Genomic DNA, 51,660 nt, shown 5'->3' with positions numbered 1-51,660 from the left:
TTGAGAATCCCACCCTCACCAACGGTGTGGGCTTGCGGCTTTAGCCGTGGGAGTGTCAAATACGAAGTGGATTACGAGAAACGCGAAGAGATCGAGCAAACGTTAAAGCGTATTCTGATCGAGCTAACTGTTGAAGGAGAACGCGTCATGGCGCTCGATTGGAATCATCAAGGGTATTGGATCGACCCAAGACGTCCGTTTCTTCGCAATGAAGAAGGAGACTGGATGATTCTAGCAGTTCCAGATGGCGATTACTCCTTTTTCATCGCTCGTGATTTTCGCTGGGATATCTCGGTCACCCGTGGGAGGGTAGCATCACGTTGTTTGGAGAAGACATGATCTCTGCGTTTCAAAGAACGGAGAGTTTTTCGAATGAAATCCGAAGAGGATAAAAGAAGGACCGGAAGTGAGAACACCATACGACGAGTATCACGGAACCGCATTATGGCAGGTCATCTCGGAGACAATCAATGAATTAGTCGACAATGATGATCTTGAAGAACGGACGACGCATGAACATATCGTGGGCTATCTTTGTAGCAAACTAGAAGGTCGGATGAAAAATGAAAAATAAGAATGGAATGCTGGTTGAACGAGACGAGTGGATCGATGTGTTCCGGGAACTGCTACCACGCGACGATTGGCAAGACCTCGTCCGTCTTCAAGTAAGTCAGCATTCGTATCCGGTTGAAGTAAAGTTTCTGGAACGACCACTCAAGCAGAATCCGAACATCGGTGATTTTTCGGATTGGACGGTCCGATCTCACATGATTATGACCGACGACTCACAGCTTGAAAGATTTCTCGAACACCTTGTCATCGAACAGCAGGAAATGGCGACTGAAGCAGAAGTGACGCTCATTATCCAAAAACAAGGAAAAGGAATCGTCCGAGTCACGAACGATTGTGTCTCGATGTATGGAGTCGCGTATGAGGAGCTCGATAATGCAGGGACAGAATATGAGAAATTTTTCGATGCGATTTTACCGCATGCCACGTTTCCGGTCGAGGTCGTTTTTTGTGGTCGGGATGTTTTAGAAAATGATGATTCGATTCATGTGATGACGTTGCACGATTCCAATTGGCAAGCGGTGTTGGAAGAACATGTATTGCATTTGCTGAATCGCAAGGAAGTGACGTCAGGATTATTTTCGAAAGATGCACGTCCCGCACGGCAAACGCTTGAGGACTTCATGTCTGAATTCTCGTTATTGATGCCCTATAACTTCATCGTGATCCGCGATGCAACAAATCGATTTGGCATGCTCGATCACTTTTGTACGAATGGAAAGATCGCGCATTTTGGGAAAATGGATGATCGAAAGACGTTTTTCAACTAACGATGGAAACATCATACATAAGGAGGAAGCACAATGAGCTTAGCGTCATATATTTGTATGGAGAGACAAATTCCTGAACAGTATCTCAATTTAGATGAAAAAGATGAAACTGTTCCTTTATATATCGGTCCCTGTTTTGCGGATGAAGACTGTCTGTATGAAGTGAAAACGAAGCATTTTCATAAATGGTATGTATATGAAATTTCGAGTCACTGGGGCATCGAGATCGTTGAACCTTTTGATTCCGAAATTGCACTGGAATCGAAAGAAAAGTTGCGTTATTTGTTTACGTTCATGAATGAGTTCTTAGACGAGGGTGAATCGTTCGAATTGTATACCTGTTGGATTGGGGACGAGTCCGATCCGCAAGTGAAAAGTATGACACTATCTTTGGAACTTGATCAGTTAGAAGACATTGAGATTCCTGAAAGAACGCATATTTTGATCACGAAACAGAGTAAAAACTAAAAAGCCGCTGATCCACAGCGGCTTCGATTTAAGTGGTTCACTCTTGTGCATAGACGATGTCTGCGATGGCATGGACCTGAGCAAGCGTCATCTCGGAATAGAATTCTATCGACAAAGGATGATCCGTCGGCTCGAGTTCAAAGAAAGGAAGTTGACCGGTTCCTTCATCATGGACCATCACTTTTAAGTTGACGGTATCCGGGTAAGCGGGTAGATCGCTTGAAAACCAGCCGAACATCGGCTCCTCGATGCGAGGACGTTTCTTCTCGATGAAGCGAGCGAAGTTTTCAGGGCTCAGGCTCACCCATGTAATCCACCAGAAGGGTTCGTCTTGTCCAGCAATCGGGAGTTCAAGAATGCCCTTCACGAAATAATGTGGACCGTCCAGTTCTAAGACACACCACGTATCATGCATCTCGCTTTTCGTTTCTTGCTCTTTCTCAGACATTTGTTCGTAGTAGACCGGTCCGAGTGTTTCATATTCAGTCGGGAGTTCGTCGTGGCGTTCTCCACAGATGGCGCAAGGCAGAAGTTTTTTCATTGGAATCACCTCTAAGTTGAGTTATGTATGTCTCGTTGTCGAACGTTAGAAGAGAGCATACTTGTAGTGTAACACCCGTTGGTAGAGAATCCTGATGGAGACCGTGACAATCCAGCGAAAGTGAGGGGATTAACGTGCAGATTTACATTGAAGAACATCAAAATCATGCGAAGACGATTAAAGAATATCATCTGACACTAAAAGGACAAGACCGAATCGAATCCATTTTTTCATTCGAATATTATAATGATGACTCAAAGGAAGATGAAGTCATTTCGGACGAAGAAGTGTTAACCCAATTATTCACACGGTTGAATCGTTTTCCAATCTATCTCTCCTTTGGATTCCATGAACTGACGGATTTAGAAAAAGAAGATTTGCTGTCTACGGTTAAGCACAAACAATTACTGTATACAGAGACCTCAATCACTAAGCGTGAAAGATATATGACCGTCGAAGTGAATCAACCGACTGACTTATTGCAAATACTAGCGAAGACCATTTCAGTGGCTAGGAACAACGGCTACTATTTGATTGCTTTCACTGATGTATTGAAGTTTGAAACGAGGAGAGTAAGACGGTGGCTGATCAAAAAAGAGAGAGTAGTGCCAGTAATCGATATGACAAAACCGACGACATTTTTTAAAACCGGCTTTGATTTCGAGAATGTGCTGATCTTCTCGAATGAAACAGATTTCGATGCGTTAAAAAAAATAGAAGCACTGTTTCCAGAAGATGAAATCGAGCGGTAATAAAGTGATTGAGAGAGGAGTGGAATCGTGTTGGATGTCTATTTTGAGAAGCATGTGGATCACGCACAAGTGTTCAAAGACAGATACTTGTACGTTGATCGACCGGAACGTATCGATTTCATCTATTCGATGGGATGTCTACCGGATATGGAAACTAAAAGCGACTATCAAGGCGATTCAAACCGAGTCTTGAAACAATTTTTGACGCGTTTCAATCGGTTCCCGATTTTCGTCACGTTCGGTGGAGGTTTTACGGACGAGGAGGTCGAGCCGTACTTTCAAAAGCACAATCTATCGTATACAAAGGTTCGACCAAACAAGAACCTATACTATCACGTTCAAGTGCATGACGCGACCGAACTGGAGTTATTGCTAGATGAGACCTATTGGTATGGGGCTGTGAACGAAGACTTTTTTATATCGTTTACGAATCTCCTGACGTTTGAGCGGAGAATGGCCAAAGGATGGTTTTTCAAAAAAGAACATACCGTGCCCGTCATTCGTGTGAAAAAAGAGATGTCGTTCATCACGATGGAACATGATTTCATGGGCTATTATCTGTTTTCGAATGAAGCTTGTTTTAATACCGAAGACAAGGTGAAAGCAATCTTTCCTGACGACGGTACCATTGAATTCTATTGATGAAAAAAGCAGTTGGATGATGTAGATGGATCAAACAAGTGCGCGGAGGGATTTCTATGTTATACATCGATCTCGAAGAACATACGAATCATGCAAAAGTGATCAAAGACCGTTATCTCGATATTGATCAACCAGGTGCTATTAAGTCGATTTATTCGATGGGATGTCTTCCGAATGACGAGGAACGAGACTATCAACATGACTCCAATGAAGTACTCAAGCATTTTTTGACGCGTCTGAATCGCTTTCCAATATTCGTCACGTTCGGTGGTGGTTTTACCAATGAAGAAGTGGAACCGTTTTTTCAGAAGGAAAATCTGTTCTACACAAAGATTCAACCAGATAAGAGCAGTCTTTTTTATAGCGTTCAAGTGAACGATGCTAGCGAACTTGAGCGTCTGCTGGACGAAACGTATTGGTATGCGGCTGTGAACGATTTTTACTTCCTATCGTTTACGAATCTCCTGACGTTTGAACGGAAAATAGTCAAAGGGTGGTTTTTCGAAAAAGAAAGTATCGTTCCCGTCATCCATGCGACGGAAGAGATGTCATTCATCACGATGGAGCATGATTTCATGGGCTACTATCTGTTTTCGAATGAAGCTTGTTTTGATAGTGAGGACAAAGTAAAAGCGTTTCTTCCTAAAGGAGATGGCATTGACTATTATGAATGACATCCGGACGGGTGATATAAGGGAGGACGATCATGTTTGGGATTAGTACGGATTTAAAAGAAGTGCCAGAAAACGAAAAAGAGATTCTCCTATTTCCAAGTCACGTCCAACCCTTTTTAAGAGAAGAATTCGCAAGTACCTCCAATCGTTGCGATCTCTTAATTAATCTCGATCCTTACGGCGATAAGTTGTTTAGAGCGAGAGAAGTGAACGAGTTGATTGGAATTTGTGAGCTGCTTATTCAACGCTATTGCACACCGAAGGAAGCGTGGATGATGAATCAAGCGAATCATTATGCGAGTGAGCCGTGGATGATACATCAGTCAGATAAACGAATCATGGAACTACATCAATTTTTAGAATTGTTGAAGCGGATGTGAATCGCGTCCATCGATCAGAATACGTTGGTTTGTTTTTGGGGAGACTGATTGATTGAATGTTGAAGAATATATAAAAATTGGAGTTTTGAAAAGTGAGAAAAAAGTTAAAGATAACGGGAATCATAGCAGGTGTAAGTCTTTCGATATATGTCGTGTGGACGATCTACCGACTATTTTTCTTGGTTGATATCAATGTTGTACCAAAAGAAGAGTATATCTCAAAAAGTAGCTCGCCCGATCAGGCGTACACGATTCGCTTTTACCGCGCAAATGGTGGCGCGACGGTGGATTATGCGATGCTCGGCATTATGGAGAACAAGGACGGAGAAAAGCGCAGAATGTACTGGGAGTATCCTTGTCGCGAAATAAAAGAAGTGAAGTGGACGAAGGATACGGTGACGATCAATGGCACTAAGATCAAGATATGGAGTCAAGTGTATGACTTCAGAGAGGGAGTATACGAAGCAGACTAAGAGGAACATGAGGATGATGATATGCATTTAGCAAATTTTGGCGTACGACCACGTGACGTAGTTGTTAGAAACCAAGCATGGATGAAAGACGATATTTATCGATTGCTTGGTTTCTTCAACAAATAGCGAGGTGGTGGACCGAAAGATTGCTCCGCTTCGAAATACGCCAATTCGCCTGGAATACAAGAAATGATCGAGGCGAATCCAAAGCCGATGGCGTGTTCGAGTGCCTCACGGAGAGGTAACGTTTTCCCGCTAATCAGCTCGTTTTCTGATAGACAATAGCACGTATCCGGTGCACCATATTGTTTCAACAAATCATATGTATCGTCTGGCCATGAATTAGGTGTTTTAATTTCAATCAAATAATCATTCTTCAGCATGCTTAAATACCGGTGATCTAACCGCTGAAGCGCCATATCTCGTTTTTTGGGCGTGAACAATTCATGTAGAACGCGCTCTTGAACGCGCTTGACAAAAAATGATTGGACGAGAACTCTTTCTTGTTCTTTATCCATGTTTTCATTTCCTTTCTACTCAATTTAGCGAATCAAATCCATTACATACACTCATTGAATTCATTTTACATAAAAAGGAGCCAATTTATGAGCTACCTATCTGCGGGATATTATCTTATTCTGCCAACTCCTCGAAAAGAATACATGGACAAGGCGGTTGTTCCTGAGTCCGTTCTATCCGTAAGTGAATGCATCTGTACACACTATCCTGACATCAGTATCTTATGGGGAAACTCGGAATTAAAGAAAGACCGTTATATGGAGCAACTTGGTCTCTCACTTACCACCTTTCAGATACTCGAACAATGGATAGAAGAACATCGGAAGACAGGAGATATGTTGTTTCCTCAAGTGTTCTCTAACTCAAATGCTGCGCAAACGTTCGTAGATCGTTTTTTGAATCATCTTCCTGACATACGTATCATCAGCATCGGTTTGCCTGAACAGTATAAAGTGGATTTTCTTGAAGATGTAGCGGCTTTTAGTAGTCAAAACCCTGAACCTTATGGAGTAGAAAAAATGGTATCACAACATATCAGCCCTGACACAGACGGTGCCAAAAAAATCGGGTACGAAGTGTTAGGATTTGATTCGGGATTATTTCATTCGTATTTGTGTAACGGACTGGAACGCGATTTCGATCATCAATTAAACACTTCATTAAACAGCCATGGTTTAATCCATACGTTCGAAAAAGCGGATCGTTACTCAGACTATTGTAATGAATTAGGCGAGGCGACAGAAGAAGTCTTATGGCTGCCATGGGCGATTTTTGAATATGAACGCAGCAATTAAAAGTAAAGATGCTGCTAATCAAGTAACAATCTTTAGCGTAATGGATCAGGAGGATAAAAAACAATGGAATCGACCGAACAATTAGAACAGCATGTAAATCAATTAAGAAATACACTTTATGAATTCGAAAAGAAGATGGAACGCAAATTTTCGATTGAGGAATGGCGGTACCTTCTGGAGAACGGATTAAATAGTCTTTTGAGCACACGTGAAGACACACAGCAAATGATTTCAAAGCTCTCCATTCGAACGAAAAAAAGAGCTACTCGTTGGAAGCTATCATCTGGAGTTGTCTATGCGATTCCTTTACCTCGACTTGGAGGGTATGGATATGCAGAAATGAGAATCTCTAAAGATGAGAACCATGAGACTGGAAAACTAGAGTCTATGGATTACATCCAATACTATAATCTTAGAACAGAAAGAATTCTTTCACTTCATGAGTTAGATAAAAAAAATCCTGAACCTTGTATAGTCATTAGAACGGGTCACTATGGTATAAAAAATCGGGAATGGATTGTACTTGGAAGACGCCATCGAGAAGAAGGAACATTTTCAACTCCGTTGTTATTTGACACTTTAGAATCGAATGATGAAGAGTATTTCATCACGAAAGGCTTATGGGGAGAGAAAATTTTTGTGGATGAAAAAGAGGCTAAAGCAGTCGTAAATCCATATGGTTCAAGTGGGGATATAGCTGCTGTTTACAAATACGAAGAACGATTAAAAGAAATCAATGACAATTTGAAATGACTTTGGGATCACAGATTGGTTTAGAAGTATTAAAACGATACTCAAACGGAGGTTGATTTAATGAATTATCTTGATCATTTAGAACAGCATTGCGGAGAATTCACGGAAGCATTTCCAATCGAGGAACTTGAACAAAAGAACGTCCAAATCTTGAAATTCAAAGATGCACCATTTAAGGAAACCTATACGATTGCATCCCTTGGATTACTTTTTCATCCACTCCAAACGGAAGATGATTCACTGATGCATCAAGAAATAATGATGTCAGCAGAACAACCAGACGTTCAGGACGAGATCATTTATTTACTCTGGCAATTGGCTGAGTACGCTATGAGAACAGGACATGCATTTATTGCAGCAGAATATTATCCACTCCCTGAAGGAATATTTGAAAAGTATCAGTTCTCCTCTGTTTATGTTACAAGTCCTGTGTACTTTGATGAATCCTTCTTCCTATTTGAAACAGATTCTAATGTTGGGAATGAGCCAGATACCGTATTGCCAGTCTGGTTCGTACCGATTTTTGAATCTGAGGAGAAATATATTGAAAAGTATGGAGCAAATCGATTCGAAGATCTTTTGTTCGAGACAGATGAGTTAGTAGATTTTAACCGTAAACCATTCGTGTAGATGATTATTGATAGCTATTTGAAAGATAGAACATCGATCATGCACGATCTGATAGAAAATCCTAGAGGTTTAGAGAATAATGGAGGATCAAATGAAGACGCCTCGTATACCTGACATCATATCGAAATTAGAATTGGTTTTAGAAAATAAACTTTCTAGAGAAGAAGTGTCTGATTGGGCTTATAAATGGATGATGGTTTTAGAAAATAAAGAAGGATGGGAGACTACAGATTACGATGTTTTAGTTTTTCAAGGCTTAACTACAGTGTATGGCATGGACTTACTCAATAGCCCTACCGAATATCTGCACTGTGAGGAAGATATCCGTGATTGGGTGAAAGAACTCCAAAAAATCGAGAATAACGATCATCAGAAGCTTAGAAAGAAGTTTAACTAAAGTCTTGATATATCGCACAATGACAGTAAATCATCTAGTGGATGCTTGAACTCCTCAAGTGAATTAGAAGAATTTCCATAACTGTTTTAAAAACAGGAGGTATGAATGAATAAGAATCAAATCATGGATTCAGGATGGAATCGTCAAACCATATGGCAGGGATGTATACTCGCTTCAATCGCTCATGCTATCTTTGTCGCAAACAACCCCGATTTTGCTTATGAGCATTCGTGGGATGGTGATCATTACAGTACGAATGATGGTCAAGGCTGTAGAGGAACAGTATCATTTGGACCGGATTTTTTTGTGGCGGGCTTTCGAAACGAAGATTTTTTTGAAGAGACTGTAGAAGCGAATGACTTGCTAATCGAAGCACCAGAAAAAGTACAAAAAACGGCTATAGATGATACTTTTCAATATCTATTAGATGATATTGAAGGAGTCGTTTTCCCGGTCGTCACTACTGTCTTGTGGGGAGATGATCGTCTAATTTTTTCTAGTCATCAATACGAAGAAATGATGGATCGGGGATCAAGACTATTAGAAATACAGGCATCGGGTTACGAAGCTGGACTGGCATATTGGGAAGAGTACTACGAGCTCACAGAACAACAGCTGGCGCTCCTAGAAACACTATATCACCTGAAAATAGAGAATCCATCTCAAGCTATTACCTTATCGCATGAGGACATTCAAGTATTAGATACGAGTGATATGGAAGGAATTGAGGAGAGTACAACTTCTTTTGATGAGATTGCTATTCATTGGCCTGATGATGTTTCTAACTAATCTATTCACTTGCGTAATCTAGTTATGATTGCAAAGAAGCACACATCGTAAAAGAGATGTGTGCTTCTATTTTTTAATACTAGATGCGTGTAGCTTACATCCTTTAATTCAGTAGTAGTAGTGTTTAGTACATATTAAAAGTGACTACTTCGAGGATGTTTAATTTGTCTTATATATTTAGAATAGTTCAAGTAATAAAGAAAGAGCTTTGTTTTAGGATTATTGAAGCAACTCTATCGCATATGTTGTCATTCTAAATCAAGTTCCTTCATCATGTCGTCGAAAGAGATTGCTTCTGATTTTTTACGATATGTTGTCATGGAATCATGATAGAGTTTTAAATCTATTTCGCCTTCGATACGGTCGATGACGACATCGCGAACGAGTGTAGAAATCGTGATGTTATTTGCCTTTGCGTATTCTTTTATGAGTTGTGCATCCTGATCATCCAAACGTATGGAAATGGTACTCATGATTATCAGCTCCTCTGTATTATATTGTAATACAGATTAAGCTTACACATCATAATCGGAAATTATTAAAAATATCCGATGTAGTTTTTTCCTAGGCGTAGCTTTACGTTATTTTATTTTGTTGCCTCTGCTTCATACTTCTCTAAAAATTCATCAACAGAGACCTTTTCATTTACTTCACTCGTTGATTTACTCGAGGAAATAGTGTGAGATGATCCTTTTAAATCATCTGGACTTGATTGGATTTCAAGCACTAATGTATCACCTAAACCCGTTTCAAGCCCACTTCCGAATTTGAAAGTTCGTGTTACATAAGCTTCAGCATAATTTCGTTGATTTTCAGAGTACACTTTTACGTTAGAAATCTTATAACTAAATGAATGTAGCTGTTGTTTATCCACTTTTGTACTAGATAGAAAAATTAATACAGCCTCGTCGCGTGAAGATAATCTGGATTGATTGGTGTGTGCTAACGGCGTATTGTTTAAAAAATCAGCTTTTTGTTGCTCCAGGACGTTCGTGAAAAAAATGAGGGCTTGCTCCTTTGAAATCGTGCTTTCAGATTTTTCCTGTGAAATATTAGAAGTCGCTATTGCGTTACTGATCAAAAAGCCAGAAGATAGAAGTACACCTAAAGAGAGTGATAATAAAATAGTTTTCTTCAATATCAAAACCTCTTTCTGTTGTATGGATAATGTTACTATATAACAAAAAAAACCAAAAAAGGAAAGGTTGAAAAAGATGGGTAAATCGAATTCTAAGAAAAAGAACAGAAAGAAAATAGTCCTGATATGTTTCGGAACGCTAGCCATCATCGTACTACTCATGCCGATCCTATCACCAGTTCTGTTTACGGATGCTTCGCCGAGAGGTGCTCTAAGACACGAACTTTATAAAGAAGGCTATTTCTATCAAAGTTACTTTGCAATCATCACGGAACAAGATCCACAAGCAGAGCGTTACCATATGTTTTGGTACCATTGGAAAAGTGAAACAGGCGGAACTCCTTTTGTCTGTTATTCGAAGAAGGTGAGTGAAGAAAAGTATGCGGTCTCTTGTGGTACAGGTCCATGACCTGATTTTTTTCGGACAAGAATCTTACATAAGAAAAGTGAATACATCAATGCGAAATAGGAGTGCAGACTGGTGCGATGGATGCGTACATAGTTCTGCATTCCTTTTGTAAAAAAGAAGATTTAAAAGAAAAAATCATACATAGAAAATTTTTCAATGAAACTTAATTAAGGAAAATATCGTAATTAATAGTTGTATAATAACTTCATGAAACAAATATATTCAAAGAATACATATGTCGGAGGAGACGTCGATGGTGGTACCGTTTCTTGGCCTTGGTGTCGGGATATTCTTGTTGACGTTAGGCATCTATTTCATCCGCTCGAAGCATGCGAAAAAGACACCGCTAGCGGGACACGGGGATAGCGTCGACACGGTGGATTCATTTGGACTCAGTATCATTCTGTCAATTGGCGTCATCCTATTTTGTTCGTTGACCGTCAGACATTATGGTTATGTCTGTGTCTTAGATGGACTGTTCATACTATATGTGGTCAGCGCAGCATGGTGAGACCTATGGGAATGTAGAAGGTAAGATAAAGGGAGCACAAATCATGATTCAATTAGTAAAACAAATCGACGATCGTGTGTATCACATCGTCTTTCACCAAGAGGGGCGCACTTTATTCTGCCGGGAAGGTGTTGCCCGAAAAGAGCAGGCAATCGATAGCGAGGATATGATGGAAACGAATGAAGAGTCTGCAACGAAGCGGGTTGTTTTTAAAAATCCGTTCCTCGCGTATCGTCAGAAAAAAACGTGGGTTCGTGAAAAATTAGACGATGGTTACATCCGGTCACCTTTTGCTCTGTCTGAAGCGATGGATTTTCGAGCCGACCGACGCATCATAAAGTTGCGTATTTTAAGCGCTCTATTGATCTTGTTCAGTGGATTACTGACGCTGACTGATATCTTGCCAATCCCAGGATACATAACACTCGTCGTTCTGATGATTTTCTGGCCGATGCATCTCGAAGGGAAATCTGCACGTGCTCGCATGTATCGCTGGTCAGGAGCACTTTTCATGTTCGCCTTAGCGGGCTCATCGAAAAACTATTTATCACCGATCAATCTCTCGATTAACGGAGCGATCTGTCTCATCTCAGGATTCATTCTCCTGTTGTATGCGTCAGAACAATTACAGGAACTTGCGACGAAAGGAATCACATATCATGACGAATCAACAAATGAAGGTGATTGAACTCAAGCGCGACAATGGTCAAACGACCGACTACTGGGTCAGTTACCGGATGGGGCGCACGCTGTATCAGGTATCCGTGCAAGAGCAAGCGGATGGTCAAACGGATGAAGGGGAGGTCGTCAAAGAACGTTTTCCGTTTTATTTCGGGATGAAGAAACGAATGCTAGAGTTAGCAGAAGCGAAAGCAGCCCTTGGGTTTCGACCGTTGACCGAAGCGGAGAAAGCAGCGCCCGTCATCGAGGAAGAGGAAGCGCAGCTCGATCCTGCATTCTTTAAGCCCGCTATTAGGTACGCCTGGTTGATGCTCGGTCTCGGCATTATGCTCTTCTTTCTTCCTTCGCTGATCCTGAACGGACTCGCGTTCGGACTCGGCTTATACGTCTGGTATGAGACGTTCGAACAGCCAGGAATACCGCGCAGCTATCAACGATATTTCCACGGGATGCTCGCGGGATTGACGATCTTACAGGTGCTATCAGCGTTAGAGTTCGAGCGCGTCGCGCAACCGTACTGTGCGACGATTTGTGTGATTTCTGCGATCGTACTAGTGCTGCTCGTCGTTCAGCACCGCTTGAAAGAGACCGATCAAATCGGTCAGGAGGAAAGTGTTCGGGTTAGGAAAATGAAGGACTATCCTGATTTGGATCTTTAAAAACTCATTCACTTAACTTTTGGAAGACTTGAAAATTTTATGATGCTGTAAATATAGGTATCATTTAAACTTTTTTAGGCATTCTACAGAAGAGGAGAGTAAATAATGGACGTCATCCCGAATGATCAATTGATTTTAGAAATGATCTTGCTTGTCTGGGCGATCGGTGCACTTGTCATCATTATTACGCAAGCACGAAACACAAGAAGTGTAAAAGCGAGTCTGTTACGATGTACTATCGTGAATCTTGTATATACAGTTATCATTTCGCTAACGTGGTTTTACGCAGTGGCTATCGATGGATTCAGTCAGGTGTTTGGTGTGTATTTCTTTGTGGGGATGTTTTTGATTCTCGAGATTGTATTCCTTGTTGTTCTCTTGATTGTCAAACGCAAAAAATCAACTGTCTCATGAGGAGTAAAGGAAGGTCAGTTAACAATCATAAAAAAGACTTAGTTTACATAATGAAGTAGTAGAAGGAACGCATCTTCTTCTACTTTTTTTGTAATTATGCAATCGATTGCATTCGTATGCTCACTTAACATCCAGGAAAAGGAATCATATTTCTTGCAAAAAACTAGTTTTTATTTCACACGATTTATGCAAAAATAGAACACAACAAACTGCGAGAATTTTTAGAAAAGTGAATGACTAGACTATTCATCCTTTTGAGTAGAAGAGAGAAGTCATCGTTTTTCGAATTCTAAATAACTTATTTTTTGTAAGCCTGGAGGGGAACGTATGAAATTGTTGAAGATGTGGAACCAAATCAGTTTAGTGAAACAAATCGCGATTGGCTTGATCGTAGGGATTATTTTAGCCGTCACGATTCCTGAAGTAGCGAGTTCTTTGACCATCTTTGGAACATTATTTGTTTCCTCACTAAAGGCAGTCGCGCCGATTTTGGTCTTTTTCCTAGTTATGGCTTCGATTGTGCAACACAAAAAAGGTCAGCAAACGAACATGAAATCTATCGTCTTCTTATATCTGCTCGGTACATTTTTAGCGGGTGCGATTGCGGTCGTCGTCAGTTTCTTGTTCCCGGTTACGATTACACTGACAGAAGGCGCAGAGAAGCTGTCCGCTCCTGGAAACGCCATCGAAGTCCTTAAGAAACTTGTCTTGAACATGGTCGACAACCCCGTTAATGCGCTCATTCAAGCGAACTACATCGGAATTCTGACATGGGCGATCGTCTTAGGACTCGCATTAAAAAATGCTTCCGACACAACAAAAACGTTCATCTCGAATTTCTCAGACGGTATCGCTAAGATGGTCGGTTGGATCATCAAACTCGCACCCCTCGGGATCATGGGTCTCGTCATCGGTTCAGTCACAGAGAATGGACTTGGTTCTCTCGGTAAGTATGTAGGATTATTGGGCGTGTTAATTGGTACGATGCTTATCGTCGCACTCATCGTTAATCCATTGATCGTATTCATCAACGTCCGTCAAAATCCATATCCGCTCGTCTTTAAATGTCTACGTGAAAGTGGCATCACGGCATTCTTCACACGCAGTTCTGCAGCGAACATCCCAGTCAACATGGAATTGTGTAAGAAGCTCGGTCTCGATAAAGAGACATACGGCATCTCGATTCCGCTCGGTGCCACAATCAACATGGCAGGTGCGGCGATTACGATTACGGTTCTAACACTTGCTGCCGTCAATACGCTCGGGATTCAAGTCGATATTCCGACAGCCATCATCTTGAGTGTACTCGCTGCGGTCTGTGCATGTGGAGCGTCAGGTGTCGCTGGCGGATCACTTCTCTTGATTCCACTTGCATGTAGCTTATTCGGAATTCCGAACGATGTCGCGATGCAAGTCGTTGCCGTTGGTTTCATCATTGGGGTGTTGCAAGATTCATTTGAAACAGGACTCAACTCTTCGACAGATGTTTTGTTCACAGCTACAGCGGAATATCGCAAACGCTTGAAAGAAGGCGAGCGTTTCTCAATCAATCGTCAGTCGATGAATGATGAAGTAGCTGAAAAAGTCGTTAACGGCTGATCAGCTTCTCAATTATCATCATGATCTAAATAAGAAAAGGCATCCTAGCTGAGGATGCCTTTTCTTATAGACAAATTAACCTTCTCCTAAAGCAACGTACTTTTTTAATTTCCCGTTGAAGCTGACTAGCAAAATCTCATTTCTTTCTTTAGTAGAGTATAGGACGGTACCCTTAGAGAGCTTCGTAGCAGTCCCATTATCAAAATCGTCTTTATCCGAACTTCTTCTTTTAATTTCTCCGACTTTTTCCTTCTGAGTGACTTCGGTTTTTTCTGCCCATGCTACATCTGATTGGTAGATCGTATCATTGAATTGAAAAATGTCTGCTTTAGAATCTTCGCTCAATACTTCGGATGCCATCGGTTTTTCACTAGTACTTTGCATATTCTCTTCGTTATTACAAGCAACTAATATCCATACCGTCATAATCGAGAAAGCACAAGATAAAACGACTTTTCTCATGACACGACCTCTTTCCCATTTGTATGTTATTCCATGCCGATAAATGTTAACGTCAACTGCTTTTCACGGTCGCCATCCCATTGAACAGTGGTTTCCTCTAGTCTAGCAAATTCGGATATCTGTTCTACTCAGGATTCTATAAGAAAAGGAAATCTGTTTTCAGGATATCCAGCGTCCGATCTGCTCACCCATCTTGACGCTACGTTCGTTGCCTGGTGCGAGTTCGACGGTGTCCGGTGGCAAGACGAGGATGACAGTCGAACCGAACGAGAAGTAGCCGAACTCTGCACCACGCTCCAGTAGTCGTCCTTGATGTGTCTGAACAATCGTATTGACGTTCAGCGCACCGACCATGACGTGCTCGATCGCGCGGTGATCGACTTGCAGACGCGTGACCCGACGATAGTTGCGTGTCAGCGGACGTTTGCTGAATCGTAGTCCCAGGTCATTGACGGGTGCCGATTCTCGCCCCAGTGTATGACTCGTCGTGATTTCGCCCGTGACTGGCGAGTGGACACGGTGGTAGTCGGTCGGACTCAAATAGAAAATCAAAGCTACACCGTTTGCGTAATCCTGGGCGCGTTCGCTCGAACCGATCAGCTCAGCAACGGTATAGTCCTGTCCTTTAATCGTAAATCGACTATCTTGCGTTAATTTCGGAACGATGGAGAGGACAGCGTCACTCGGACTGACGAAGGCATCCGACGCGGTTGCGATTGGTCGCATACCGGGACGTAACTCGCGTACGAAACAATCGTGCAGCGAGGTAAACGAATCAACAGACTTCAGCGCTTGATCCGTCTGAATGTGATAGGTGCGAATGAAAGGTCGGATGAGCGGTTTACTAAAGCGACTCATCGCAAACCGTTTTAGTGTGTTCGCAACAACTGGTCGAGCATTTAAGTGGACGATCGTATCAAAGATGGCTTTCTTCATGAGGTAAAAAAACTCCTTTAAGTTGTAATCTACCTCTTAGGATACGGTCGAATTCTGTTGATAGACGGAGTCGTTTTCTTAAGTTTGTCTTAATAAAAACACGTACCGAAGATGCGGCACGTGTCAGAACGTCATGATTTTCGAGTCAACAAATAGAGTAGAGGTCCGAACGCACCAATCGCGAGGGTGATGATTGCCCAAAGTGGAAAGCTTCGTCCCGTACGACGTGTATCATGACGGAGCCAAACGATGATGAAGAGGGCGCAGAGAATCAGGTCGACGAAAATCTGGAGAGTCGCCGTATTTTGTGTCGCTTCCGCAAAGATGCCAAGTACACCAAAATCAATTATCGAAAACGCAGTTAAAACAGCGAAAGCGATCGTAATGATGAGTAATACAGGTTTCAGGATGGTGTCTACAAATGAAGCTTGAGATTCTTTCATGAAGGATCCTCCTTGAAAGTGTAGTGGTTACTACAAATAAATGTAGCATGTACTACAATCGAACGTCAATCGAGGATACGCAGAAGGAAAGTTATTACCCTGATCCGTCAAATAACGAAATGTGATGCTGTTAAATTTGGTATAATACGGAAAAAGAAACGTAGGATGACGAGAAGGGACGGAGCGAACATATGAAGGTAAAGCGATTGCGAACAATCTTCGCCTGTAGTGCGGCTATAGCCGTATTGATGAGTGGAGCAAGTATCGGAAGTGGAAACAGTCTTGTCGAAGCAAAAGTGGTCCAGACGAAAAAAGCGTTCGATTATAAAAAATACCGCGCCGATCAATTGAAGGTCATCACGAAGTACGGCAACATCTTATCGGATCTTAGCTCCAAATCCCCAATTAAAATTCCTTCTTATTATCAAAATGAAGCGTATCGGACTGCGGTCGAGCAGTATAATCCGAAAACAGAAAAATACGATTCAGATAACGTGAAGGAGTCAAGAAAAATCAGAGCGATGCGAGTCGATCTAAAAGCAGTCGATACATCGTCTGAGAAAAAAGCGTTCGATAAACGAATGACCGCAATGAAAAAAGAAGTCAAACGACTCGTCAAGGTCGAGCAGGCATTAACGAAGGAAAGCAAGCCACTGTATCAAGAAGTCATGGATTACGAGCGACAGCAAATGGAAGCGTTCGTCGCCCAATATGGACCGATTGATCCGGCTTTGACGTTGATTAAATCACTTCCTTATGTACAAGAACTCGAACGAAAACTGATCAAGAAAAAAATTAGTAAGCAAGACCGGGCAGAGCGCGTGGATCAGGCAGCTGAAGCGATGGTACGAGAACGTGAGGCGTCGAGTGGACGCGTCGGACCGGAGCGTGGGAAAATGACGATCTTGATTTACGAGAATAAATTCGAGGAAGCAGCAGCTGTCTTTGAAGAAGCGAAACAGCTGACGAAAGACGAGAACGTCCGACTCGATCTTGCTTTTACGAAGATCATCAATCGGTTTTTAAAATGAAGCATCCTTTGTGGATGCTTTTTTGCGTAGTGTCCGTTTCCTAAAATCGAGTATGATGGAAAGGGAAGGAGTCGATCGGATATGGATAAGTTTGAACAGAAGCGACAGGACTATACGCATCACATCGCAAAAGCGACGTTAGCTTCAAGCATCAAGGAGATGAGTCTGAAGAAGATGGCGACCGCTGCCGGGACGAGTGACCGGATGCTGATGCATTATTTCAAGGATAAACAAGACATCGAGACCGCGGTGTTGACTGCGATCAGTCAGGAATTGATTGACTTGCTGCAACAACCGGATCTAAAACTCGAGTTTACGGCATTCGTCCGTTTTTTGCGACAAGCGATCGATGAACCACGAATCAAGCCGTACTTAAATCTCTGGTTCGAGATCACCCATCTCGCGACGAGTCAGGGGGAACCGTATACGTCGATCACGCGGACGATCGGAGAATCGTTCGACGATTGGATTAAACAGATTTATGTGCCAGCAGAAGGAGAAAATGTCGAACAGCAGACTGCGTTATTGTTCGTCTTCACGGAAGGGCTCGTCGTCTTGAATAAAATCGGCTTACAAGAGCGGATGGACGCTGCGGTTGAAGCGATGATTGATCTATACGAAAGAGCATGAATTTCATAAATCATCTTCGATTTCAATCCATACTTGATAGAATACCTCTGTATCGAGTGGGAAAATCGCGGTATGAATTCGAAATTCAGAGACTTGTGCTAAATAAAAGGCAAGAATCGTAGCAACCTTAAAGTCTGGCGTACCATAACCAGTAATCGACCGACCGTGGATCTCATTTGCAATCGAGTCTGCCCAAACTTCGGCTTCACGAAATGTCTCGAACTGCATCATCTCTTCCTTCCAACGAATCGCCATCTTCACGTCCTCCTCTACTGTAGTTAATGTTAGTATATGGAAGAAATAGTGTGTTATTTAAGGGGGAACGTCAAACATGAGTCGTTTTGGAATACATCAGGAAGCAATCAATCCACCGCTCGGTGCCGCCTTCATCGGTTATCACCGAGGAGTTGGTGTCGCAAGCATACACGATCCGCTATTTGTCACAGCGAGTATCTTTGAAAGTGAGCAGGCGACATCGGTTTTCGTCAGCATCGATAACATCGGATTACTCGTCGCAGATACCGATACTATCAGTGAAGGCATCGCGGACCAGCTAGACGTGTCGAAGGAACAGATCATGGTCGTTTACACGCATACACATTCAGGACCAGCGACAGCAGGAAACGAACCATTGACCGTCGCCTATAAAACGATCTTGACGCAACAAGCGATCGTATCTGCTGTTAAGGCGAGTGAAGCGATGCAACCGGTCGAGATGGGGTGGAGTGTGACTGAAACTCGGCGTCAATCGACGAGAGAAAAGGAATGGTCACGCGGTGATGGGAACGGATCCTATGGGTGCGACGGATGACCGAATCGGAACACTGTTGGTTCGACGTGCCGATAATGCGAGTCTCGTCGGAGCCTTCGTTTTCTGTACAGCGCATCCGAACGTCTTGAAATCAGATAGTGTCGTCTTATCCGGAGATTACCCTGGCGTCGCTCGAACGATACTCGAACAGGCACTCGGCTGTCCAGTCGTGATCGTCCAAGGGGCGACGGGGAACATCAATGCGAAATATCGCGGTGACCTAACAAGTCGACAGAAGATGGCGTTCGCTTTAAGCGGGCACGTCTTAACGATGGTCCCAGACGTGTCGTATCAACCGTTAACGCACCACCGGATTCAGTCGGTAATCTACCCGATGCGCTTAACAGAAGTACCGGCTACGAACGAATTACAAGACATGGCAACTTACGCTGAACAGACATGGGGCGTCAGCGCAGCACGCTGGTTGGCGTACGTTCAAGAACAATCGGGAGCAACTCTATCGATCCCGATCGAAGTCCAGTTACTTGAATTAAACGAAGGTTCATTCTCAGGTATACCGATGGAGCCGTTCTGTGAAACAGCGTTACAGATTCAACAGATCCGTCAAACGGAACTCGCATTCTTCGGAGGCTATACGAACGGTTACATCGGTTACTTGCCGACAGCGGAAGAACATCCGTATGGTGGGTACGAAGTGGCGATCAATCCAGTCGTCTACGGTCCAGTGACGGGTCTTTGGATGCCGCCTGTACCGGAAACCGGAAACAGCGAATGAAATCGTGAGGCACATCCGACAACTCTATGAAACGAACAACAACCCGGCTTCTCTCGTCTGAGAGACCGGGTTGTTATGATTACGATTTGATTTTTTTGATGATCCAGAATAAAGCGAAAACAAATCCGCATGTTAGGAAGATGAATAAAAAGAACAGAATGAGTAAGTTAGATAGATTTAACATCAAAGACCTCCGTCAATATGTATAGCTGATTTTCGAACTTTCGAATAGTAATGGAGTAACATAGCAATTAACAATATATAGGGAAATGACTTATTGTTTTTGATATTTCTTAAAGGGATTACTTGTTATATGAACGAATAGTTATTTTATTCCATTTTAAAAGAGAGGGAAATATCATGATCATCAAAAGATTTATTCTTAGTGTTATCATCACTTATTTATTCCTCAGTTTGCTTTTATCCTTCAGCATCGGATATACGATTGATTGGATTCCGGAAGCAACTTTAGCTCAAAAGATAAAAGGGTACGCCTTTGAAGGGTTCACTCGGTTTAATTTTATTAAAGTTTTAATTGCTGTAGGTGTAGGTACTTTGTACAGCCTACTCTACCTAAAACCAAGATTACCGAGTTCCCCAAAGCGTTGATTTCCTTTATTTTGAAACTTTTCTTTGTTAAGTTCGTTTATTAAAATGTGAACGAGTCAACGTATTGGGGGAAATAAACATGAAAAAGACAGTTGGTGCAATCGTATTAGCAGGCGGCATGATGATACTCGCTGGTTGTGGAACAGCAGCGACACAAACCGATTTATTTAAACAACAAGGTACATACCTAGGAGATAATAGTAGCGTGCGAGACATCGTCCAACAGCTACCGCATGGCGATCAGTTGAAGAAAATGGAACTGTCGACGAAGGATAAACCGTATCAACTGATGTTACGTTATGCCGGATACGAAGAGGGACAGGTCGAACAAAAAAGCAATCGTACGGCAATCTACAATGCAACAGCACTGTTCACATTGATTCCGAATGTCGACCAAGTAAACATGACGATCGAGGATGCTTCGTATTACTTTACGAAACAACAGTTGCGCGATTGGTATGGAAAAGACTTTACGACGTACGATAATGAGAAAGCGCTGAAGGCGTTCACGAAGCCATATATCGAAGATGAACTGAAAGTTAAAGAAATACTAAATTGAAAAGAAAAAGTGGAAGTAGATGAATTTTCATCACTTCCACTTTTTTATACGATTAATTATTTTCCTGGCTTCGTTTTATAGAAGCTATAGAAGACGCTGATCAAGATGACGAGGACGATCGTACCGAGCGACATCCAGATTGGCATTTTGTAGACATCACCGAGAATCATCTTCGCTCCGATGAAGACGAGCATGAAGCTGAGACCGTGTTTCAAGTAGTAGAAACGATCGATCAAGTTCGCGAGGACGAAGTAGAGACTACGGAGTCCAAGGATTGCCATGATGTTCGCATAGAAGATGATGAACGGATCACGCGAGTACGCGAAGCTTGCTGCGACCGAGTCGACGGCGAAGACGATATCCGAGATCTCGATGAAGATGAGCGCGATCAAAAGTGGCGTGAAGAACAGTTTCCCATCAATTCGTTTTGCGAACTTACCAGACGAGATGTCTTGTGTGATTGGTAAACGTTTCTCTAACCAACGAACCGTTTTGTTTTCTTCGAGCGACGTCTCTTGACCGATGTTCTTATACATCATCCAACCCGTGTAGACGAGGAACGCTCCGAAGATGTAGTACACCCAAGCGAAGTTCTCAAGCAACGAAACACCAGCGACGATGAAGATGACGCGGAAGAAGATTGCACCAAGAATACCCCAGAATAAGACTTTGTGCTGGTACTTCAATGGAATCGCGAAGTACGCAAAGACAAGTGAGAAGACGAAAACGTTATCGATCGCGAGAGCCTTCTCGATGAAATAAACGCTCGTATATTCGACAGCAGCGGCGCTACCTTGGTCGAAGTAGAGCCAGCCTCCGAAGGCGACGGCAATTGCGATCCAGACGAACGTCCACGTCCAGGCCTCCCGAAGCGAAACTTCATGTGCCTTACGATGGAAGACTCCAAGGTCAAGGGCGAGCATGATGAAAACGATGGCTAGAAAAGCAATGAGTAGTGTCAACAGCGCTTCCTCCTTTAAGGTAATTAGTTATCTTGAATTTATTATAAGTTCATAAGAACTCGAAAGTAAAGGGGTAAATGTGCTCTTTTTTGAAATTGTGAACAAAATCCGCCAAAGGCACTGTTCATGCGAACAGTGCCTTTGGCGGATTACGTGAGTGGTAGAGAATGCAGTTCAACATACAGAGCGAGAGTATCGATGATTGTAGCCGAGCTCATCGTACACTCATGCGATCGTTAAGCATAAAAATCTTCTTTTACTGCCGTTCGAGACGACGTGAGACACCAGTCAAGATGACGGCAAGAATGACCATGATACCGCCGACCCATGGCGTGTGGACGAGTCCGATCGTATCGGTGACAAGACCACCGATCGTTGCGCCAAGTGCGATGCCGATATTGAAAGCTGCAATATTTAAGGCAGAGGCGACATCGACTGCTGCTGGGACGTATTTTTCAGCCAACTGGACGATATAGAGCTGGAGTCCGGGGACGTTCATGAAGGCAAGAAGTCCCATTAAGATAATACCGATGATGCCAGCGACCTTGAACGGAATCATGAATGAGAGGGCAATCATGACAATGGCATGGATGATGAACATATAAAACAATGCTTTAATCGGGTTACCGTTTGCAAGTTTTCCGCCAACCGTATTCCCGATTGCGACGGCGATTCCGTAGACGAGCAGAATGATACTGATTAAGCTTGGATTAATTTTCGTGACGTCCTGCATGATCGGTGTCAAGTACGTAAAGGCGACGAACGTTCCACCATAACCGAAGGCAGTGATCAAGAAGCCGAGCATCAAGCGTCCGTTCGTCAACAGTTTGAACATGTCGGAGAACTTCGCAGGTGGTGATTGTTTCAAGTCTTTTGGAATCAAGAAGAAGCTTGCGATGATCGCAATGATTCCGAGTGCAGCAACCGCGAAGAACGTCGCGCGCCAGCCGAACGATTGACCAATAAATGTACCAAGCGGGACACCCGTGACGGTCGCGACCGTCAGACCGGTAAACATCAAGGAGATGGCACTTGCTTTTTTATGCTCCGGTACGAGCTGGACAGCAATCGTCGCACCAATCGAGAAGAAGACACCGTGCGAGAACGCCGTGATGAAACGGGCGACGATCAACAATTCAAATGTCGGTGAGATGGCGGAGATCAGGTTACCGGCGATGAAGACGACCATCAATGCCATCAGTAACGTTTTCCGGTTCATCCGGTTCGTCAGTGCCGTCAAAATAGGTGCTCCGACGGCAACGCCAATTGCGTAACCAGAGATGATGAGACCAGCGAGTGTGATACCGATATTTAAGTCACGAGCAATCGCTGCGAGCAGTCCGACGGGAACGAATTCCGTCGTACCGATCCCAAAGGCGCTGATTGCTAGAGCGAGCAGGGCAAGTCCGCCGTTTCTTGGAGCCTGTTCCTCCTGTACCTGTTGATTTAATTGATTCATGGGGATTCCTCCTAAAATGATTTCAGTAGGGATCGTATTCAGTGGGCCCGACCAAACATGATCCGATTGACATGATCCCAGCATAACGGGGGTTGTTCCTTTCGGGAAGTACGTACTTTAAAGTGCGATAGGCACTAAAAAGTACCCTACTCGTTCTTTTGGATGCAAGGTCTAAAAGGAGATTGTACTTTCCGTTGACAATTGCTATCATATAGCCAGCCAATCCGCTTGGGAAGTACGCACTTTCAAGTACGATAGGCACTAAAAAGTGCCTATGTTCTCAACGGAATCTCGAAAGGATGGATCATATATGGCATACAATATCCCGGTCGAAGCAACTCTAGAAGTCATCGGTGGAAAGTGGAAGGTCGTCATCATGTGTCATTTAATCAAAGGCGAGCGTCGGACAAGTGAGCTCCGCAAGCTGATGCCGACGATCACGCAAAAGATGCTGACGCAACAATTACGGGAGTTAGAAGAAGACGGCGTCATCATCCGGACGGTCTTTGAACAAGTCCCACCGAAAGTCGTCTACTCGTTATCCGAGTACGGCTGGTCGCTGAAGCCGATTCTTGACGCGATGTGTGCGTGGGGAGAAGGACATATCGATTTGACCGGTGGAGAGGTCATCTCGTCATGACGAACAAAAGTGAGTCTCACTCGAGACTCACTTTTTTAAATACATAGGCAAAGTGGGGGAGAAAGATGGAGCAATCAATCATTCGGTTCGATTCGATTACCGTTAGTTTTGAGGATAAAGCAGGTAGACGCCAGTCAATCAATGAGTTTGCACAAGGATTTGAGCATGGTATCTTGTTTTTCGGTCATCCGCCGGAAACCAATGATATCAAAGTCGTCCTTGATCTGAAGACAAACTTTGGTGAACGGACGTTTCGGTTTAACTTTTGCCGAATGGACCGTGCAATCGGTCATTATTTAATCGATGGGTTGGTCTGGAAATGGGTCATCTTGTGGGAATGGTATTACCAGGAGAGTTATCAATCGGGTGAGTCCTATCATATCAATCGTCCAAAGGAAGGACTTCGTGATTTTTATCGACAAATCGATATACAAAATGAGACATGTTCAAATAATTATTTTGAGTCGGGCATTTACGAGGAGGACGTATCGTGTACGGATAGTTATACAAATTTTGAGAACCTAGATTGGGTCACCGAAGGAGATCCGATTAATACATTAGAACGGATGCGGAACCAAGGTGTCTTTTTCGAGTATTATTTTAAAACCTGGATTGATTTAGAGCATTCATTGCCCGCGATTCGACGCGTCATGGATGAATTGTATGCACATACACCTGAATAATACTTGAATGAAACGAGCACCGCTCCCTCTGTCATTGACAGAAGGAGCGGTGTTTTAGTTAAAACGCTTTACGTTGACCTTTTAGAATCGTCTGTTGCAGAGGACCAAAATCTCCTGGGACCGTCCGTTCCATGAACAGGTACGGTTTTCCATCGACGATGAATTTTCGATCTCCAAGATACTCGAAGTGGCGACCGTCATCCTTTAGTCTTCGCTTAACAGCTTGAATATGGTCTTCATGATGGATGAACCGCTCATTAAACGTTATGACGATGTTTCCTTTTTTGAATCCGAGTAAGAAGACATAGTAGAACCAATAGCCAACGAGACAAACACCAACGGCCAATAACAAATCAAACATGTGTGTCGAGCTCCTTTCGTGTATACAGATTTTTACGAATATTTATGTAAAAAGATTCAATCAATTTCAATTAAAAGTAAAAAAGTATTCATCCGAAGATGAATACGCGTTATTTTTGAGCGATGTATCTCTTTTGATTGAAATCATATTTAAATTCAACGATCATCCAATCATCACCCGTAGGATTCCGATACGAGTAAAAGAGTGATGTCTGTTTTTCTGGATATTCGACTGTACTGTCATTATAGGCTTTTCCGATCTTAGAGTAATCTTCTGTGCGGTGAGCCGTCATGACACCTAGCCCCTTACCAGAAAGAATACGATCGAATTCAGCTATCGTCATGCCTGGTTTAAATTTCTTTCCAGGTAAGAGTCGCTTTTTCGAAGGCGTTTTAGGGGTGTATTCCTTTTGCGCAAGATATAACGTGTGACCTTTTTGTTTCGTTTTGAAGATCAGATGCATGCGCTGTAAAGACCAATGATCGTTTTTTTCATCGTACGGATAAAATGAGAAAGCGTATAAAGCATAGTCGTCTTTGATCTCACTCAATACTACCTTATGATTGAGTGTCGTGACGCCGTGTTCTTTCTTTATGTATTTCTTATATGATTTTCCGTAGAGCGACTTTGCGACGTCTGTCGCGGTCATACCGAGTTTTAGTTTTTTGTACGACGTATATTCCTTTGTCGCCGCGTCGACAGAATGAGGTGCGAAAATAGCACCAATCATCGAAAGCGTGATCAGAAGCGCGAAGAGTACTTTCAACTGAAGAAGGTGTAATTTTTTCGTACGTGCCATCATGATTGTATCTCCTTTGACAAACTTATTAAAAACCGTGCGTTTCTTTTCGTTTAAGATACCAGAGAAGTCCGAGGGCAATAGAAAACCCAATCGCACCTATGATTCCGATGAACAGGAGACCAATGAGATCATTACCGATATTCTTTTGAAAAAAATAGGATGAACCAAAAATCGCAGTTGTAATCATGAAAATGTTGCTTAGGTGGCGAAGTACTTGGACTATCGTGGAGAACCCCTCTTTCTTAGTCTTTTGTTCGACGGATCTCGGTCGCGACAATCGAATCCTTTTCAAACGTCACTTGAATCGTATCACCCGTCTGAATGGCAACCGTGTTATCCGTTTTGCCATAGACGATCGTGTCCGGCGTGATGCGAATCTCCGTCAATGCATATTGCTCGTCCGGCTTTTGTTCACTCGGAGCGACGAATAACGTATCCCCTGTAACTTTCTCGACGATATGTGTATCGTTCTCGTGTGTACAGGCACTAAGCGGCATACTAAGGAATAGAATAAAAGCGAAAAGCCACCGACGTGTCGGCATGAACCAGGCACCTACTTTCGTCAGTTAATAGGGTTAAATGAAATCTTATTATTATATAAATTTTACCAGTTGCGATACTGATTGATGCGAATTAAAAAAACTTTCATACTCCAAAACAACAGGAATTCGGATCGAAATCGGCGTATGATTAAGGGAATACCATCATCTCGATCAGAGGAGGAAATACGATGAAGGCAGCCATCTGTACCCGCTACGGATTCCCTGACGTCTTGCACATCACAGAGGTACCACGCCCGGTTCCAAAATCAAACGATCTACTGATTAAAGTATATGCATCTGCCGTCCATTCCGGAGATCGTCGCATGCGTTCGCTCGATGTTCCGCTGTTGGGGAAGCTTCCGATGCGCCTAGCTGTTGGCTTTAAGCGACCGAGACAACCAATTCTTGGCGTTGTTCTTGCCGGTGAAGTCGTCGAAGTCGGTCAGGACGTCAAGCAGTTTCAAGTCGGAGACCGTGTCCATGCCTTGACCGGATTTGGTTTCGGTGGATACGCCGAATATGCGTGCGTTCCTGAGAAACGTTGCATTGCAAAAATGCCGCAGTACGCATCGTACACGGAAGCGGTCTGTCTCCCGTTCGGTGGTACGACGTCGCTCCATTTCTTCCGGAAACTCCAAATCGATCAGATGAAGACGATTTTAATTTACGGTGCGTCGGGTGCTGTTGGTACGGCTGCCGTTCAGATCGCCAAAGCAAAAGGGCTGCAGGTGACGGCTGTCTGTAGTGGACGAAACGCGGAGCGGGTCAAAGCGCTCGGTGCCGATCACGTCATCGATTATACAAAGGACGGCTACGATGGATTGTTGCTGAAGTACGATGCCGTCTTCGATGCGTCCGGAAAGATCAATAAGACGCAAGCGAAACGGCACGTCAAACAAAACGGTGCCTTTGCATCCGCCGCGGGGCAAGGTGTGGCGAGAGAACGGAAAGAGGATCTACACTATTTAAATGAACTGTTTGAAGCTGGACGATTTAAAGCCGTCATCGACCATATCTACTCGCTTGATGAGATCGTCGAAGCCCATCGTTATGTCGATACCGGGCAAAAATTCGGTAACGTCGTCGTGTTAATAGCAAACGAATGATTCATCGAACCACCTGGGTCAGGTGGTTTTTTTATGTTTATCCAATATATGTTAAAATGAAATAGGCTATTTTAAGGATGGGGGATATAGCGATGATGAAACAGATTCATGCGTTTGAGACAAAAACGGACTATGACAAATACGAAGCGGTCACGTATCGCTTTCAAGCACGGTTAGACGAGTATCAAACGATCTTACAAGAGACGTATCAACTGATCGACGTGCCGAAAGGAATCGTTTGGACGTCAGCGGAACTCGCGACGACCGTCTTCTCGGACATTCCGATTCCAGCATTTACGAATAAGGACTTGATCTACATATCACCAGACGTTGCAGAGTGGCGGACGTTATTTTTGTCTCAACTCGACGGGAAGGACGTACCGCATATTCGAGCGTTCTACGAAACACTCGCGGAAGATCACGTCTTGACGATTGCTGGTCATGAACTGACGCATCACTTGGATTTGTTCGTTGATGAATTCGACGATGAGAGAGCAGACGGGATCTGGTTCGAAGAGGGAATGTGTGAGTATCTGCCCCGGAAGCACCTGTTGTCGGACGAAGCATTCAAGCGAATTACGACAATCGAGACAGAGCTGGTCGAGCTCTTTCAGGAGGAGTATGGAGCGCGCTCGATTGATCAATTTGGGAGTGCCTCCTATGCCGGTAGTCTGTCGAGTATCATGTTTGATTATTGGCGGAGCTTTCTCGCGATCCACCATCTCATCGAGGAACGATATGACGGGGACGTCTTACGTGTTTTTGAAGCATATCGGAACTGGCATGAACAGGGGCGGATCGTGCCACTATCGGAATACTTTAATCTTCAGACGGTAAGACGCTAAGCTGTGTTTGTAGTGGAGGAGGGCTTATGAATCGTTACAGTATTTTTTCGTTAGCTGCATTCATCTGTTTTTGTTTCTTATTTTTTCTGATGAAGAGCGGAGTCAGTCTGAAAGGGTTTGGAACTGTCTATATCCTGCTTCTGTTTATCGTTCCGTTAGTCGGAGTATACACAGGGTACAAAACGAAGCATCGAATACTCAAGTGGGGATTCGTCGGCATCCATCTCATTACGTTCTGCATGATGTCCTATTTACTGTTACTGGCTTACGGTATTTCGGAGTCATAAAACAGATTAAATAAAAAAGTCAGCTGATTCCATGTAAAAAGGAATCGGCTGACTTTTCATGTTATGTAGTGCGAAACAAGTTATCATCGTGAACTCTAGTTTCGCTTCGGCAAACTAGTCGTCGTGCCCATCTCAACGACTCGGTCGTCTTGAAGACGATACAAGAAATATTCCTCTTTTTGAAGTCCTTGCCCCTGTACTTTTACAGCAATCTTATAGCGTTTTTCCTTATCGCGGTGTTTGTCGTCATAAGCAGAGTGGAGTGAGACGACACGAGCTGGACCGTATTTTTTCTCGACATAAGTCTCAACCTTAGTGCTGACGTGCTGCTCGAATCGTTCATCGTATCGGACGTCTAAGTAAAACAGCAGTCCTCCTAATAGGAGTGAAAAAACCAAAACGTTCATTCCGATTTTTTTCAATTCATCACTTCCGATCGTTCCATAGCATTGAACCTAGAAAAGCTGTTACAGATGATCGAAAGACGATCCATCATAACAGCGATTGAATCATTAAGTTGAAAATCTACATCATTTGAGTGATTGCTTTAGAGATCGACTCCAACTAATTTAAGAATGATGACGATCGTGATAGCTGAGAGCGCAAAAGAACCGGCAAAAGCAAGTTGTTTTTTCAAATGGATCTCCTCCTCATGAAAAGGTTACCATTATTATGCCATTAAGTAATGTATCTGTAAAATTAATTCCAATTAGAACCCTGGATTTTCATCACAATGTTTCAGAAAGGAATAAAAACATCCTTTTGTTAAGAAAGTGGGAAGATTGTTTGGTGACTTAAAAATAGTGATAGTGTGTCTTTAAATTATGTAGTGATAGATATAAAGTATTAAAAAACATATGTGAACGTTCTGAACGCGTCATATAAATGAATTTTATTAGTTTTACACCAAGTTTAGTAATAGTTGAGGCTGTTGGGAGAGTAAGTAATCGTTTGCGACGTAGTGATGATAGGACAATGACGAATCGTTCATATGAAAGAGCGCCAACTGCCGACTCTCGAAGTCGACTTCTTCTATGTAGACAAGTTCTGCAGCGCCACCGGAGTGATGGAGAGGAAGCAGTTTTAAGGATAATCTCTCCCGTAAAGCGATGAATAACATGACTTCCATTTTATAAGTCGTCGAAACGGGAGAATCATTGTGAAGAATAACGGATGAATCGATGGAGAGATAAATAAGCGGATTCATAGTAGATAACGATACCGGATGAGTCATTTCTTTTTGAAGGTGTTGCATGGTGGACCTCCTTATAATAAGAACGTATGTTCATATTATGGAGTATGAATCCATTTTTTGCAATCCTATATAATGCTTATAGCCTAATGATGTTTTATCCATAATCGTTCGAGTTTTACTATGAAGTAGCGGAATATACTTTTCGAAAAGAATGCTGAAATTCTTATATGTCTTGGGATAACCGAATCATATCCATGCAACGGATTCCGTTTTCGATGATCTCCTCTTCATAGTGTCTCAAGAAGAAGTTCAGATCGACTCCAACAATTCGGAATCCACATTTTTGGTAAAGTGCTAGCTGTCCAATGCTTGAATTGCCTGTTCCGATTTCAATGGTCATATAGCCCAGTGTTTTCGCTGTGCGAATCGCATGTCGTAAAAGATTTTTTCCGACACCTTTTCCTTGATACAACTCGTCCACTGCGATATTTACGATTTCAATCGTTTGGGGTCTTGTCGGAAGAAGTACATATACACCAATCCATTGCTCATTCCTTTCAGCGACAAAACAATAACCTCTTTTTACATAGCTTTTGACTAACTTCTGAGACGGGTCTGCTGCTAGCAAAAGCTCCATCGGTGGATCTTCATGGACGGACAATTGTCGGATGTTCATATTCATTCTCCTCACGGATCGATTGAGATACGTTTGTCTTAGACTTTAGTTTCACTCTGCTGCCTCAATAGCTGATGTAGAAGCGTTATGAAAGAACTTGTTAGCCTCTATTCTTCTTAAGAGTACAAAAGAGCATGTAAGAAAGAAAGTCGTCATCCGTACAGAGTACCGGAAAACGACTTTCTTTCGTTAGATTAAGATCATGATCGTTTAATTAGACGGGAGAAGCTTTACGACATGCAACGCAGATTTTTTTCCGTTCGTGATGGAGTAAATGATTTCCCCATCTTGCAGTAGAGGAGGGGATACCAACTCTTCAAAGTCCGTTAAAGGAGCGACGGTCTTCGCTTTTAAGTTTGCATACATCAACTGATGGATGCCTTCGCGGAAGACGACTTGTGTATTTGAGAGGAACTGAATGCCGTCGATTGTCGTCTGGGCACTGGAAGCGGAATAGTTCAGCGTCTGTTCGTCCAATCCGATGGGTTGGAACATGGCGTCGCCTTCTGTTCCAAGAGCGAGATAGGTACCGCTGCGACTGAAATCAATTAATCCGGATATTTCTTTTTTGTAGGCACGATCCAGCGTCTCAAGCACACGGACGTTCTTTCCGTTGTTAAAATGAGACGTGTATAAGGTTACGCCGTCATCGCTATCGCGGTGCTCGTATGTGAATAGACCGTCTCGTGCCTTTCCTGTTTTTAAGATGAAGGACTGGAGTGGTGTGATCTTTCCGGTTTTTAACGAATACGACTTTAACGTGGAAACCGTTTTTTGTGCAGTCGCTTCTTGTGTGATCCAGGACGCGCGAGTTGACGTGACATCGATTCTCGGAGGGGATGTATCAAAGCGACTTTCTCCTGTATCAAGTGTTTTCACTTGATTCGTCGTGATATTTAGTTGACGAATCGACCATTTCACACCTGTCTTTGTCGGCTGTTCTGTTTCGACCCATAGTAAAAACGCACCTGTACCCGTCATCATCGGGATTGCATTCTTCGTCGCATGGACGATTTTGTTGTGCTGTCGTTTCGTATCGTATGTATAGATGACACTCTTATTTTCTTGTAGGTCAAAGTAGAAGATCTGGTTTTGATAGAAATACTGCGGATCAATCGAGACACGGTGTTTGCTCAGTAAAGAAGAAAGGTCGAACGTTTTCGTTTGACCTAACGTGATGCGCTCCGATTGTTTTTCTAATTCGATGGGGGATTGGTTCTTTGTATCGGTCTCTGCTTTTTTGGAGGAAGTGTTTACTTGTTCAGGTGACGCGCTATTTTTTTGTGCTATACGCGGTGTTGCTTGTTCTTCCATCATGGTACAACCCGCTGTCGCCCAAACGACAGTCGAGAGACAAAAGACAGATGCGAATCGATGTAATTTCATATCAAATAGCTCCTTCGAAGGTTTTCGAAAACGTAAGTCATTGCTGTACCTCATGTGAAGAGGGACTCGGACGACGGGTATGAAGAAACACGAGATACCACCACTTTAATGTGTAGGCGAACAAGAAGACACACATCCATGCCCACGGTCGCAGTGTCGTCACTCCTTCGTAAAAATGTCTGAATTCTGTGATGTCAAGACGGTACAAGGAGTTCCAAATGAATAATGCATACATGAAAAGCATCGCTAACATCGCTCGAATCGATGCTTTTCTCAAGGCTGGTTGCTTGATTGCGACGAAGATCGCACTGATAAGCGTGATGAAAAAGAAAGCATAGGTCAATATCCACACCCACATGTCATTGGTAGGTCCCATATGTATTCTCCTCCTCAGTTAATCATGGATGCTTCTAGACGACCGTCTCATCAAAACAGAAAGAATGATATCGATCAGTAACCCGATCAAGAACCAACTGATCAAGGTCAGGATGTAGATCAGGAACAGCGGGACATGGAACGAATCCAGCCATGTTCCAAGAAAGGATCGTGATTCAAGAAGCCAAAAGACAGGGCTCGTCAGAAACAACAAGATATTTTTGTCGTCGTAGCCGAAGACATTGAACAGACAGACGGCAAGTGAAAGCAAGGGAAGCCAAAGTCGAAAACCTTTTCGCACGGTCATTCATCTCCTGTTTGAATGGGATGGGTATTATCGGACTTGAATCAAGAAGGCGGACAGCCCGTCGCCGTGATCGTTCCACCGCGCCTGAATCTCATAGGTATACGATCCTTGAGCGGACGGTGCGATGAGAGTATCGTTTTTTAAAGCAACCTGTTTACTTTTTGTTTTTGAATCCCAGCGTACGACTTGAAGCATATCGGGTTTACGATCGAACGAGAGGTGAATTTTGTCAGAGGGTGAGACGATGATAGGCTTACTTTTTTCAGTCATGTGTAAAGCATCCACATAGATCATGTCCGCACATTGAGCACTGAACAAACTGGACCAGCAATAAGAGCCTTGGACAGTCGGAATCGCTTTACCGTTTACTTCGACGTCTGGGTCATATGGTTCGATCCGAAACGGTTCAAAATAGATGAAAAAAGCAATCATAGCGATTAAACAACTGATCAAAATGTATTTCAGAATAGGAGCACCCCCTTAAAAATCAGTCTCGAAAAATGTATAGATCGATTACATCTAGCATATTTTTCCACAAGAAACAATTGAATCCCTTCTACTGGTGGATGGAGTTTCGGGATAGTCTGATATTATTGACTCATTCTTTAAATTGAAAAGAAGGACAGTGGTTCATGAGCGAATTCGCTGAACCTCTGTCCTTTTGATGGTCGACTGTACAGACTGATTTGATTTAACCAATCTTGTCCGCCGTATCCGGTATGGCGTTTCTTCGTTGACGCGATACACCAATTCCTAAAGCAATGGCAGCTCCAAGACAACTCGATAAGCAGCCGAAGAGTAAATACAGAGAGGGTGTGGATTCGCCGATCATGACGGATGCGATTCCGCCGATGACGGGGAAGAGCGCCACCATATAGCCGCTCTTCGCACCACCGATCCGTTCGACGAGTTTCAGGTAAAACAGCCATGCGAGAAATGATGCAATCACGGTTAAATACAGTAAAGCAGAAAGATAGGTGACGGTTGTCGGGAGCGTAAGCGGTGTTCCTTGGAACCAGACGATAGCGCCCATCAGTAGACTCGCGACAGAAAATCCGATCGCGTTGGCATTAACCGGGTTGATTCGTTGATTGGCGTTCCGCGCTGAACTGGCGTCACCCACTGAAGTCAATAGCGTGCCGACCAAGGCAATCAAGACACCTTTTAAATCGGTCAGTCCATGGATGCTGCTTAGACTCGGAACAATCAGGACACCGACGCCGATGATACCAAAACATCCGCCAATCCAAACGCGCGCATGGAGGGTCTCTTTTAAAAACAAGCGCAGAGCAATTGGTGTCAGAATGACCTTGAGTGAGAAAATCAACGTCACGATGGCGGCAGAGCTTAACATCGTCGCGTAATAGAGACATAAGTAACTCAGAGCGAAGTTACAGACACCAAATACGACGATGAAAGGCATGTCCGACGCGGTAGGTTTGTTCGTTCGTTTAACGAATAACACAAATAGAATGAAAAGAACAGCGGTCATCGCTAATCGATAGGTCAGGGATACTTCCAAGGCGACAGGTGTTCCTTGGATTTTGACAGCAATGAAATTCAGTCCCCAGACGATCAAACAAAATAGATACATGAAATATGTCATGGTTAATCCTCGTTTACGTATTTTCATTTCCAAATCTTTTCCTGTATTTCATCTTACCAAAAGTAAAACGTTAAGAAATTAATTTCGGTATAAATAGAAAAATCACTGACCGTCATATGACAGCCAGTGATTAAGTAGTAATCATAATTTGATTTTAACGGTGTAGAGAAAACCAGTGAATCCTGTTTTTACGTTCATGACGAAGGTATTTTCATTTTTCGGTACGATGTAGATGACATCAATTTTTGAGTGTAACGGAGCGTAATAACCTAAGCTTTCTGAATAGGCTTTTTTGTTCAGATTGATCGTTTCTTCTGGCATGTAGCTTTTCTTGTGACGATCAATCAATGGGAAAGAAGAGGGTTTATAGTCAATATAAGAGTCAGCTGAATCTTCACCCTTTACCTGCATCTCAAGTCTGACAGATACGGCTTGTTTATTTTTCGGAAGATTCTTCAGTGGAACACGTTTCGCCGAACTGACCATGAACCCACGTTGTTTCATTAAATTCTTATCACCAGCATAAGTCTGAAGACCACCTTTATTCATCAGTTCTTCGATGGCGTCTGTATTCTTTTTCTTTGACTGTTTCTTTTGTCCGGTCTTCACGTTGGTTGATGCAGCATTAACAGCATCGACTTCGATTTTGACGGTCGTCGGCTTCGCAATGGCTTCGCTTGTCGCGAGAAGAACATACGTATTTTTATCACTTGGAACACGGAACACAAGATCGACGCGAGAAACGAAAGGTGGGAAATAGCGATAGCCGTCCTTCCAAGCGTCTGGGTTCCGGTTCTCATAATCGACAGCTTCGTATACATTACCGCTTGTATCCTCTAACGTGAATAGATTTGGCTTATAAATACCATATCCGCCATCTGCGTCTTTATCCTTGTAGTTCTCAAGGATGACGGGAACGGTAACATATTGTTCATCATCAAGAGTTGGTAATTTCAACTCCTTTGGAGGAGATAGGAGAAGTTTATCAACATGGAAAATATTGCTTTTTGTTTTAGGATCTCCCGGATAGGTTTGAACGACTCCACGATCCATTAGTTGATCGAGCTTGCTCGAATTGACTTTTTTCGTAGAGGACGCTTTCTTTTTCTTGTCTTTTACATCTGCCAATTTCGTTCCTGTCGTCTTGACCGTTGGTGCAGCTGTTTGTACCGGTTTCGTGGACGTAGGACCTTCTTCTGTCGTAGCAAAGAAGAACAGGGAAGCGACACCAACGACAAGGGCACCACCAACTGCGGATAAGGCGAGTCGGAAACGTCGTTCCGTCGCTTTCGTATTCGTTGCGACACTTCCAATCGCAGCATTTGGTGTAATGCTGACGGCGCGTTGAGCGGGTAAGAGGGCACCGAGAACTCCCGTGATGGCAGGAATCAACAACATGACACTCAAGAAACCAAGCTCACCTGTTGGGAACTGGTTATAGACGAAGCCGATCATCGCGAGTGCAATGAGCAAACCGATGATTCCAGCGAACAGTCCCGTCATCAATCCTTCACTTAAGACGAGCGTCCGGATTTGACCGTTCCGCCAACCAGTTGCCTTCAAGACGGCAAGTTGACTCTTTCGTTCGTTGACGTTTTGCCACATGATCTCCGTCGTCGTCAGGATGGCGATAAGTAAAGCGACACCCATCGCAACATAATGCATCGTGCCGACTTCGAGGGCAACGTATTCGCCGAGCCATGTCGCATACAAGACACCTTTCAGTCGGAAGGTGATGAATAGGAAGAAAATGAACAGACTCGTCGGCAAGGCGATCGCGATTGTCGAGAGGATCGTCCGTTGCCAATACGTTGCAAGTTGGTTGATGCTCATCCCAAGGACACTTTGTGCCCGGACGAAGCGACGACCTTTGGAGACTTCACCAGAACGCATACTTTCGAACGGCTGAATCCGGCGGATGAGCGTCATCGGGACGAGCGTACCGCCCCAGTAAATCAATAGACCAGCAAGTCCAATCAAGATGATCCGTGATAAGGCAATCGGATGATCCGTCGTCAGCCAGAACGAACCGAGGATCGTCCAAGAGATCAAGGCGACGAGTGTGCCGAGTAGTGTCGCTTCCAGGAACAGAAGCTTCGAAAGCTGACGTGGACGCCAACCGAGCGACAGTAAGATCGCGAATTCCTTCTTGCGGGCATAGAGTAAGATGATGTTTGAACTGAAGACATAGACGAGCGCAACAGCGATGACACTGGCGATGATACCGCTCATTCCGACTTTCGCTTCTTGGAAGATGGCCATCGATGAACCGAGTTTGATCCACGGTTGCTGGATCCAACCGAGTGCCGATTCACCTTTTAATCCAGGGAGGTAAGTCAGTGCAAGTTGTGGCGAGGAACCAAGCGTGACGTCGGTGATTAAACCGGTCTTGTCCTCGATCTCTTGAGCGACAGCTTTCAACTTCTTCTCACTCGTCGCGTTCATCGTCTCGACACCTTTGACGTTGACACGAATAGCAGAAATCGCTTTATCACCACGTAACTTAAAGGCGGCGTCAAGCGTCGTCAGCATCGATGGTGGTTTCGTCAAGAAGTCATACGGATCGTTCGTCGGCTTGACTTCTCGGACTGGATTGACCGGTTTTTCATTCTTATCCATGACCCATTGGGCTTTCGCCGGGAAGTAGGTCTCCATCGGTAGTTCCGTCAACGGATCCTTCGAGATGTTCAATTTTTTCGGATCAAAGACACCAATATAGTTCAAATGCATTTTTGGTACTTTGTCTAGGTTACCCGTACCATCACCGAAGATACGCGCTTTTCGGTACATCGATCGTTTTGAAATGAGGGCGTCCTTATCGACCTCTTGAGGTGTTACTTGATAGGTGAACGGCCAACGTTTGGCAAAGGGACTAGCAATCGTTTGATACTCGACAGACGATGGCTTTAAAAACATCCAGTCAAAGCTACCACTTGCTTTTTCCGGAACCTTATCTTCGAGAATGTTCTTAATAAGTTGCTTTGATGCTTGCTCTGTCGAAATATAGTATTCCTTCGTATCTTTAACAGGAAGCGTCTTGAGATAGGATTCGCCACCTTTTTTCATGATACTGCGCACCGTTTCAACCATTGAATCTTTGACGAGCGGGATATCGACTTTCTCGTAGCGATAGGTCCGCGAAGCATTGACGTATTCCTGACTGTTCATGATCAATGGGATGTCCCAAACACCGTCACCATAATCGTTCACGACATCGTCCTTCGTGAAATAACGACTATGCGTAGCCTTTTTGGTTGCCTGATCGAGTCCAACGAGTTGTGCTTCAGCTTCCGGATCAATCCCGGCAAGCATCACTGCGCTCCCGTAACCGTAGATAGGAAACTCGCCTAATTCTTGCGGTGAAACATCTCGATTCAATCCGTCACTCTCAGGAGGGAACCAACCGGCTCCGGCAAAGAATGAATAAGATTCTGTTTCTTTCTTTAGCCCAGTATCTTGCATATCCGTAAACGAAATTTTGTAAATGCCCGGTTCTTTGAAATTATAGGTATCCGTTTCAGCATTCGTATTGTAGTTCCCAATCATCGCAATCGGTGCTGCGACTTCTACGTCAGCAATCTGCTTGATCGTCTCGTACTGCTTGCGGGAAATCCCACCGTCGAGTCCGCTCATATAGTTCGGTTCGAGCAGGTTCAAGTCTTCCGTCACGCTCCGGCTGCCTTCCGGACGGACGACGATATCGTACGACGATCCCCAGCGTTTTTGCAGTTCATCGACGACCGTTCCGTTGTTCGCTTGCGTCGTACCGATCAAGTAACTCAGTCCGGTACTGACGATCAGGACGCCGACGAGGAGCAAGATGAAACGCTCCTTATTGCGCCACCATGAATTCCAGATGAATCTCAGCATGTACTATCCCTCGCTTTCGTTTGATTTGAAGAAAATTGTGTAATATGACCTCCTTATCACTTATGTACATATCCATATATTTCTTTTTATTTTTCCATTATATACAAATAATAGTGAATTGACTAAAAAATCTGTTGATTAGGTATGTTCGTTTTTAATAGATTAGAAAAAGCACCTCACGAAGGAGGTGCTACATCAGGATTGATTCTTTTAAGCATAGAGCGGATTACATTTCCGCATGATGATTTCGTCGAACGAACGCCCTTCATAGGATACAGCATCAGGAATCGTTTCTACGACGTCAAAGCCAACTTTTTTATACGAAGCGATGGCTCGCTCATTATGCGAAAACACTTCAAGTTCAAGGTGATGAAGTCGAAGTTCCTCGAAACAAAAGCGGATGATACACGCGATCGCCTCTGTCCCGTATCCTTGACCGGTCCAGGGGAGGGCGCGCATCGAAATACGAAAGCCCGCTTGTTTCAACTCTGCCTCAATGTCTAAAATGGAACACTCACCAATTATTTCACCGGAATTCAAACAGATTGCGAAATCGAAGCGCGATGGATCAGCTTGGATCGAAAGAATGTGTCGTTCGATCTGCTCGAGCGAAAACGTTGCTGTCGTACCAGTCAGGAAACGTAATGTCTCGTCCTCAGTTTGTTCGAATAAGACGTGCGCATCGGTCACGTCAAGCGGACGGAGGAAAATTCGTTTTGCGGTCAGGTGCATGAATATCTTCCTTTCTCATGACGAAAGCTTGATCGTTTCGTCTGTTTCCGTCGTAAAATGATGACGTTTCGTTCGATCCTGGACGATCCAAACAATCCATCCACCGATCAATAGAAAGCTGACTGCAGCGACGGTATACGTCAAGCGGATTGAGGTCTCCGCATAGAAACCAATCAACGCCGTCAAGAGAATGACACCAGCTGACTGTACGACGTGGATGCTACTGAGGAATCGTCCCATCGTTTCGACCGGAATGTGCGTTTGAGCGAACGTCATGAAGCCGGTGTTCGCAAACGCAAGGGCGAACGTCAGCAAGAAAAAGCCGGTCGCTGCCGTCAGGAATGACGTCGCTGTGGCAAAGATCACATAACCGATCGGTGTCATCAGTGCTCCGAATTGAATCAAGAAGCGGAGCGACAAGCGATGCGTGAAGATCGCATTGACGGCAGAACCACAGATGATGCCGATTCCAGCGATACTGACGAGAAATCCATACGTGCTTTCATCCAGTTGCAGAACGATCGTCGCAAACGAGGCTTCGAGCGAATCAAGTCCGCTCATCAGGACGATCATCAGCGCATAGAAGGCGTAGACGAGCGTGACGTAGCGCCGCGTCCGTGCAAACTGAAGCGTCTCTTTCCAGTCCGCAAGAATCACTTGGAGTGAGAAGGACGTCGCTGGAGTCTCTGCCTGACGGACGTCGGGCAAGACGGACAGTAAGGCAGCAGAACACAACAACGCTCCCGCATTCAGAATGATCGCTGTTTCTGGGGAACCAATCAAAAATAAGAATCCAGCAATCGACGGTCCGAGAATAAAGCCGGCTGACTGAATAAAGTTCTTCAACGCATTGAACCGTTGGCGACTCGTCTCCGGGACGAGCTTCGTCATATAGATCAATGACGATGTCTCAAACAGTGTGTTGCCGATGTTCAGGATAAAGACGAGCGCATAGAGGACATACAGTGAATCGATCAGTGTCAGTGAAAAGACGAGCCCGGCACGCGAGACGTCAAGCATGACGAGCAAGCGGCGCTGATTGATCCGATCGACGACACTACCGGACCAGAGGCTCGTCAACAGCGCGGAGATCGGCAACAGAATATAGAGAACGGAGACGGCGAACGCTGATCCCGTTCGTTCAAGGACAATTAAATTCAAGGCGATGAAGTAGACCCAAGCGCCGATGTTCGAGACACCGACACCAAGTAATAGCAATCCAGGGTATTTCCAATTCGACATATGACACACTCCTTTTTATTGTTTTTTAAGCCAACAAAAAAATCCCACCTCCAAGACGTTGGTCTTGGGGACGAGACTGTGCGTGTCGTGGTGCCACCCCTGTTCGCGAGACCGTCACCGGTATCGCCTTCATCGGTACGACCGTTTTCAAACGGCAAATACCTGAGCTCGATAACGGGAGCACCCGTCACGATATCCCCGATTCGGTTCCACCGTGCTGCTCAGAGGCTTGGTTCGGTCAATGGCTGATGCTCCTTTCCACCAATCGGAGCTCTCTAGGAAAAGCCGAGATGACGTACTGTTCTCTTCGACGCGTTTAATTCATATGATTTGTCTCATCCTAGCATATACAGAATGAAACCGTAAAGAATTTTATCAATTTTTTACAATTGTTGAAAATGATACATAGAAATCAGAATTAGAAAAAGCGACCTAAATGGTAAAAGATGTAACAGGTTGTATGATACATTGTCATGGTCACACGTTCACTTTCAAGAAAGTCGTACGAAAGGAGGGAAAGAAATGAAACGTTTGATTTTTTTCATATCTCCACTCCTTTTTCTAACCGAAGCTGTCTTTTTCACGACGTTCCGTCCAGTCGAGCAAGCAATCTATTTCTTAATCTTATTTTTACTGACCTGTCTATCAGCGATGATTCTAGTGGAGCGTTTCGTCAAACGTCATGATGTGATCCATCGACTAAATACGATCCATCCACTTATCGGAATCGTAATGGGGACAGTTGTACTTGCCGTATTAGTCGGTGGTCTCATATGGTTAGCACCTTCGTTGACGAATCCGAGTCTCATTGGTCTTCTCGTCATCTTCCTTTCCATGTATAGCGGAATCCTCGTTCTCGGTTTCATCATCAGTTGTTTCTTCGAAGGCATTACGCGTCAACCGAAGGATCAATTGATTCGCCCAGTCTTTCTGTTCATCGGAACAGGCTATCTCATCTTGACCGTCTTCGGAATTTTGCAACTGTATCGTCAAACCGGATGACAGCAAACCCCACTGAAGTCATGAGACGACAGTGGGGTTATTGTTTTACTGCACTTTCAATAAGAATCCGAATTGTCCGTCTCCTTGTTCCCAGCGCGAGTTTAGTTCGTACGCATAGAGGCCAGGTTCTGTCGGGGCGTTGAACTGATCTTTTTTCAAAGCGACAGGGGATTCCTGTTTTTGATCGTCCCACTGTGATAGTTTTACGCTTTTAAGATCACCAGATAATTCGACACGGACGGGTGCCCCAGCGGAGATGGTAACTGGCGTTTTCCCTTTTGCTAGGTCAAGACCGTCACGGTACGTCTTATCGACACATTGACTGCGGAGCAAGCTGTCCCAGCAATAAGATCCTTGGACGGTCGGAACATCCTTTCCTTTTGCCTCGATTTCGGGATTCGGTGGCGCACCACGGAACGGTTCGAAAACGATGACGCAAACGACGAGGACCAGTAGAACGGCTAATGTTAGACCACGTTTCATGAGACACCCCCGATGGATTTTCTTTATTTTACCAAAATAAATCGAAATAAGTTGAGGTGTCTTTGAAAAAAAGGATATTCATTTCTTAAATTTCGAAATACTTCCGTTCCCTATTATTTTTCAGAAAACAGCTGCAATCGTTTGTTCAACAACTCCGCGACATAAATCGTTCCATCCGAACCGACCGCGATGTCGTGCGCAATCCGGAGTTGTCCCGCTTCTTTGCCCCACGCACCGAATCGTTTCTCAATCTTTCCTTGTTTGTTCAAGATGACGATTTGGCTTTGCGCGTTCTTTTTTTGTCCATTTAAATAGTTTCCGCCATCGGCGACGTAGACTTTACCGTTCGCACCGACTTCGATCCCGTACGGTCGACCGAGTTCTTTTGACGACCACGTATTGATGTGTTTGCCGTTTCGATTAAAGACTTGAACTCGGGCGTTGTCCCGGTCCGCCACATAGAGATTCATCTCATCGTCGCTACTGATCCCATGCGGCAGATTGAACTATCCGTCTTGTTTGCCGAGTTCATTGACTTCCCATTTGACTGCTCCTTTTGGATTGAACATGACGATGCGACTATTCCGGTAGCCGTCAGATACGGCGAACGAGCCGTCCTTGAAAACGGTGACGTCTGTCGGACGAGCGAACGTCTTTTCATCCAGCTGTAGCGGGATGCTTGGCAAGACGTTTCGGATACGCAGACCGACTTCCGTGAACGGACCATATGCGTTTCCGAACGTTTGCAAGACTTTGCCGGACGCATCGAGCTTGAAGACTTGGTTCAGACTGATGTCGGTAATCCAGATATTGTTTTGGTCATCGACTTCAAGACCGTGCGGTGACTTGAACAGACCGGCGCCTAACCGCTTCTTCACCTGCATCGTCTTTCCGTCGAGCACGATCAATGTCGGTTCTTTGATGTAGGTGTCATCGCCGTATAAATTACTACCCCGGTGTAAATAGTAGACGTCACCGTTCGGAGCAACAGCGACACCGCTTGCTTCGCCGGCAATCGAACGATCGCGCGTTTCAAGTGGCCAAGCGACCTGTCCTCGATACATCGTATCTTTTAGGATAGGTTGATAGTTGTCTTTCATGACGGGATCTGCGCCGCATCTCGACCAGGTAATACCCAGTACCGTGATGGTTGCTAATGTCCCTATAAAGAGCAGTCGTTTTTTCATACATTGTTCCTCCAGACGTGAATTCGTCCCCATATTATATCTAGATACTAAACGAGGACGAATCGTTCTATAGGAGGAGACAGCGGGTTACGGAAGCAGGATATTAAAATCAGGATGAAGGGGTAAAGAAGAGAGATATCATATGGAAGAAAGAAAGTGAGGCAAAAACATGAAGGCAGTCACCGTAACGGGGCATGGTGGGCTTGAGCAGCTCGCCTATATCGATCAAGAGACACCACAACCGAAACAAGGCGAGGTATTGATTGAAATCAAAGCTTGTGCCTTGAACAATACAGAAATTTGGATGCGGGAAGGCGCCTATGGTGCGGAGAGTGAATCCGGCTGGAAAGCAGAAGGGGTGCAGTTCCCCCGGATTCCCGGTTCAGACATTAGCGGACGGATTGTCGCGGTCGGAGACGGTGTCGCCGAGACGGAAATCGGGCGCGACGTCGTCTTGTTCCCGTTCACGGCAAGTGGAGAAATCGCTGATGAACAAAGTGCCGAGGACTTATCGTTCATCGGCTCCGAGTATGACGGCGGATACGCGGAGTATGTCTGCTGGCCGCTTGAACTCTGCTACGACATGCCGCTTGCTTCCTATACGGACAGTGCGGTCTTCTCGGTCAGTGGATTGACGGCGTGGCACATGGTCGAACAACTTGACTTACAAGAAGGACAGACGATACTCGTAACAGGTGCCAGTGGTGGTGTCGGCTCACTCAACGTCCAGATTGCGAAACGTGTCTTTGGCGCCCTTGTCATCGCACTTGTCGGTGACTTGAAGCTGACGGATCAATTGCAAAAACTCGGGGCGGACTTGGTCGTTTCCTACCGTGAGCCGGACTGGGATCAGCAGGTCATGCAAGAAGTCGGTCCGGTCGATGCGATTCTCGACGTCGTCGGCGATGCGGTGTTTAAACAAGGACTGGATCTGCTGAAGCGCGGCGGAACGTACTGTATTTCCGGATCGTCTGGGGGACAGGTGACGTCGCTCGATTTTCGGACGCTTTATTTGAAACATATCCGTCTACAAGGATCCGTCCTTGGCAATCGCCATGATTATGAGAAATTACTGGAGGCGGTTCGGACGCAGACGATTCAGCCCGTCATCGACCGGACGTTCCCGCTCGCTGAAGCGCGAGAAGCCCAAGCGTACTTTAAACAAGCTGGTAAATTCGGCAAGGTCGTCTTGCTACCATAAGAGAAACCGAACAAAACGAGCTATCCTCTTCCTGTGATGGAAAGGATAGCTCGTTTTCGTATCGTTAACGATTTGGCAAGATATAAAAAAATGTGACGGTCGAGCTGACAGGCTCCTCTTCCGTATAATCGATGAATTTCTCCTGTGATTCATGAATCGTATACCGGTTGCTCGGAAAGAGTTCCGTTACCCACGTCGGAACGTGTGAAGCGTGAGGGAACGACTGAATCCGCTCGAGTGGGAATGGGGTTCCGTCCGGATTCGTCGTGTGGACATGTAGTGCGTCTTGTGAAGCATCCTCGAGGACAATCGTTATGTAAAGCTGATGTTCAATCTGTTTTTCCGCTAGTTTTTGTTGCATGTCCTGCATAGCGCTCAATGCAATCCGAAGATGTGCTTTACGAATACGCAGACTCGCGTTGCCATGTCCATAAAAGTCAGGGTGCTCGTGCCAGTCGTTAAACCAAACGTCTGAATCAATATAGGCTGGAGAAGAAAAACTGTTGAATTCCAGTTCGAGATTTTTAAAGTAACGGCGTTTGCCGCGGAATTTTTTCATGAGCAATGTACCTTTCGTTAAAGGGATTTTTTATTTTTCATATGGGAAATAAGGCGAACACACTAAAAACGGGTAAATAAAAACCAATGACTTAAATGGTGTGACTCGTTTTTAAGTGACGAACTGATTGCGCGGACGTTCCCGGTGTCGTAATCGCCACCGCCTTGCTGCCACCGTCTATAACAGCATTGCGAATCAGAGCATGACCTACGCGCTCGGTGCAGATATCTGTTTCTGTACAACTGTAGTTTTATTTTGATCGCGACGTTGCTCGATGTCAAATAGCTCCTACGGACGGATCAAAGTTTACAACGAATCGATTATTTCCTGATCTCTGACTTGAATCAACTTGATCCTGACCAACTAGAGAAATTGTTCAATGAACGTGCGCCGTGATGACGGAACTGAGGAGAGAGCATGCTGGCGTTCTTTATTTTGATCCGAAATTTTTTTCATGTCATTCGTATCTTATTCAAGCAAGAAGAACAGAAGGCATTGATGATCATGGTCGGGGCACTTTTTTTGATTGGAACGGTCTTCTATCACAATGTCGAACAGTTCAGTATTCTGGACGCCTTTTATTTCTCCGTCATGACGATCGCAACGGTCGGATATGGGGATCTTGTCCCCCAAACAGCGTTCGGTAAATTGTTTTCGATTGTTTACGTCATGCTTGGCGTAGGTGTTCTCAGTGCCGTCATCGTAAACGTCAATATGGCATTAAAACAATATCACCGGGAGAAGAAAAAGGAGCAGAAATAAAACCGGATCTGATGTACTTCTTGCAATGATCCGCGGAGCAATCGTTGAGTTCTAAATAGAGAAACTTCTAACGAAGCATGATGGAAATCCTCTGTCATTATCCGATAAATAAATTTATGACTTATTACATTATTCGTTATTTGTCTTATAAATTGAATGAATCTATACTTTTTAAGAAGACCAAGCAAAAGGAGAAACCACATGATTGATTTTGAATGGTATCGCAGTTTCATTCACGTTTATCAACAACGTTCCGTCTCGGCAGCTGCCCGAATTCGTTTTTTGACGCAACCGGCGGTCAGTCAGCATATCGCGGCACTGGAAGCAGAACTAGAGACATCCTTGTTCATCCGTGCGCCACGGCAAATGATTCCGACGGACGCGGGAACAGCTCTCTATACACAAGTCGTCGGATTGATTGATCGGCTCGAGGAGTTATCACTTGAGATGAAGTACGAAGCAGGGGAACAATCTCGTCCGGTCTTGAAGTTCGGGGGACCGACGGAATTCGTCACGCATGGGATCGTACCGAAGCTACCGCTCGACGTCGCACAGTTCACGGTAGTCTTTGATTTGACGGTTCCCTTGTTGCAACGCTTGCTTGCGAATGAGCTCGACTTCATCATCGCAACGAAGCGGATCGATGAGCCGGGCGTCCAGTATGTCCCGATCGCTGACGAACGCTTTCATTTGATCGCCCCGATCGACTATGACGCTCCAGATACGGATCTTAAGGAATGGATGGACCGTCAGCGCTGGATCAGTTACGGACTCGAGCTGCCGATCATTCGTCGGTACTATCAGACGCAGTTCGGAGAACGACCGGGCATTCGTCCGGAAATGATCTTACCGAACGTTGATGCGATACTAAAAGTCATCGAAGCAGGACACGGGATCAGCGTCCTGCCTGATTATCTCGTCGAGACAGCGGTCAGTGCTGGACGGGTACAACGGATTGCACCGGAACGATTCGCGACGAATCAGTTATACGTCGCCTATCGAACGGACTCGCGTCATGATCCGGTTTTGCAACAGGTGATTAAGGCGTTAGGTTGAATTGTATGAAAAAAGTCCAATCCACAAGCAAGTGCTTGAGGATTGGACTTTTTTGTATGAAATATACATTACTTCGATACGTCATTTAAGAACGTCAATGCACGATCAGCGACGAGATGGACACTGTCTGCTCGATAGGCTTGATAGTGCGGTGAGGCGACATGCTGATCGAAGGCGTCTTGGTCACGCCATTGTTCATAAAAGTAGAAGACGTTCGGAGCATCGATAGCGCGATGTGCCTGATACGTCAGACACCCTGCTTCTGCACGCGAAGGGGCGATCACACCTTCGATGATGGAAGCGAGCTGTTCGCCTTGATTCGGATGCGCTTCGTTCCGGGCAATCAGTTGAATCATCGATAGAACCTCCTATGAAAAGAGATCCTTCATCCAAAGGATCCCTTGTTTCGATTAGTTAAGTGTATTGATGACGGCTTTTGCGACCGCAATCGTAGATTGTGGATTTTGACCCGTGACGAGGTTTCCGTCGACTTGGACGTTTTCCGTGAAGTTGTCAGCCGTGATGATGTTCGCACCAAGTTCACGAAGGCGTGTCTCAAGCAAGAATGGCATGTAGATATCAAGTCCTGTCGCGCGTTCTTCTTCGTCCGTAAATGTTGCGATCGTTTTTCCAGCGACGAGTGGTGTTCCGTCTGAGAGTGTCGCACTGACGAGTCCAGCTGGTCCGTGGCAGACCGCAGCGACCGTCTTGTTCGCTTCAAACAATGTCCGAAGGGCGTTGTTCAAAGCATCACTTTGTGGCAAGTCGAACATCGTACCGTGTCCACCTGGCATGAAGATTGCATCGAATGCCGAGAAATCCTGGATTGCTTTTAAATCAAGTGTCTCTTTCAAGAGTGGAGCTGTCGCTTGAATCTCAGCTGGGACTTCGTCTTCAAGGCTCCGAGCGTCGATTGGTGATTCGCCGCCGTTCGGGCTTGCGACCGTTACCGTATATCCTGCGTTTTTGAATTCGATGTAAGCTTCCGCAAACTCAGACAACCAAAGTCCTGTTGCGTGACCTTCCTTCATTTCTTTCGCGTTCGTGACGACCATTAAGATGTGTTTACTCATGATGTGTTCCTCCTTTTTCGTTTGCCGATTGGCTACGTGATTAGAATACGCCCGCTTGAATCAAAAAACAAATTAATAAAAGTGAGCTTATCGATAAATAAATTTATACCTAAAAATAAAAACTACTTCCACCATGACGGCGGAAGCAGTTTGAAAGATAGATTAACGTACGTCAGAAGAATAGTGAGCTAAAATCGAGTGACTTCGCACTGTCACGATGACACTAGCAAGACTTGTGACTGTTCCAAGGACAGCGACGATGATCGTCGAGGATCCGTTCGGAATCAAAAAGCCGACGGGAATCAGTCCGACGAAACTGAAGACGATCAAGGATTGATAGACGACATTGATGATCTTCAGGACAGGATGTTCGAAAAATGATAGGACGAGCGGTGGTAAGAATAAGAAGACAATTAGTCCAATCGCGATGTAAACCGATAACGGCTCTTCAAACGATATAGTGTTTCCAGTTGAGTGGCGTGCAGCGACAAGGGTAGCGACGATCGCGACGCATAAGGTCACACAAACGAACGTTAGCCGTTTTAACATATGAACTCCTCCTTTTTACTTTAATTCCATAATAAACCATTTTTCAAATGGAAGACAATCTTTTTCCGGACGTCCAGTAGTGACGAATCGCTTCGATGATGACGTCAGGACGATCCCAGTGTAATAGATGTCCTGTCTCGGGTACAAAATGGACCGTCGCTTGCGTCATCTCATGTAATCGGTTCGTCGCCTGCTGACGGATCGAAGCTTGATCCGTCGGTAACGTTGCGACGTACAACTGAATGTCCGCTGGTGGAACGTCCGGGAGGAAATCAAGAACATCCTCGTGGTGAAGCGCGCGTACGATCGCAGCAGCCGTCTCTCCTCGGGCATGCCAGTGGTATCGTCCTTCCTCCATCCGAAGGAGATCGACTCCGGCTTGATCAAGGGAGGGCGAGCGACGTGCATTCGGGGCATAAACGGCAACATCCAAAAATTCGTCCCATGTCGAAACGGAATCCTCGAAGTCTTGTTCATAAAAGGCGACTTCTTCCTCTACGGAAAGACCGTAAAGCCGTTTACTATGATAACCGCCGTCAATTAAAATCGTGCCGAGCACACAATCCGCATGTTCAATCAAATAATAAAGCGAGAGAACACTGCCCCACGAGTGCGACAAGGCATAGAACCGCTTGATATCAAGGATGTGTAAGACTTCGTCGATCCAGTCCGTAAAGGGTTTCATGCGATAGTGTAGGGGATCTAAGAAAGCTGGTGTTTGGCCGTGACCGGGTAAATCAATCGCAATCAGACGGAATTCGTCCGCGAGCGCTTCGGCGATTTCGATGAAGCTGAGACTCGTACTGCCGAGTCCATGAAAGCAGACAATCGTCGGAAGCTGTTCGTTTCCCCATTCCGTAATATGAACGGATGGTTGCTGACAGGTGATCGTATAACGTTTCATTTGCCGTCTCCTTTTTTCTTTTACTGTACCATGAGGAGAATGTTGGGAATTGAAAAATAAGGAAACTTTTTTTAAGGAGTTGCGTAGAGTAAGATAACATGTCATTTACATAGAGGAGAATTCACATGGAAACCATCATCACGATGCTCTTAACAGCCGTTACCTTATATGGACTCGGTGTCCTTGTCACGAAAGTAAAAGAACGCTTGCGTTAATCAAAATAAGTTCAAAGGAGTCCGTCATGTTTCCAATCGTAAAACAAGAATTCACGAGCAGCTTCAAAAGCATCAAAGCGATTCTATTGATTCTTTTTCTGACATTCACGTCCGTCTTCACAGCATCGTATTTGACGAGGCATCCGGAACTGCTTGCTGGCTTTAACCAACCGTCTGCTTATACTTCAAGCATTAAGTTCTTCATCCTGTTCTTCGGTTTTCTGTTCGTGGCTGCGTTATCACACGACATCATCAATCGTGAAATCGAGACGCGGACGATTCGTTTACTGGTCACGAAGACGTCGCGTCTGCGAATCGTTTTGGAGAAGTTTCTCGGATCGCTATTGTTCTGGTGCGCGACGCTTACGATCAATTTTCTGATTGTCTCGCTCTACGCGCAGCAATGGTTCTGGATCGATTATCTGACGGTTCTGATCGTCATCCTATACATCACGAGTTTCAACATTTTTTTATCTACGATGATTACAAAACCAGGTTTGACGATGTTCCTCGGTATTTTTCTCGGAATCGTCGTACCGATCATCGGTCTCTGGTCAGCGTTCTCGGAAAAATGGTATCTAATACCGTTTCAATACATCTTGCCATACCACGCTGTCATCATGTCTGGAACATTATTACTGTTACCTGTTTTATGGAGTGGATTGTTTTTGACGATCTCCTATCTCACGTTAAAGCGAAAGGATTTGTAACATGAAAGCGATTGAAGTAAAAGGGTTGAAGAAATCGTTCGGTGCAAAGGAAGTCATACGAGAAGTGAATTTGACGGTCGAACGAGGAGAAATCTTTGGTTTTTTAGGTCGTAATGGTGCTGGGAAATCGACGTTCATTCATATTATGACCGGAATCACACAAGCGACAGGCGGAACTGTCGCACTTCTCGGTGAACCCGCTGATCGACTGGATGCCATCAAACAACGGATCGGGGTCATGCCGGATACATCAAATCTGTATCATGATATGACGGCACGTGCGTTTCTTAACTACATGGCAGGATTATCCGGAGTTCGCATCACGAAGCAAGAAGTTAGAAGATTGCTTGAACAAGTCGGATTAAGCGGGACGGAGCGACAAGAAATCGGGAGCTTCTCGTTCGGGATGAAGAAAAAGATCAGTATCGCACAAGCGCTCACCGGAAATCCGGAATTACTCTTTTTAGATGAACCGACGTCCGGTCTTGATCCAGAATCGGCGATTGAGATCCAGCGATTGTTGCTTGCATTAAAAGCAGAAGGAAAAACGATCTTCTTAACCTCGCATAACTTGAATGAGATCGAAAAGATGTGTGACCGTGTCGCCATCATGGCTGAGGGAAGAATCGTCCGCTATGGAACCGTTGCGTCCTTACAAGAAGCAATGAGGCAGGAGATTCAAATCCGTATTCGGACTGTTCCGCGATTAGCGCCATCGCATCTGCCAGCATACGCTCGACTTTTGTCGCAAACCGATGACTGTACACGGCTTGATTTATCGACGGAAGAGGATATTCCAGAGTTACTCGTCATGCTTGCAAAACAAGACGTCAAAGTCTACGAGGTGCAGATCGAACGCCAATCGTTAGAAGAGATTTTCTTAGCGGTCTGACCGATCAACCTCTGATTCCGTCTCCGGAACATCTTCGAGTAAAAGACGACCCCCGTCATTCCACTGACCGTACATCTGATTCAGTTTCGTTTTTTCAATCAACGTCTGGAGACGTTTTTCATAGAGAGCGGGATCCTTACGTACACTTTGAATCGTATCGATCCGGATACGTCGATAAAGCTCCGGGAAGTCATTAAACTGTTCATAGACGATCGGGTCTTCTTGTATTCGCGCCTGGATGGAGTCATCGATGACGAATGCATCAGCATGCATGTCTGGTAGAACCTGTCGTCCGGATGGTTGCATCAAGCCGAGGCGTTCCAAGCGACGGACCCGTTCCTTGTTCAGTTCGGTCCAGTTACTGTTCTTTCGACGCGGGGTGAAGCGTTGCGCCAGTTCACCGTCTTCGGTCTTCTTTGCAATGCCATCAATCCAGCCGAAGCAAAGTGCCTCTTCGACGGCATCGAGATAAAGTAACCCGTCCCCGATTTGTTTTCGACTGAGAATCACCCAACAGAAGGACGCGTGATCCGCGTGGTTCTTCAGCCACTGTCGAAAGCCATCGCGATCGGTAAAGCGTAAGACATTCGTGATTTCCACGTTCGTTCCTCCATTTCAGATAGCAGTGCCCCCTCCACGTCACGCGAGGGGGCGTTTTTCGTATTCATCGCAACGGGTCATGATGAAAGACACAATTCCGCCCACTCTTTTTCGCTTGATAGAGAGCAGCGTCTGCCTGCTGGATCGTCTGCAGAAAATTATGGGTCTCAGATTGATGAGTTTGGCGAGACACTCCAATCGATAATGTCACTTGCAATGGTTCCGTCGCTGATAACTCATACGTCCGTTTGGCACTGGCTTCACAGATTTGTTCCGCGAGTCGACGCGTCTCCGGCAACGAATGCTCCGGCAACAGCATCATGAACTCTTCACCGCCGAATCGTCCGAGCACACAACTTGGGGGACAATACGATGCAAGCAAAGAGCTGATTTGCCGTAAAATATGATCGCCGCGGTCATGACCGTAAGTATCATTGACCTGTTTGAAATGATCGACATCGATGATCATGATTGAAAAATCCGTCTGTTGGGATTTGTACCGTTGGACGGTCTCTTCTAGGCGACGTCGATTATCGAGACCTGTCAACGTATCCGTCAAGGCGAGACGCCGATGCATCCGGACTTGAGTGAAGTGCCAGCGGACTTGATGC

At 44.6% G+C, this 51,660-nt stretch carries 68 protein-coding genes and 1 pseudogene (1 of these 69 cut by a window edge); 35 read left to right on the top strand and 34 right to left on the bottom strand.

What is annotated here, in order from left to right:
* The 4 genes from B3G15_RS15830 to B3G15_RS15815 form a co-directional block, all read left to right on the top strand.
* A partial coding sequence (locus B3G15_RS15830) for a DUF2716 domain-containing protein (protein WP_290722318.1) occupies positions 1–339 on the top strand: 339 nt, incomplete at its 5' end.
* A 67-nt stretch (positions 340–406) separates the two neighbouring features.
* On the top strand, positions 407–574 hold the full coding sequence (locus B3G15_RS15825) for a hypothetical protein (RefSeq protein WP_290722317.1): 168 nt from the start codon (positions 407–409) through the stop codon (positions 572–574).
* The gene (locus tag B3G15_RS15820) at positions 564–1,340 is read left to right on the top strand and encodes a hypothetical protein (RefSeq protein ID WP_290722315.1); all 777 of its coding nucleotides are present in this window, start codon (positions 564–566) and stop codon (positions 1,338–1,340) included. Before B3G15_RS15825 ends, B3G15_RS15820 begins: the two co-directional genes overlap by 11 nt.
* A 33-nt stretch (positions 1,341–1,373) precedes the next feature.
* Entirely contained in the window at positions 1,374–1,808 is a 435-nt protein-coding gene (locus B3G15_RS15815; RefSeq protein ID WP_290722313.1) for a hypothetical protein, read from the top strand.
* A 37-nt stretch (positions 1,809–1,845) separates the two neighbouring features.
* Here B3G15_RS15815 and B3G15_RS15810 read toward each other — a convergent pair whose 3' ends face one another.
* Positions 1,846–2,349 (bottom strand): DUF2199 domain-containing protein, encoded by a 504-nt coding sequence (locus B3G15_RS15810; RefSeq protein WP_023468059.1) that lies wholly within the window; start codon positions 2,347–2,349, stop codon positions 1,846–1,848.
* Between the two features lie 134 nt (positions 2,350–2,483).
* Between B3G15_RS15810 and B3G15_RS15805 the strand changes: the two genes are divergently transcribed.
* The 5 genes from B3G15_RS15805 (at position 2,484) to B3G15_RS15785 (ending at position 5,270) form a co-directional block, all read left to right on the top strand.
* Positions 2,484–3,101 (top strand): hypothetical protein, encoded by a 618-nt coding sequence (locus B3G15_RS15805; protein WP_290722312.1) that lies wholly within the window; start codon positions 2,484–2,486, stop codon positions 3,099–3,101.
* A gap of 27 nt (positions 3,102–3,128) precedes the next feature.
* Positions 3,129–3,743, top strand: coding sequence for a hypothetical protein (locus B3G15_RS15800; protein WP_290722310.1), 615 nt, complete (start codon positions 3,129–3,131; stop codon positions 3,741–3,743).
* A gap of 56 nt (positions 3,744–3,799) precedes the next feature.
* A complete protein-coding gene (locus B3G15_RS15795) occupies positions 3,800–4,417 on the top strand; it encodes a hypothetical protein (RefSeq protein ID WP_290722308.1) in 618 nt (205 codons plus the stop codon).
* A 32-nt stretch (positions 4,418–4,449) separates the two neighbouring features.
* The gene (locus tag B3G15_RS15790) at positions 4,450–4,797 is read left to right on the top strand and encodes a hypothetical protein (RefSeq protein WP_290722307.1); all 348 of its coding nucleotides are present in this window, start codon (positions 4,450–4,452) and stop codon (positions 4,795–4,797) included.
* A gap of 92 nt (positions 4,798–4,889) precedes the next feature.
* On the top strand, positions 4,890–5,270 hold the full coding sequence (locus tag B3G15_RS15785; RefSeq protein WP_290722306.1) for a DUF5412 family protein: 381 nt from the start codon (positions 4,890–4,892) through the stop codon (positions 5,268–5,270).
* A gap of 95 nt (positions 5,271–5,365) precedes the next feature.
* Here the strand turns inward: B3G15_RS15785 and B3G15_RS15780 are convergent, their stop codons facing one another.
* A complete protein-coding gene (locus tag B3G15_RS15780) occupies positions 5,366–5,788 on the bottom strand; it encodes a hypothetical protein (RefSeq protein ID WP_290722305.1) in 423 nt (140 codons plus the stop codon).
* A gap of 87 nt (positions 5,789–5,875) precedes the next feature.
* On the opposite strand from B3G15_RS15780, the gene B3G15_RS15775 reads away from it, so the two are divergent.
* The 5 genes from B3G15_RS15775 to B3G15_RS15755 all read left to right on the top strand — a co-directional run bounded on the left by B3G15_RS15775 (position 5,876) and on the right by B3G15_RS15755 (position 9,152).
* Positions 5,876–6,583 carry a hypothetical protein gene (locus tag B3G15_RS15775; RefSeq protein ID WP_290722303.1) on the top strand — a complete coding sequence of 236 codons (708 nt, stop codon included), beginning with the start codon at positions 5,876–5,878 and terminating at the stop codon, positions 6,581–6,583.
* A 63-nt stretch (positions 6,584–6,646) separates the two neighbouring features.
* On the top strand, positions 6,647–7,336 hold the full coding sequence (locus tag B3G15_RS15770; RefSeq protein WP_290722302.1) for a hypothetical protein: 690 nt from the start codon (positions 6,647–6,649) through the stop codon (positions 7,334–7,336).
* A gap of 60 nt (positions 7,337–7,396) precedes the next feature.
* The gene (locus tag B3G15_RS15765) at positions 7,397–7,966 is read left to right on the top strand and encodes a suppressor of fused domain protein (RefSeq protein WP_290722300.1); all 570 of its coding nucleotides are present in this window, start codon (positions 7,397–7,399) and stop codon (positions 7,964–7,966) included.
* Positions 7,967–8,045: 79 nt separating this feature from the next.
* Positions 8,046–8,363 (top strand): hypothetical protein, encoded by a 318-nt coding sequence (locus B3G15_RS15760; protein WP_290722297.1) that lies wholly within the window; start codon positions 8,046–8,048, stop codon positions 8,361–8,363.
* 105 nt (positions 8,364–8,468) lie between these two features.
* A complete protein-coding gene (locus tag B3G15_RS15755; RefSeq protein WP_290722296.1) occupies positions 8,469–9,152 on the top strand; it encodes a hypothetical protein in 684 nt (227 codons plus the stop codon).
* A gap of 248 nt (positions 9,153–9,400) precedes the next feature.
* Here B3G15_RS15755 and relB read toward each other — a convergent pair whose 3' ends face one another.
* Together relB and B3G15_RS15745 are read right to left on the bottom strand one after the other, a co-directional pair.
* Positions 9,401–9,625, bottom strand: coding sequence for a type II toxin-antitoxin system RelB family antitoxin (gene relB, locus B3G15_RS15750; protein WP_290722294.1), 225 nt, complete (start codon positions 9,623–9,625; stop codon positions 9,401–9,403).
* A gap of 113 nt (positions 9,626–9,738) precedes the next feature.
* On the bottom strand, positions 9,739–10,290 hold the full coding sequence (locus B3G15_RS15745; RefSeq protein ID WP_290722292.1) for a hypothetical protein: 552 nt from the start codon (positions 10,288–10,290) through the stop codon (positions 9,739–9,741).
* Positions 10,291–10,366: 76 nt separating this feature from the next.
* On the opposite strand from B3G15_RS15745, the gene B3G15_RS15740 reads away from it, so the two are divergent.
* From B3G15_RS15740 to sstT, 6 genes are all read left to right on the top strand, one after another.
* A complete protein-coding gene (locus B3G15_RS15740; protein WP_023468073.1) occupies positions 10,367–10,699 on the top strand; it encodes a hypothetical protein in 333 nt (110 codons plus the stop codon).
* Between the two features lie 253 nt (positions 10,700–10,952).
* Positions 10,953–11,210: a hypothetical protein gene (locus tag B3G15_RS15735; RefSeq protein ID WP_035397751.1), complete on the top strand. Its 258-nt coding sequence runs from the start codon at positions 10,953–10,955 to the stop codon at positions 11,208–11,210.
* A gap of 43 nt (positions 11,211–11,253) precedes the next feature.
* Positions 11,254–11,898, top strand: a complete 645-nt coding sequence (locus tag B3G15_RS15730) for a hypothetical protein (protein WP_290722290.1) — start codon at positions 11,254–11,256, stop codon at positions 11,896–11,898.
* Positions 11,870–12,550 (top strand): hypothetical protein, encoded by a 681-nt coding sequence (locus B3G15_RS15725; protein WP_290722289.1) that lies wholly within the window; start codon positions 11,870–11,872, stop codon positions 12,548–12,550. The genes B3G15_RS15730 and B3G15_RS15725 overlap by 29 nt, the downstream gene beginning before the upstream one ends.
* Before the next feature lie 105 nt (positions 12,551–12,655).
* Positions 12,656–12,964 carry a hypothetical protein gene (locus B3G15_RS15720; RefSeq protein WP_050677746.1) on the top strand — a complete coding sequence of 103 codons (309 nt, stop codon included), beginning with the start codon at positions 12,656–12,658 and terminating at the stop codon, positions 12,962–12,964.
* Positions 12,965–13,291: 327 nt separating this feature from the next.
* A complete protein-coding gene (gene sstT / locus B3G15_RS15715) occupies positions 13,292–14,563 on the top strand; it encodes a serine/threonine transporter SstT (protein ID WP_069940532.1) in 1,272 nt (423 codons plus the stop codon).
* Positions 14,564–14,638: 75 nt separating this feature from the next.
* On the opposite strand, the gene B3G15_RS15710 is transcribed toward sstT, so the two are convergent.
* From B3G15_RS15710 to B3G15_RS15700, 3 genes are all read right to left on the bottom strand, one after another.
* Positions 14,639–15,025 (bottom strand): hypothetical protein, encoded by a 387-nt coding sequence (locus tag B3G15_RS15710; protein WP_290722287.1) that lies wholly within the window; start codon positions 15,023–15,025, stop codon positions 14,639–14,641.
* A gap of 159 nt (positions 15,026–15,184) precedes the next feature.
* Entirely contained in the window at positions 15,185–15,961 is a 777-nt protein-coding gene (locus B3G15_RS15705; RefSeq protein WP_290722286.1) for a phosphatidylserine decarboxylase, read from the bottom strand.
* Positions 15,962–16,092: 131 nt separating this feature from the next.
* Positions 16,093–16,404 carry a DUF2834 domain-containing protein gene (locus B3G15_RS15700; protein ID WP_290722285.1) on the bottom strand — a complete coding sequence of 104 codons (312 nt, stop codon included), beginning with the start codon at positions 16,402–16,404 and terminating at the stop codon, positions 16,093–16,095.
* A gap of 206 nt (positions 16,405–16,610) precedes the next feature.
* Between B3G15_RS15700 and B3G15_RS15695 the strand changes: the two genes are divergently transcribed.
* Complete coding sequence (locus tag B3G15_RS15695; RefSeq protein WP_290722283.1) at positions 16,611–17,435, top strand: hypothetical protein; 825 nt, start codon at positions 16,611–16,613, stop codon at positions 17,433–17,435.
* Between the two features lie 81 nt (positions 17,436–17,516).
* A complete protein-coding gene (locus B3G15_RS15690) occupies positions 17,517–18,065 on the top strand; it encodes a TetR/AcrR family transcriptional regulator (RefSeq protein ID WP_290722281.1) in 549 nt (182 codons plus the stop codon).
* 3 nt (positions 18,066–18,068) lie between these two features.
* Here B3G15_RS15690 and B3G15_RS15685 read toward each other — a convergent pair whose 3' ends face one another.
* Complete coding sequence (locus tag B3G15_RS15685) at positions 18,069–18,314, bottom strand: hypothetical protein (protein WP_290722328.1); 246 nt, start codon at positions 18,312–18,314, stop codon at positions 18,069–18,071.
* An 82-nt stretch (positions 18,315–18,396) separates the two neighbouring features.
* On the opposite strand from B3G15_RS15685, the pseudogene B3G15_RS15680 reads away from it, so the two are divergent.
* The 3 genes and pseudogenes from B3G15_RS15680 (at position 18,397) to B3G15_RS15670 (ending at position 20,780) form a co-directional block, all read left to right on the top strand.
* Positions 18,397–19,612 (top strand): annotated as a pseudogene (locus B3G15_RS15680) (alkaline ceramidase).
* A 360-nt stretch (positions 19,613–19,972) separates the two neighbouring features.
* Entirely contained in the window at positions 19,973–20,221 is a 249-nt protein-coding gene (locus B3G15_RS15675; protein ID WP_290722280.1) for a hypothetical protein, read from the top strand.
* 79 nt (positions 20,222–20,300) lie between these two features.
* Positions 20,301–20,780, top strand: a complete 480-nt coding sequence (locus B3G15_RS15670) for a DUF4825 domain-containing protein (protein ID WP_290722279.1) — start codon at positions 20,301–20,303, stop codon at positions 20,778–20,780.
* 56 nt (positions 20,781–20,836) lie between these two features.
* Here the strand turns inward: B3G15_RS15670 and B3G15_RS15665 are convergent, their stop codons facing one another.
* Both B3G15_RS15665 and B3G15_RS15660 read right to left on the bottom strand, forming a co-directional pair.
* Positions 20,837–21,742, bottom strand: a complete 906-nt coding sequence (locus B3G15_RS15665; protein ID WP_290722277.1) for a TerC family protein — start codon at positions 21,740–21,742, stop codon at positions 20,837–20,839.
* Positions 21,743–21,998: 256 nt separating this feature from the next.
* Positions 21,999–23,201 (bottom strand): MFS transporter, encoded by a 1,203-nt coding sequence (locus tag B3G15_RS15660; protein WP_290722276.1) that lies wholly within the window; start codon positions 23,199–23,201, stop codon positions 21,999–22,001.
* 310 nt (positions 23,202–23,511) lie between these two features.
* Here B3G15_RS15660 and B3G15_RS15655 point away from each other — a divergent pair, with 310 nt between their 5' ends.
* The gene (locus B3G15_RS15655) at positions 23,512–23,841 is read left to right on the top strand and encodes a winged helix-turn-helix transcriptional regulator (protein WP_290722274.1); all 330 of its coding nucleotides are present in this window, start codon (positions 23,512–23,514) and stop codon (positions 23,839–23,841) included.
* 65 nt (positions 23,842–23,906) lie between these two features.
* Positions 23,907–24,524 (top strand): hypothetical protein, encoded by a 618-nt coding sequence (locus B3G15_RS15650; protein ID WP_290722273.1) that lies wholly within the window; start codon positions 23,907–23,909, stop codon positions 24,522–24,524.
* Positions 24,525–24,582: 58 nt separating this feature from the next.
* On the opposite strand, the gene B3G15_RS15645 is transcribed toward B3G15_RS15650, so the two are convergent.
* The 3 genes from B3G15_RS15645 to B3G15_RS15635 all read right to left on the bottom strand — a co-directional run bounded on the left by B3G15_RS15645 (position 24,583) and on the right by B3G15_RS15635 (position 26,229).
* Positions 24,583–24,885, bottom strand: coding sequence for a hypothetical protein (locus B3G15_RS15645; protein WP_290722271.1), 303 nt, complete (start codon positions 24,883–24,885; stop codon positions 24,583–24,585).
* Between the two features lie 109 nt (positions 24,886–24,994).
* Positions 24,995–25,687 (bottom strand): hypothetical protein, encoded by a 693-nt coding sequence (locus tag B3G15_RS15640; RefSeq protein WP_290722269.1) that lies wholly within the window; start codon positions 25,685–25,687, stop codon positions 24,995–24,997.
* A 242-nt stretch (positions 25,688–25,929) separates the two neighbouring features.
* Positions 25,930–26,229, bottom strand: coding sequence for a hypothetical protein (locus B3G15_RS15635; RefSeq protein WP_069940550.1), 300 nt, complete (start codon positions 26,227–26,229; stop codon positions 25,930–25,932).
* Between the two features lie 188 nt (positions 26,230–26,417).
* On the opposite strand from B3G15_RS15635, the gene B3G15_RS15630 reads away from it, so the two are divergent.
* Entirely contained in the window at positions 26,418–27,335 is a 918-nt protein-coding gene (locus B3G15_RS15630; RefSeq protein ID WP_069940551.1) for an NAD(P)-dependent alcohol dehydrogenase, read from the top strand.
* A 92-nt stretch (positions 27,336–27,427) separates the two neighbouring features.
* Positions 27,428–28,180 (top strand): collagenase, encoded by a 753-nt coding sequence (locus B3G15_RS15625; protein ID WP_069940552.1) that lies wholly within the window; start codon positions 27,428–27,430, stop codon positions 28,178–28,180.
* 382 nt (positions 28,181–28,562) lie between these two features.
* On the opposite strand, the gene B3G15_RS15620 is transcribed toward B3G15_RS15625, so the two are convergent.
* The 11 genes from B3G15_RS15620 to B3G15_RS15570 form a co-directional block, all read right to left on the bottom strand.
* On the bottom strand, positions 28,563–28,889 hold the full coding sequence (locus tag B3G15_RS15620; RefSeq protein ID WP_069940553.1) for a hypothetical protein: 327 nt from the start codon (positions 28,887–28,889) through the stop codon (positions 28,563–28,565).
* Between the two features lie 479 nt (positions 28,890–29,368).
* Positions 29,369–29,722, bottom strand: a complete 354-nt coding sequence (locus tag B3G15_RS15615; RefSeq protein WP_069940554.1) for a hypothetical protein — start codon at positions 29,720–29,722, stop codon at positions 29,369–29,371.
* Between the two features lie 163 nt (positions 29,723–29,885).
* Positions 29,886–30,338 (bottom strand): GNAT family N-acetyltransferase, encoded by a 453-nt coding sequence (locus B3G15_RS15610; RefSeq protein ID WP_069940555.1) that lies wholly within the window; start codon positions 30,336–30,338, stop codon positions 29,886–29,888.
* 210 nt (positions 30,339–30,548) lie between these two features.
* Entirely contained in the window at positions 30,549–31,724 is a 1,176-nt protein-coding gene (locus tag B3G15_RS15605; RefSeq protein ID WP_290722264.1) for a hypothetical protein, read from the bottom strand.
* 37 nt (positions 31,725–31,761) lie between these two features.
* Positions 31,762–32,100, bottom strand: coding sequence for a hypothetical protein (locus tag B3G15_RS15600; RefSeq protein ID WP_069940557.1), 339 nt, complete (start codon positions 32,098–32,100; stop codon positions 31,762–31,764).
* 18 nt (positions 32,101–32,118) lie between these two features.
* Positions 32,119–32,400, bottom strand: coding sequence for a hypothetical protein (locus B3G15_RS15595; protein ID WP_083254792.1), 282 nt, complete (start codon positions 32,398–32,400; stop codon positions 32,119–32,121).
* A gap of 33 nt (positions 32,401–32,433) precedes the next feature.
* Complete coding sequence (locus tag B3G15_RS15590) at positions 32,434–32,838, bottom strand: hypothetical protein (protein WP_231925613.1); 405 nt, start codon at positions 32,836–32,838, stop codon at positions 32,434–32,436.
* 259 nt (positions 32,839–33,097) lie between these two features.
* A complete protein-coding gene (locus tag B3G15_RS15585) occupies positions 33,098–34,012 on the bottom strand; it encodes a DMT family transporter (protein WP_069940560.1) in 915 nt (304 codons plus the stop codon).
* A gap of 141 nt (positions 34,013–34,153) precedes the next feature.
* A complete protein-coding gene (locus tag B3G15_RS15580; RefSeq protein ID WP_069940561.1) occupies positions 34,154–37,882 on the bottom strand; it encodes an ABC transporter permease in 3,729 nt (1,242 codons plus the stop codon).
* Between the two features lie 210 nt (positions 37,883–38,092).
* Complete coding sequence (locus tag B3G15_RS15575) at positions 38,093–38,614, bottom strand: GNAT family N-acetyltransferase (RefSeq protein WP_069940562.1); 522 nt, start codon at positions 38,612–38,614, stop codon at positions 38,093–38,095.
* Between the two features lie 15 nt (positions 38,615–38,629).
* Positions 38,630–39,856 (bottom strand): MFS transporter, encoded by a 1,227-nt coding sequence (locus B3G15_RS15570; RefSeq protein ID WP_069940563.1) that lies wholly within the window; start codon positions 39,854–39,856, stop codon positions 38,630–38,632.
* A gap of 522 nt (positions 39,857–40,378) precedes the next feature.
* On the opposite strand from B3G15_RS15570, the gene B3G15_RS15565 reads away from it, so the two are divergent.
* Positions 40,379–40,858 (top strand): hypothetical protein, encoded by a 480-nt coding sequence (locus B3G15_RS15565; protein WP_290722258.1) that lies wholly within the window; start codon positions 40,379–40,381, stop codon positions 40,856–40,858.
* A gap of 45 nt (positions 40,859–40,903) precedes the next feature.
* Here B3G15_RS15565 and B3G15_RS15560 read toward each other — a convergent pair whose 3' ends face one another.
* The 3 genes from B3G15_RS15560 to B3G15_RS15550 form a co-directional block, all read right to left on the bottom strand.
* Positions 40,904–41,341: a hypothetical protein gene (locus B3G15_RS15560; RefSeq protein WP_069940565.1), complete on the bottom strand. Its 438-nt coding sequence runs from the start codon at positions 41,339–41,341 to the stop codon at positions 40,904–40,906.
* Between the two features lie 113 nt (positions 41,342–41,454).
* Positions 41,455–41,841 (bottom strand): hypothetical protein, encoded by a 387-nt coding sequence (locus tag B3G15_RS15555; RefSeq protein ID WP_156772503.1) that lies wholly within the window; start codon positions 41,839–41,841, stop codon positions 41,455–41,457.
* Between the two features lie 6 nt (positions 41,842–41,847).
* Positions 41,848–42,528: a hypothetical protein gene (locus B3G15_RS15550; RefSeq protein ID WP_197499318.1), complete on the bottom strand. Its 681-nt coding sequence runs from the start codon at positions 42,526–42,528 to the stop codon at positions 41,848–41,850.
* Positions 42,529–42,697: 169 nt separating this feature from the next.
* Between B3G15_RS15550 and B3G15_RS15545 the strand changes: the two genes are divergently transcribed.
* Positions 42,698–43,729, top strand: a complete 1,032-nt coding sequence (locus B3G15_RS15545; RefSeq protein WP_069940566.1) for a zinc-binding dehydrogenase — start codon at positions 42,698–42,700, stop codon at positions 43,727–43,729.
* 64 nt (positions 43,730–43,793) lie between these two features.
* Here B3G15_RS15545 and B3G15_RS15540 read toward each other — a convergent pair whose 3' ends face one another.
* Positions 43,794–44,288: a hypothetical protein gene (locus B3G15_RS15540; RefSeq protein WP_069940567.1), complete on the bottom strand. Its 495-nt coding sequence runs from the start codon at positions 44,286–44,288 to the stop codon at positions 43,794–43,796.
* 417 nt (positions 44,289–44,705) lie between these two features.
* Between B3G15_RS15540 and B3G15_RS15535 the strand changes: the two genes are divergently transcribed.
* Positions 44,706–45,050 (top strand): potassium channel family protein, encoded by a 345-nt coding sequence (locus B3G15_RS15535; RefSeq protein WP_069940568.1) that lies wholly within the window; start codon positions 44,706–44,708, stop codon positions 45,048–45,050.
* A 201-nt stretch (positions 45,051–45,251) separates the two neighbouring features.
* Entirely contained in the window at positions 45,252–46,106 is an 855-nt protein-coding gene (locus B3G15_RS15530) for a LysR family transcriptional regulator (RefSeq protein ID WP_290722254.1), read from the top strand.
* Positions 46,107–46,174: 68 nt separating this feature from the next.
* Here the strand turns inward: B3G15_RS15530 and B3G15_RS15525 are convergent, their stop codons facing one another.
* The 4 genes from B3G15_RS15525 to B3G15_RS15510 all read right to left on the bottom strand — a co-directional run bounded on the left by B3G15_RS15525 (position 46,175) and on the right by B3G15_RS15510 (position 48,632).
* On the bottom strand, positions 46,175–46,462 hold the full coding sequence (locus B3G15_RS15525; protein WP_290722252.1) for a putative quinol monooxygenase: 288 nt from the start codon (positions 46,460–46,462) through the stop codon (positions 46,175–46,177).
* A 54-nt stretch (positions 46,463–46,516) separates the two neighbouring features.
* Entirely contained in the window at positions 46,517–47,179 is a 663-nt protein-coding gene (locus tag B3G15_RS15520) for a type 1 glutamine amidotransferase domain-containing protein (protein ID WP_290722250.1), read from the bottom strand.
* A 162-nt stretch (positions 47,180–47,341) separates the two neighbouring features.
* Complete coding sequence (locus B3G15_RS15515; protein WP_290722248.1) at positions 47,342–47,728, bottom strand: hypothetical protein; 387 nt, start codon at positions 47,726–47,728, stop codon at positions 47,342–47,344.
* Between the two features lie 43 nt (positions 47,729–47,771).
* Positions 47,772–48,632 (bottom strand): alpha/beta fold hydrolase, encoded by an 861-nt coding sequence (locus B3G15_RS15510; protein ID WP_290722246.1) that lies wholly within the window; start codon positions 48,630–48,632, stop codon positions 47,772–47,774.
* Positions 48,633–48,873: 241 nt separating this feature from the next.
* Here B3G15_RS15510 and B3G15_RS15505 point away from each other — a divergent pair, with 241 nt between their 5' ends.
* Both B3G15_RS15505 and B3G15_RS15500 read left to right on the top strand, forming a co-directional pair.
* Complete coding sequence (locus B3G15_RS15505; RefSeq protein ID WP_290722244.1) at positions 48,874–49,557, top strand: ABC transporter permease; 684 nt, start codon at positions 48,874–48,876, stop codon at positions 49,555–49,557.
* Between the two features lies 1 nt (position 49,558).
* Positions 49,559–50,449 (top strand): ABC transporter ATP-binding protein, encoded by an 891-nt coding sequence (locus tag B3G15_RS15500; protein ID WP_290722242.1) that lies wholly within the window; start codon positions 49,559–49,561, stop codon positions 50,447–50,449.
* Here the strand turns inward: B3G15_RS15500 and B3G15_RS15495 are convergent.
* Together B3G15_RS15495 and B3G15_RS15490 are read right to left on the bottom strand one after the other, a co-directional pair.
* Positions 50,438–51,049: a YdeI/OmpD-associated family protein gene (locus B3G15_RS15495; RefSeq protein ID WP_069940575.1), complete on the bottom strand. Its 612-nt coding sequence runs from the start codon at positions 51,047–51,049 to the stop codon at positions 50,438–50,440. The genes B3G15_RS15500 and B3G15_RS15495 overlap by 12 nt on opposite strands.
* 64 nt (positions 51,050–51,113) lie before the next feature.
* Positions 51,114–51,660: the 3' portion of a diguanylate cyclase gene (locus B3G15_RS15490; RefSeq protein WP_290722240.1), read on the bottom strand. 536 nt of this gene lie beyond the right edge of the window; the window shows 547 of its 1,083 coding nt (coding positions 537–1,083); the start codon falls outside the window, past its right edge; its stop codon occupies positions 51,114–51,116.

Origin of the sequence: Exiguobacterium sp. UBA1053 (assembly GCF_002316465.1) — a bacterium.
GTDB classification, from domain to species: domain Bacteria; phylum Bacillota; class Bacilli; order Exiguobacteriales; family Exiguobacteriaceae; genus Exiguobacterium_A; species Exiguobacterium_A abrahamii.
This window is presented reverse-complemented; position numbering and strand designations above follow the sequence as displayed.

What these genes read in the sequence shown, in the direction of transcription:
- B3G15_RS15780 (WP_290722305.1), bottom strand. Translation starts at nt 5,788, where the DNA reads ATGGATAAAGAACAAGAAAGAGTTCTCGTCCAATCATTTTTTGTCAAG.
- B3G15_RS15545 (WP_069940566.1), top strand. Translation starts at nt 42,698, where the DNA reads ATGAAGGCAGTCACCGTAACGGGGCATGGTGGGCTTGAGCAGCTCGCC.
- B3G15_RS15520 (WP_290722250.1), bottom strand. Translation starts at nt 47,179, where the DNA reads ATGAGTAAACACATCTTAATGGTCGTCACGAACGCGAAAGAAATGAAG.
- B3G15_RS15705 (WP_290722286.1), bottom strand. Translation starts at nt 15,961, where the DNA reads ATGAAGAAAGCCATCTTTGATACGATCGTCCACTTAAATGCTCGACCA.
- B3G15_RS15515 (WP_290722248.1), bottom strand. Translation starts at nt 47,728, where the DNA reads ATGTTAAAACGGCTAACGTTCGTTTGTGTGACCTTATGCGTCGCGATC.
- B3G15_RS15600 (WP_069940557.1), bottom strand. Translation starts at nt 32,100, where the DNA reads ATGGGACCTACCAATGACATGTGGGTGTGGATATTGACCTATGCTTTC.
- B3G15_RS15615 (WP_069940554.1), bottom strand. Translation starts at nt 29,722, where the DNA reads ATGCAACACCTTCAAAAAGAAATGACTCATCCGGTATCGTTATCTACT.
- B3G15_RS15720 (WP_050677746.1), top strand. Translation starts at nt 12,656, where the DNA reads ATGGACGTCATCCCGAATGATCAATTGATTTTAGAAATGATCTTGCTT.
- B3G15_RS15760 (WP_290722297.1), top strand. Translation starts at nt 8,046, where the DNA reads ATGGAGGATCAAATGAAGACGCCTCGTATACCTGACATCATATCGAAA.
- B3G15_RS15770 (WP_290722302.1), top strand. Translation starts at nt 6,647, where the DNA reads ATGGAATCGACCGAACAATTAGAACAGCATGTAAATCAATTAAGAAAT.
- B3G15_RS15510 (WP_290722246.1), bottom strand. Translation starts at nt 48,632, where the DNA reads ATGAAACGTTATACGATCACCTGTCAGCAACCATCCGTTCATATTACG.
- B3G15_RS15605 (WP_290722264.1), bottom strand. Translation starts at nt 31,724, where the DNA reads ATGAAATTACATCGATTCGCATCTGTCTTTTGTCTCTCGACTGTCGTT.
- B3G15_RS15590 (WP_231925613.1), bottom strand. Translation starts at nt 32,838, where the DNA reads ATGATTGCTTTTTTCATCTATTTTGAACCGTTTCGGATCGAACCATAT.
- B3G15_RS15585 (WP_069940560.1), bottom strand. Translation starts at nt 34,012, where the DNA reads ATGACATATTTCATGTATCTATTTTGTTTGATCGTCTGGGGACTGAAT.
- B3G15_RS15815 (WP_290722313.1), top strand. Translation starts at nt 1,374, where the DNA reads ATGAGCTTAGCGTCATATATTTGTATGGAGAGACAAATTCCTGAACAG.
- B3G15_RS15505 (WP_290722244.1), top strand. Translation starts at nt 48,874, where the DNA reads ATGTTTCCAATCGTAAAACAAGAATTCACGAGCAGCTTCAAAAGCATC.
- B3G15_RS15675 (WP_290722280.1), top strand. Translation starts at nt 19,973, where the DNA reads ATGATCATCAAAAGATTTATTCTTAGTGTTATCATCACTTATTTATTC.
- B3G15_RS15650 (WP_290722273.1), top strand. Translation starts at nt 23,907, where the DNA reads ATGGAGCAATCAATCATTCGGTTCGATTCGATTACCGTTAGTTTTGAG.
- B3G15_RS15560 (WP_069940565.1), bottom strand. Translation starts at nt 41,341, where the DNA reads ATGAAACGTGGTCTAACATTAGCCGTTCTACTGGTCCTCGTCGTTTGC.
- B3G15_RS15775 (WP_290722303.1), top strand. Translation starts at nt 5,876, where the DNA reads ATGAGCTACCTATCTGCGGGATATTATCTTATTCTGCCAACTCCTCGA.
- B3G15_RS15580 (WP_069940561.1), bottom strand. Translation starts at nt 37,882, where the DNA reads ATGCTGAGATTCATCTGGAATTCATGGTGGCGCAATAAGGAGCGTTTC.
- B3G15_RS15630 (WP_069940551.1), top strand. Translation starts at nt 26,418, where the DNA reads ATGAAGGCAGCCATCTGTACCCGCTACGGATTCCCTGACGTCTTGCAC.
- B3G15_RS15525 (WP_290722252.1), bottom strand. Translation starts at nt 46,462, where the DNA reads ATGATTCAACTGATTGCCCGGAACGAAGCGCATCCGAATCAAGGCGAA.
- B3G15_RS15670 (WP_290722279.1), top strand. Translation starts at nt 20,301, where the DNA reads ATGAAAAAGACAGTTGGTGCAATCGTATTAGCAGGCGGCATGATGATA.
- B3G15_RS15570 (WP_069940563.1), bottom strand. Translation starts at nt 39,856, where the DNA reads ATGTCGAATTGGAAATACCCTGGATTGCTATTACTTGGTGTCGGTGTC.
- B3G15_RS15565 (WP_290722258.1), top strand. Translation starts at nt 40,379, where the DNA reads ATGAAACGTTTGATTTTTTTCATATCTCCACTCCTTTTTCTAACCGAA.
- B3G15_RS15500 (WP_290722242.1), top strand. Translation starts at nt 49,559, where the DNA reads ATGAAAGCGATTGAAGTAAAAGGGTTGAAGAAATCGTTCGGTGCAAAG.
- B3G15_RS15575 (WP_069940562.1), bottom strand. Translation starts at nt 38,614, where the DNA reads ATGCACCTGACCGCAAAACGAATTTTCCTCCGTCCGCTTGACGTGACC.
- B3G15_RS15755 (WP_290722296.1), top strand. Translation starts at nt 8,469, where the DNA reads ATGAATAAGAATCAAATCATGGATTCAGGATGGAATCGTCAAACCATA.
- B3G15_RS15725 (WP_290722289.1), top strand. Translation starts at nt 11,870, where the DNA reads ATGACGAATCAACAAATGAAGGTGATTGAACTCAAGCGCGACAATGGT.
- B3G15_RS15730 (WP_290722290.1), top strand. Translation starts at nt 11,254, where the DNA reads ATGATTCAATTAGTAAAACAAATCGACGATCGTGTGTATCACATCGTC.
- B3G15_RS15540 (WP_069940567.1), bottom strand. Translation starts at nt 44,288, where the DNA reads ATGAAAAAATTCCGCGGCAAACGCCGTTACTTTAAAAATCTCGAACTG.
- B3G15_RS15635 (WP_069940550.1), bottom strand. Translation starts at nt 26,229, where the DNA reads ATGCCGACACGTCGGTGGCTTTTCGCTTTTATTCTATTCCTTAGTATG.
- B3G15_RS15790 (WP_290722307.1), top strand. Translation starts at nt 4,450, where the DNA reads ATGTTTGGGATTAGTACGGATTTAAAAGAAGTGCCAGAAAACGAAAAA.
- B3G15_RS15740 (WP_023468073.1), top strand. Translation starts at nt 10,367, where the DNA reads ATGGGTAAATCGAATTCTAAGAAAAAGAACAGAAAGAAAATAGTCCTG.
- B3G15_RS15795 (WP_290722308.1), top strand. Translation starts at nt 3,800, where the DNA reads ATGTTATACATCGATCTCGAAGAACATACGAATCATGCAAAAGTGATC.
- B3G15_RS15645 (WP_290722271.1), bottom strand. Translation starts at nt 24,885, where the DNA reads ATGTTTGATTTGTTATTGGCCGTTGGTGTTTGTCTCGTTGGCTATTGG.
- B3G15_RS15700 (WP_290722285.1), bottom strand. Translation starts at nt 16,404, where the DNA reads ATGAAAGAATCTCAAGCTTCATTTGTAGACACCATCCTGAAACCTGTA.
- B3G15_RS15660 (WP_290722276.1), bottom strand. Translation starts at nt 23,201, where the DNA reads ATGAATCAATTAAATCAACAGGTACAGGAGGAACAGGCTCCAAGAAAC.
- B3G15_RS15710 (WP_290722287.1), bottom strand. Translation starts at nt 15,025, where the DNA reads ATGAGAAAAGTCGTTTTATCTTGTGCTTTCTCGATTATGACGGTATGG.
- B3G15_RS15610 (WP_069940555.1), bottom strand. Translation starts at nt 30,338, where the DNA reads ATGAACATCCGACAATTGTCCGTCCATGAAGATCCACCGATGGAGCTT.
- sstT (WP_069940532.1), top strand. Translation starts at nt 13,292, where the DNA reads ATGAAATTGTTGAAGATGTGGAACCAAATCAGTTTAGTGAAACAAATC.
- B3G15_RS15810 (WP_023468059.1), bottom strand. Translation starts at nt 2,349, where the DNA reads ATGAAAAAACTTCTGCCTTGCGCCATCTGTGGAGAACGCCACGACGAA.
- B3G15_RS15820 (WP_290722315.1), top strand. Translation starts at nt 564, where the DNA reads ATGAAAAATAAGAATGGAATGCTGGTTGAACGAGACGAGTGGATCGAT.
- B3G15_RS15535 (WP_069940568.1), top strand. Translation starts at nt 44,706, where the DNA reads ATGCTGGCGTTCTTTATTTTGATCCGAAATTTTTTTCATGTCATTCGT.
- B3G15_RS15690 (WP_290722281.1), top strand. Translation starts at nt 17,517, where the DNA reads ATGGATAAGTTTGAACAGAAGCGACAGGACTATACGCATCACATCGCA.
- B3G15_RS15625 (WP_069940552.1), top strand. Translation starts at nt 27,428, where the DNA reads ATGATGAAACAGATTCATGCGTTTGAGACAAAAACGGACTATGACAAA.
- B3G15_RS15735 (WP_035397751.1), top strand. Translation starts at nt 10,953, where the DNA reads ATGGTGGTACCGTTTCTTGGCCTTGGTGTCGGGATATTCTTGTTGACG.
- B3G15_RS15550 (WP_197499318.1), bottom strand. Translation starts at nt 42,528, where the DNA reads ATGAAAAAACGACTGCTCTTTATAGGGACATTAGCAACCATCACGGTA.
- relB (WP_290722294.1), bottom strand. Translation starts at nt 9,625, where the DNA reads ATGAGTACCATTTCCATACGTTTGGATGATCAGGATGCACAACTCATA.
- B3G15_RS15530 (WP_290722254.1), top strand. Translation starts at nt 45,252, where the DNA reads ATGATTGATTTTGAATGGTATCGCAGTTTCATTCACGTTTATCAACAA.
- B3G15_RS15640 (WP_290722269.1), bottom strand. Translation starts at nt 25,687, where the DNA reads ATGATGGCACGTACGAAAAAATTACACCTTCTTCAGTTGAAAGTACTC.
- B3G15_RS15655 (WP_290722274.1), top strand. Translation starts at nt 23,512, where the DNA reads ATGGCATACAATATCCCGGTCGAAGCAACTCTAGAAGTCATCGGTGGA.
- B3G15_RS15765 (WP_290722300.1), top strand. Translation starts at nt 7,397, where the DNA reads ATGAATTATCTTGATCATTTAGAACAGCATTGCGGAGAATTCACGGAA.